Annotated in this window: 52 protein-coding genes and 1 riboswitch (2 of these 53 only partly in view); of the genes, 15 read left to right on the forward strand and 37 right to left on the reverse strand. The window is 67.8% G+C overall.

Going from position 1 to position 56614, the window contains the following annotated elements:
- Nucleotides 1–1194, reverse strand: partial view of a UDP-glucose dehydrogenase family protein gene (locus HWX08_RS07055; RefSeq protein WP_107314057.1) — the 5' portion only. Its footprint begins 219 nt before the window's first position; the window shows 1194 of its 1413 coding nt (coding positions 1–1194); its start codon is at nt 1192–1194; its stop codon lies beyond the left edge, outside the window.
- Between the two features lie 66 nt (nt 1195–1260).
- On the reverse strand, nt 1261–2634 hold the full coding sequence (locus tag HWX08_RS07060; RefSeq protein WP_069259424.1) for an undecaprenyl-phosphate glucose phosphotransferase: 1374 nt from the start codon (nt 2632–2634) through the stop codon (nt 1261–1263).
- Nucleotides 2635–3062: 428 nt separating this feature from the next.
- Here HWX08_RS07060 and HWX08_RS07065 point away from each other — a divergent pair, with 428 nt between their 5' ends.
- A complete protein-coding gene (locus HWX08_RS07065) occupies nt 3063–4589 on the forward strand; it encodes a mannose-1-phosphate guanylyltransferase/mannose-6-phosphate isomerase (RefSeq protein ID WP_174922314.1) in 1527 nt (508 codons plus the stop codon).
- 135 nt (nt 4590–4724) lie between these two features.
- Here the strand turns inward: HWX08_RS07065 and HWX08_RS07070 are convergent, their stop codons facing one another.
- From HWX08_RS07070 to HWX08_RS07105, 8 genes are all read right to left on the reverse strand, one after another.
- On the reverse strand, nt 4725–5666 hold the full coding sequence (locus HWX08_RS07070; protein WP_174922327.1) for a transposase: 942 nt from the start codon (nt 5664–5666) through the stop codon (nt 4725–4727).
- A 735-nt stretch (nt 5667–6401) separates the two neighbouring features.
- Complete coding sequence (locus HWX08_RS07075) at nt 6402–6983, reverse strand: DUF3501 family protein (protein ID WP_069259421.1); 582 nt, start codon at nt 6981–6983, stop codon at nt 6402–6404.
- Between the two features lie 31 nt (nt 6984–7014).
- On the reverse strand, nt 7015–8352 hold the full coding sequence (locus HWX08_RS07080) for a heterodisulfide reductase-related iron-sulfur binding cluster (protein WP_069259420.1): 1338 nt from the start codon (nt 8350–8352) through the stop codon (nt 7015–7017).
- Nucleotides 8353–8469: 117 nt separating this feature from the next.
- Nucleotides 8470–8892 (reverse strand): rubrerythrin family protein, encoded by a 423-nt coding sequence (locus HWX08_RS07085; RefSeq protein WP_069259419.1) that lies wholly within the window; start codon nt 8890–8892, stop codon nt 8470–8472.
- Between the two features lie 233 nt (nt 8893–9125).
- Nucleotides 9126–10391 carry an RNA polymerase sigma factor gene (locus tag HWX08_RS07090; protein WP_069259418.1) on the reverse strand — a complete coding sequence of 422 codons (1266 nt, stop codon included), beginning with the start codon at nt 10389–10391 and terminating at the stop codon, nt 9126–9128.
- The gene (locus HWX08_RS07095; RefSeq protein WP_174922313.1) at nt 10388–10804 is read right to left on the reverse strand and encodes a VOC family protein; all 417 of its coding nucleotides are present in this window, start codon (nt 10802–10804) and stop codon (nt 10388–10390) included. The genes HWX08_RS07090 and HWX08_RS07095 overlap by 4 nt, the downstream gene beginning before the upstream one ends.
- 38 nt (nt 10805–10842) lie before the next feature.
- Entirely contained in the window at nt 10843–11262 is a 420-nt protein-coding gene (locus HWX08_RS07100) for a YciI family protein (RefSeq protein WP_069259416.1), read from the reverse strand.
- A 125-nt stretch (nt 11263–11387) separates the two neighbouring features.
- On the reverse strand, nt 11388–11741 hold the full coding sequence (locus HWX08_RS07105) for a YciI family protein (RefSeq protein ID WP_069259415.1): 354 nt from the start codon (nt 11739–11741) through the stop codon (nt 11388–11390).
- A 203-nt stretch (nt 11742–11944) separates the two neighbouring features.
- On the opposite strand from HWX08_RS07105, the gene HWX08_RS07110 reads away from it, so the two are divergent.
- From HWX08_RS07110 to HWX08_RS07125, 4 genes are all read left to right on the forward strand, one after another.
- Nucleotides 11945–13807, forward strand: a complete 1863-nt coding sequence (locus tag HWX08_RS07110; protein ID WP_174922326.1) for an ExeM/NucH family extracellular endonuclease — start codon at nt 11945–11947, stop codon at nt 13805–13807.
- A gap of 284 nt (nt 13808–14091) precedes the next feature.
- The gene (locus HWX08_RS07115) at nt 14092–14478 is read left to right on the forward strand and encodes an ElaB/YgaM/YqjD family protein (protein WP_069259413.1); all 387 of its coding nucleotides are present in this window, start codon (nt 14092–14094) and stop codon (nt 14476–14478) included.
- A gap of 74 nt (nt 14479–14552) precedes the next feature.
- Nucleotides 14553–15137: a BPSL1445 family SYLF domain-containing lipoprotein gene (locus HWX08_RS07120; protein ID WP_069259412.1), complete on the forward strand. Its 585-nt coding sequence runs from the start codon at nt 14553–14555 to the stop codon at nt 15135–15137.
- Between the two features lie 236 nt (nt 15138–15373).
- Complete coding sequence (locus tag HWX08_RS07125; protein ID WP_069259411.1) at nt 15374–16426, forward strand: AI-2E family transporter; 1053 nt, start codon at nt 15374–15376, stop codon at nt 16424–16426.
- A gap of 41 nt (nt 16427–16467) precedes the next feature.
- Here the strand turns inward: HWX08_RS07125 and HWX08_RS07130 are convergent, their stop codons facing one another.
- The 6 genes from HWX08_RS07130 to HWX08_RS07155 form a co-directional block, all read right to left on the reverse strand.
- The gene (locus HWX08_RS07130; protein ID WP_069259410.1) at nt 16468–16986 is read right to left on the reverse strand and encodes a thioesterase; all 519 of its coding nucleotides are present in this window, start codon (nt 16984–16986) and stop codon (nt 16468–16470) included.
- A gap of 207 nt (nt 16987–17193) precedes the next feature.
- Entirely contained in the window at nt 17194–18210 is a 1017-nt protein-coding gene (locus HWX08_RS07135; protein ID WP_174922312.1) for an NADP-dependent oxidoreductase, read from the reverse strand.
- 37 nt (nt 18211–18247) lie between these two features.
- Complete coding sequence (locus HWX08_RS07140; protein WP_174922311.1) at nt 18248–19036, reverse strand: SDR family oxidoreductase; 789 nt, start codon at nt 19034–19036, stop codon at nt 18248–18250.
- Nucleotides 19037–19478: 442 nt separating this feature from the next.
- On the reverse strand, nt 19479–20069 hold the full coding sequence (locus tag HWX08_RS07145) for a phosphatase PAP2 family protein (RefSeq protein ID WP_069259407.1): 591 nt from the start codon (nt 20067–20069) through the stop codon (nt 19479–19481).
- A gap of 81 nt (nt 20070–20150) precedes the next feature.
- Nucleotides 20151–21467, reverse strand: a complete 1317-nt coding sequence (locus tag HWX08_RS07150) for an Nramp family divalent metal transporter (RefSeq protein ID WP_069259406.1) — start codon at nt 21465–21467, stop codon at nt 20151–20153.
- The gene (locus tag HWX08_RS07155; RefSeq protein ID WP_174922310.1) at nt 21416–22462 is read right to left on the reverse strand and encodes a helix-turn-helix domain-containing protein; all 1047 of its coding nucleotides are present in this window, start codon (nt 22460–22462) and stop codon (nt 21416–21418) included. Before HWX08_RS07155 ends, HWX08_RS07150 begins: the two co-directional genes overlap by 52 nt.
- Nucleotides 22463–22957: 495 nt before the next feature.
- Between HWX08_RS07155 and HWX08_RS07160 the strand changes: the two genes are divergently transcribed.
- Both HWX08_RS07160 and HWX08_RS07165 read left to right on the forward strand, forming a co-directional pair.
- Nucleotides 22958–23881, forward strand: coding sequence for a LysR family transcriptional regulator (locus HWX08_RS07160; RefSeq protein WP_174922309.1), 924 nt, complete (start codon nt 22958–22960; stop codon nt 23879–23881).
- 98 nt (nt 23882–23979) lie between these two features.
- The gene (locus HWX08_RS07165; RefSeq protein WP_069259403.1) at nt 23980–24381 is read left to right on the forward strand and encodes an OsmC family protein; all 402 of its coding nucleotides are present in this window, start codon (nt 23980–23982) and stop codon (nt 24379–24381) included.
- Nucleotides 24382–24481: 100 nt separating this feature from the next.
- On the opposite strand, the gene HWX08_RS07170 is transcribed toward HWX08_RS07165, so the two are convergent.
- On the reverse strand, nt 24482–25363 hold the full coding sequence (locus HWX08_RS07170) for a Dyp-type peroxidase (RefSeq protein ID WP_069259402.1): 882 nt from the start codon (nt 25361–25363) through the stop codon (nt 24482–24484).
- Between the two features lie 485 nt (nt 25364–25848).
- On the opposite strand from HWX08_RS07170, the gene HWX08_RS07175 reads away from it, so the two are divergent.
- Nucleotides 25849–27711 carry an ABC transporter ATP-binding protein gene (locus HWX08_RS07175; protein ID WP_174922308.1) on the forward strand — a complete coding sequence of 621 codons (1863 nt, stop codon included), beginning with the start codon at nt 25849–25851 and terminating at the stop codon, nt 27709–27711.
- A gap of 207 nt (nt 27712–27918) precedes the next feature.
- Nucleotides 27919–28632, forward strand: a complete 714-nt coding sequence (locus HWX08_RS07180) for a riboflavin synthase subunit alpha (protein ID WP_174922307.1) — start codon at nt 27919–27921, stop codon at nt 28630–28632.
- Nucleotides 28633–28649: 17 nt separating this feature from the next.
- Here the strand turns inward: HWX08_RS07180 and HWX08_RS07185 are convergent, their stop codons facing one another.
- The 12 genes from HWX08_RS07185 to HWX08_RS07240 all read right to left on the reverse strand — a co-directional run bounded on the left by HWX08_RS07185 (nt 28650) and on the right by HWX08_RS07240 (nt 45190).
- Nucleotides 28650–29237 (reverse strand): hypothetical protein, encoded by a 588-nt coding sequence (locus HWX08_RS07185; protein ID WP_174922306.1) that lies wholly within the window; start codon nt 29235–29237, stop codon nt 28650–28652.
- 104 nt (nt 29238–29341) lie between these two features.
- Nucleotides 29342–30583 (reverse strand): voltage-gated chloride channel family protein, encoded by a 1242-nt coding sequence (locus HWX08_RS07190; RefSeq protein WP_174922305.1) that lies wholly within the window; start codon nt 30581–30583, stop codon nt 29342–29344.
- 79 nt (nt 30584–30662) lie between these two features.
- Nucleotides 30663–30764, reverse strand: a riboswitch (Fluoride riboswitch).
- A gap of 72 nt (nt 30765–30836) precedes the next feature.
- Nucleotides 30837–31856: a chemotaxis response regulator protein-glutamate methylesterase gene (gene cheB / locus HWX08_RS07195; RefSeq protein WP_069259397.1), complete on the reverse strand. Its 1020-nt coding sequence runs from the start codon at nt 31854–31856 to the stop codon at nt 30837–30839.
- Nucleotides 31853–34165 (reverse strand): hybrid sensor histidine kinase/response regulator, encoded by a 2313-nt coding sequence (locus HWX08_RS07200; RefSeq protein ID WP_175806993.1) that lies wholly within the window; start codon nt 34163–34165, stop codon nt 31853–31855. Before HWX08_RS07200 ends, cheB begins: the two co-directional genes overlap by 4 nt.
- Nucleotides 34162–34869: a chemotaxis protein CheW gene (locus HWX08_RS07205; protein ID WP_174921215.1), complete on the reverse strand. Its 708-nt coding sequence runs from the start codon at nt 34867–34869 to the stop codon at nt 34162–34164. The genes HWX08_RS07200 and HWX08_RS07205 overlap by 4 nt, the downstream gene beginning before the upstream one ends.
- Nucleotides 34870–34914: 45 nt before the next feature.
- A complete protein-coding gene (locus HWX08_RS07210) occupies nt 34915–36330 on the reverse strand; it encodes a CheR family methyltransferase (protein WP_174921216.1) in 1416 nt (471 codons plus the stop codon).
- Nucleotides 36327–36839, reverse strand: a complete 513-nt coding sequence (locus HWX08_RS07215) for a chemotaxis protein CheW (RefSeq protein WP_069259393.1) — start codon at nt 36837–36839, stop codon at nt 36327–36329. The genes HWX08_RS07210 and HWX08_RS07215 overlap by 4 nt, the downstream gene beginning before the upstream one ends.
- On the reverse strand, nt 36836–38512 hold the full coding sequence (locus tag HWX08_RS07220) for a methyl-accepting chemotaxis protein (RefSeq protein ID WP_069259392.1): 1677 nt from the start codon (nt 38510–38512) through the stop codon (nt 36836–36838). Before HWX08_RS07220 ends, HWX08_RS07215 begins: the two co-directional genes overlap by 4 nt.
- Before the next feature lie 123 nt (nt 38513–38635).
- Nucleotides 38636–39769, reverse strand: a complete 1134-nt coding sequence (locus HWX08_RS07225; protein WP_069259391.1) for a hybrid sensor histidine kinase/response regulator — start codon at nt 39767–39769, stop codon at nt 38636–38638.
- A 491-nt stretch (nt 39770–40260) separates the two neighbouring features.
- Complete coding sequence (locus tag HWX08_RS07230) at nt 40261–41844, reverse strand: Na+/H+ antiporter (RefSeq protein WP_174921217.1); 1584 nt, start codon at nt 41842–41844, stop codon at nt 40261–40263.
- Between the two features lie 244 nt (nt 41845–42088).
- Nucleotides 42089–43522 carry an aldehyde dehydrogenase family protein gene (locus HWX08_RS07235; RefSeq protein ID WP_069259389.1) on the reverse strand — a complete coding sequence of 478 codons (1434 nt, stop codon included), beginning with the start codon at nt 43520–43522 and terminating at the stop codon, nt 42089–42091.
- Between the two features lie 27 nt (nt 43523–43549).
- The gene (locus HWX08_RS07240) at nt 43550–45190 is read right to left on the reverse strand and encodes an acetolactate synthase large subunit (RefSeq protein WP_069259388.1); all 1641 of its coding nucleotides are present in this window, start codon (nt 45188–45190) and stop codon (nt 43550–43552) included.
- Nucleotides 45191–45519: 329 nt separating this feature from the next.
- Between HWX08_RS07240 and HWX08_RS07245 the strand changes: the two genes are divergently transcribed.
- Together HWX08_RS07245 and HWX08_RS07250 are read left to right on the forward strand one after the other, a co-directional pair.
- On the forward strand, nt 45520–45858 hold the full coding sequence (locus tag HWX08_RS07245) for a type II toxin-antitoxin system RelE/ParE family toxin (protein WP_069259387.1): 339 nt from the start codon (nt 45520–45522) through the stop codon (nt 45856–45858).
- 3 nt (nt 45859–45861) lie between these two features.
- Nucleotides 45862–46161: an addiction module antidote protein gene (locus tag HWX08_RS07250; RefSeq protein WP_021157290.1), complete on the forward strand. Its 300-nt coding sequence runs from the start codon at nt 45862–45864 to the stop codon at nt 46159–46161.
- Between the two features lie 48 nt (nt 46162–46209).
- On the opposite strand, the gene HWX08_RS07255 is transcribed toward HWX08_RS07250, so the two are convergent.
- From HWX08_RS07255 to andAc, 5 genes are all read right to left on the reverse strand, one after another.
- Nucleotides 46210–47496, reverse strand: a complete 1287-nt coding sequence (locus HWX08_RS07255) for a DUF445 domain-containing protein (protein ID WP_174921218.1) — start codon at nt 47494–47496, stop codon at nt 46210–46212.
- A 140-nt stretch (nt 47497–47636) separates the two neighbouring features.
- Nucleotides 47637–48857: an anthranilate 1,2-dioxygenase system ferredoxin--NAD(+) reductase gene (gene andAa / locus HWX08_RS07260; protein ID WP_174921219.1), complete on the reverse strand. Its 1221-nt coding sequence runs from the start codon at nt 48855–48857 to the stop codon at nt 47637–47639.
- Entirely contained in the window at nt 48847–49173 is a 327-nt protein-coding gene (gene andAb / locus HWX08_RS07265) for an anthranilate 1,2-dioxygenase ferredoxin subunit AndAb (protein WP_006479527.1), read from the reverse strand. The genes andAa and andAb overlap by 11 nt, the downstream gene beginning before the upstream one ends.
- Before the next feature lie 21 nt (nt 49174–49194).
- A complete protein-coding gene (gene andAd, locus HWX08_RS07270; protein ID WP_006490977.1) occupies nt 49195–49671 on the reverse strand; it encodes an anthranilate 1,2-dioxygenase small subunit AndAd in 477 nt (158 codons plus the stop codon).
- 15 nt (nt 49672–49686) lie between these two features.
- Nucleotides 49687–50958, reverse strand: a complete 1272-nt coding sequence (gene andAc / locus HWX08_RS07275; RefSeq protein ID WP_174921220.1) for an anthranilate 1,2-dioxygenase large subunit AndAc — start codon at nt 50956–50958, stop codon at nt 49687–49689.
- Between the two features lie 212 nt (nt 50959–51170).
- Here andAc and andR point away from each other — a divergent pair, with 212 nt between their 5' ends.
- The gene (gene andR / locus HWX08_RS07280; protein WP_069259383.1) at nt 51171–52130 is read left to right on the forward strand and encodes an anthranilate 1,2-dioxygenase regulatory protein AndR; all 960 of its coding nucleotides are present in this window, start codon (nt 51171–51173) and stop codon (nt 52128–52130) included.
- A 150-nt stretch (nt 52131–52280) separates the two neighbouring features.
- Here the strand turns inward: andR and HWX08_RS07285 are convergent, their stop codons facing one another.
- Nucleotides 52281–53171: a LysR family transcriptional regulator gene (locus tag HWX08_RS07285; protein ID WP_174921221.1), complete on the reverse strand. Its 891-nt coding sequence runs from the start codon at nt 53169–53171 to the stop codon at nt 52281–52283.
- A gap of 91 nt (nt 53172–53262) precedes the next feature.
- Here HWX08_RS07285 and HWX08_RS07290 point away from each other — a divergent pair, with 91 nt between their 5' ends.
- Genes HWX08_RS07290 through catC form a run of 3 tightly spaced genes read left to right on the forward strand, consistent with a single transcriptional unit; the run spans nt 53263 to nt 55664 of the window.
- A complete protein-coding gene (locus HWX08_RS07290) occupies nt 53263–54396 on the forward strand; it encodes a muconate/chloromuconate family cycloisomerase (protein ID WP_107310225.1) in 1134 nt (377 codons plus the stop codon).
- Nucleotides 54397–54427: 31 nt separating this feature from the next.
- Nucleotides 54428–55330 (forward strand): catechol 1,2-dioxygenase, encoded by a 903-nt coding sequence (gene catA / locus HWX08_RS07295; protein WP_174921222.1) that lies wholly within the window; start codon nt 54428–54430, stop codon nt 55328–55330.
- Nucleotides 55331–55373: 43 nt separating this feature from the next.
- Nucleotides 55374–55664 (forward strand): muconolactone Delta-isomerase, encoded by a 291-nt coding sequence (gene catC / locus HWX08_RS07300; protein ID WP_174921223.1) that lies wholly within the window; start codon nt 55374–55376, stop codon nt 55662–55664.
- A gap of 90 nt (nt 55665–55754) precedes the next feature.
- Here catC and HWX08_RS07305 read toward each other — a convergent pair whose 3' ends face one another.
- Nucleotides 55755–56519, reverse strand: a complete 765-nt coding sequence (locus tag HWX08_RS07305; protein ID WP_174921224.1) for a hypothetical protein — start codon at nt 56517–56519, stop codon at nt 55755–55757.
- Nucleotides 56516–56614: the end of a type VI secretion system lipoprotein TssJ gene (gene tssJ, locus HWX08_RS07310; RefSeq protein WP_174921225.1), read on the reverse strand. 420 nt of this gene lie beyond the right edge of the window; 99 of the gene's 519 nt are visible here — the last part of the coding sequence; the start codon falls outside the window, past its right edge; it ends in the stop codon at nt 56516–56518. Before tssJ ends, HWX08_RS07305 begins: the two co-directional genes overlap by 4 nt.

The following is a 56614-nucleotide window of genomic DNA, read 5'->3' on the forward strand; positions in this document are numbered from 1 at the left end:
GGCATCGCGCGCGGCCTGCGCCTCGTCGTCGACGAAGCTCAGGCGCGCGAGCCAGTCCGGGTGATCGGCGAGATCGAGCGCGATCACGCGGCGCGCCTCCTTCTGCGCGACCGGGTCGTACGCGGCGATGCGCGCGCCGCGCGACAGCAGCTCGGCGATCAGCTCGCGGCTCGGCGCTTCGCGCATGTCGTCGGTGTTCGGCTTGAACGCGAGGCCCCAGATCGCGAACGTGCGGCCGGTCAGGTCCTCGCCGAAGCGCGCGACGATCTTCTCGGCGAGCACGCGCTTTTGCGTGGCGTTGACCGACGACACGGCCTTCAGGATCTGCAGCGCCTGCCCGTGCTCGTCGGCCGTGCGGATCAGCGCCTCGACGTCCTTCGGGAAGCACGAGCCGCCGTAGCCGCAACCGGCGTACAGGAAGTGATAGCCGATGCGCGGGTCGGAGCCGATCCCGCGGCGCACGGCCTCGATGTCCGCGCCGAAGCGGTCGGCGAGGTTCGCGAGTTCGTTCATGAACGAGATGCGGGTCGCGAGCATCGCGTTCGCCGCATACTTGGTGAACTCGGCCGAGCGCACGTCCATGTACAGCGTGCGTTCGTGGTTGCGGTTGAACGGCGCGTACAGCTTCTTCATCAGCTCGCGCGCGCGCTCGCCCGGCACGTCGTCGTCGCAGCCGATCACGATGCGGTCCGGCCGCGTGAAATCGTCGACCGCCGCGCCTTCCTTCAGGAATTCCGGATTCGACACGACCGAGAACATCTGGTCGCCGCCGCGCTTCGCGAGTTCCTCGGCCACCGCCGCGCGCACGCGCTCGGCCGTGCCGACCGGCACCGTCGACTTGTCGACGATCACCTTGAAGCCCGTCATGTAGCGGCCGATGTTGCGCGCCGCCGCGAGCACGTACTGCAGGTCGGCCGAGCCGTCCTCGTCGGGCGGCGTGCCGACCGCGATGAACTGCACGTCGCCGTGCGCCACTGCTGCTTCGATGTCGGTCGAAAAGCGCAGGCGGCCCGCGGAGCGGTTGCGCGCGATGACTTCCTTCAGGCCCGGCTCGTGGATCGGCACGCCGCCGTTGTTCAGGATGTCGATCTTTGCCTGGTCGACGTCGAGACAGAACACGTCGTGCCCGATGTCGGCCAGACACGCGCCGGTGACGAGTCCTACGTAGCCGCTGCCGATGATAGTCAGATTCATGATGTGTCGGACCTCTTGACCAATGATTCGAAATTCGTAAAACCGGAATGCCGGAGCGGCACTGCGTCAGTAAGCGTTGCTGCCGGTGAAGCCTTTCCAGAGCGTCAGCACGACGATCTTGATGTCGAGCCAGAACGACCAGTTCTGCATGTAGTACAGATCGAGCTTCACGCGTCCCATCATCTTCTCGATCTGGTCGGTCTCGCCGCGAAAGCCGTTGATCTGCGCCCACCCGGTGATGCCCGGCTTGATCCGGTAGCGGAACATGTAGCCCTTGACCAGATCCTTGTAGATGTCGTCGTGCGCGAGCGCATGCGGGCGCGGGCCGACCACCGACATCTCGCCCTTCAGCACGTTGATGAACTGCGGCAGCTCGTCGAGGCTCGTGCGGCGCAGGAACCGGCCGACCGGCGTCACGCGCGAGTCGTTCTTCGTGGCCTGCGTCACCTGCCCGGCCGCTTCCTCGTGCACCTTCATCGAGCGAAACTTGTAGATCTCGAACTCGTGCCCGTCGATTCCCTTGCGCTTCTGGCGGAAGAACACCGGCCCGCGCGAGGTCAGCTTGATCAGCCCGGCGATCAGCACCATCACCGGTGCGAGCGCGGTGAGCGCGGCCAGCGCGAACAGCCGGTCGAACACGAACTTCGGCAGGATCCGCACATCGGTGATCGGCGACGCCGCGAGGTTGATCGCCGGCACGCCGAGCACCTCGACCACTTCCTGGTTGAAGAACGACAGCGTGCGCACGTCCGGGATGAAGCGGATATTCACGAAGTCGTGGCGGAACACCGTGACAATCTGGTGAATCCGGCGCTCCTGCGTGATCGGCAGCGTGAGCCACAGCTCGCTGATCGCGCGGCTGCGCACCAGCCACACCAGCGATTCGAACTGCCGCTCGATGCGCACGTCGTCGAGCGCGACTTCGCCCGGCGCTTCGCTTTCGTCGTACACGCACACCGGATTGAAGCCGGCTTCCGGCCGTGCCCGCATCTGCGCGATCAGCCGCCGCGCCGCCGGCGTCCCGCCGACGATCGCGACCGCCTTCAGGTTGTAGCCGCCGCGGCGCAGCTGCCGCAGCACGACGTGCACGCACGCCTTCGAGCCGGCGAGCAGCCCCATCGTCGCGAGCGCCCAGTAACCGAGCCACAGCCGCGACAGGTCGCCCGACTGATGAAAGCTGAAGCTCAGCAGGATGCCCGCGAGCTCGACCACGAGCCACGCGAACGCGACCCGCCCCACCAGCCCGACGAGACGCTTGCCGCGCCACGACTGGTAAATGCCGAAGGCGGGAAAGCACACGACGACGAGCAGGCAATCGAACAGCATCATCGTGCGCTGCAGGTCGTTGAGCCAGATGCTGCCGCCGTGCAGCGCGGCGGCGATCAGCGCCCCCGTCACGACCATCGCGATATCGATGACTCTCGCCAGCACGCTCAACATGTCCGCTTCCTCTTTGAACAGGCGTTTGCCGAACAGCTCCTTGTGCGACCCGTGCCGCGCATTCGATTCAAACGTTGCATGACGCTATTGAAGCGACAAGAAAATTCCTCCTCAAGCGCACAAGTATTTCGAAAAATAATCGGAAATTCTTGCCGCGAAGTTTTTGAATTAAATCGGCAGGTTTTCCCGAAACGGGTTGAAACCGGCAATTTTTCGGCAGCTTTACGCTTTCCGTTCACCCTTTGCCGGCGGTCGAGACCAGCCGATTCACCGATTTATTTTTTATTTTTTTATTTGCATCGGATGACGACGCGGAAAATTCTTCCCGATGAATGCCCGGCGAATATTCGGCAATCGGCCCGGTTTTATTGTCGATTTACTTCATGCTACAAACACAGGCACCGACTTCAACCGTGGAGAGTGTCATCATGAATGCTCCGGCCGTGGCTGCCGAAACGCGCCATTCTTCTTCCGCCGCCCCCGTCGCCGGCACGCGCGTCGCCGTGCAACCGGTGATTCTTGCCGGCGGTTCCGGCACGCGCCTGTGGCCGATGTCGCGCGAACGCTTTCCGAAGCAACTGATCGGCCTGCTCGGCGACCATTCGTTGCTGCAGTCGACCGCGCTGCGCCTCGACGGCCTGACGGCCGACCATCCGCTGAACGACGACGTGCTGATCGTATGCGGCGAGGATCACCGCTTCACGACCGCCGAACAGCTGCGCCTCACCGGCAAGTCCGCCTCGATCATGCTCGAGCCGACCGGCCGCGACACCGCGCCCGCGCTGACGCTCGCCGCGCTGCGGCTCGTCGCCGACGGCAACGATGCGGTGATGACCGTGATGCCGGCCGACCACGCAGTCGCCGACCTGCCGCGCTTTCACGCAGCCGTCGCGGCCGGCGTGCACTGCGCGATGCAAGGCAAGATCGCGACGATGGGCATCGTGCCCACGCACGCGGAAACCGGCTACGGCTACATCCGCGTCGGCGCGCCGCTCGGCGACGCCGCGACCGGCAGCCTCGACGTGCGCCGCCTCGACCGTTTCGTCGAGAAGCCGCACCTCGAACTCGCCCGGCAGTACGTCGCATCGGGCGAATACTGGTGGAACAGCGGCATCTTCATCGTGCGCGCGTCGGTGTGGCTGAACGCGATCCGCCAGCTCGAACCCGCGATCCTCGCGGCCTGCGAACAGGCGGTCGCCCAGGGCAAGGCCGACGGCGATTTCTTCCGCGTCGATCGCGACGCCTTCGCCGCGTCGCCGTCGAACTCGATCGACTACGCGGTAATGGAGCCGCTCGCGAGCCAGCCGCAACTGTGCGAGAGCGTCGTCGTGCCGCTCGACGCGGGCTGGTCGGACGTCGGCTCGTGGGACGCGATCTGGCAGATCTCGCCGAAGGACGAAGCCGGGAACGTCGGCCGCGGCCACGTGCTGCTCGAAGGCGCGGAATCGACGTTCGCCCATTCGGAAAGCCGGCTCGTCGCGTGCGTCGGCACGCAGAACCTCGTCGTCGTCGAAACCCCGGACGCCGTGCTCGTCGCGGACAAGTCGCGCGTGCAGGACGTGAAGAAGATCGTCGGGCGCATCAAGGCGCAACGCGGCGCGGAAGCCGCCGATCACCGCAAGGTGCATCGCCCGTGGGGCCACTACGATTCGGTCGACATGGGCGAACGCTTCCAGGTGAAACGCATCGTCGTGAAACCGGGCGCGCGGCTGTCGCTGCAGATGCACCACCACCGCGCCGAACACTGGATCGTCGTGCGCGGCACCGCGCGCATCACACGCGGCGACGAAACGTTCCTGCTGTCCGAAAACGAATCGACGTACATCCCGCTCGGCGTGTCGCATCGGCTGGAGAACCCGGGCAAGATGCCGCTCGAACTGATCGAGGTGCAGTCGGGCGCGTATCTCGGCGAAGACGACATCGTCCGCTTCGACGATACCTACGGTCGCCAGTGACGACGCGTACGCCCGGGGCGCCGCTGCAATCTTGGCGCCCCGGGCGATGCGGGCATGGGGAGACGGAAGGGACGGCGGAGTTTCGGCGCGGGTGTCGTGGCACACGACGGCCCGCGCGGGCCGGCGGTACGACGATCAGCCCACGCGGTACGCGTATTCGCGCCGCTCCGGCTGCACCGGATCGTTGCGGCTTTCGGACAGCGTGCTCGCGTGATGTTCGGCGATGAAGCGCTTGATGTCCGACTCCGCACGCGCGAGCGCAGACAGGCCGGCCAGCGCCTCGCCTTGCGGCGCGCGCACCGGTTCGTCGCTCGCGCCATGGCGATCGATCCACTGGCGCGCCCAGTCGAGCGCGAACTGCTCGGCTTCCTCGGCATCGGTGAAACGCGGGCCGATGAGGCCCGAGCGCTCGACGCGCCGGTCGTCCTGCGAAATCTCGGCCCACGCGCGATACATCAGGTTCTGCACGGGCTGCGCGATCCCGCAGATCGTATAGCCGCGATACTCGTCGACCTGCGGCTCGGCCGCGGCGAAGCTCGCCGACGACCCATGCGCATGACGCAACCCCATCGAGCGCGCACCAGGCACGACGAACGACGCATCGGCGTCGCTCGCGCGCGCGTCGTCCGGCATGACCGTCTGCGATGCGCCCTCGCCACCCCAAACGTTTGCGTGCGCGACCGGCAATTGCCACGACTCGGGGTTCTGCCAGAACACGCCGCGCAGGCGGTCGTTGTCGGGCTCCGGCTCGGCGCGACGGGCGGGCACGGCCGGCACCGGCGGCGGCGGGATATACGCGAACGTGCGCCCGCTGAACTGGGTCAGCACGTCGATCATCTGAAGCAGCGTGCCGGACGCGAGCCACTCCTCGTAGCGGCGACGGCACGTCGGCCCGGACGGATAGCGCCCGGGCAGCTTCGACCAGGCTTCACCGGTCGTCAGGATCCAGAGCACCGCATTGGCGACGACGCGCGGTTCGGCTCGTGGCCGCCCGCGACGGTTCAGCCGGATGGGTTCATCGGCGATCAGCGGTGAAAGACGAAACCACTCTTCATCGTTAAGCTCATCGAAGAACATAGTAGATCTCTCCACGCAGCCAGGCCGGGGCTGCGATTGGCGGCGCCGTCGCGACGCTTCGCGTCGCCGGGCGGCCAGGTTGCACATTATGGTTATCCGGTGTTGTGCATGCCGGCGCGACACCGCACTTTCACGGTGCCGCCATTCCCGGCAATGGCGCACAAATCACGGTCTCACTCCAATGTGGGAATTTTTGTGCACGAAGCATACCATCCCTAGGGTTTATCTCAATATGACAATGACTTAATGTTACGCACTGAAACAACCTGCCATGGGCGGGTAATGTATTTACGCTTGAATTTTTTTGCGCGATCTTTATGCCCGCCGCTGCAAAGGCCCGTCCGGCGGGGCTTTGAGGCGGGTTCAGAAGACCCGCCCATGGGCATTTCCGGGCTGCTCCGACCCTCGTCGGCAACAATCCCGCGGATTGCTTCCCGACATCGGTAAATCAGGGAAAAAACGGTAACAAGATATTCACGAATCGGTAAATCATTCGAATCTCGCCGATTTTAATTATCTCCGTGCACAATCTTTTTATTGTTTCTCTGCGAGTGATGAAAGCTCGATGACGCCCGATGCACATTTGTCGTCACGCGCAAACTCGTGACGTCTGTTACATCTTCGCGGTCGGTGGGCGAGCGCCCGCGCCGCATCGCGGGGGCGATATCCCGTTTCCGGTCGGAACGAAAAAAATGGAGGACGGCGCGGCGGCGTGCGCGATGCGCGGCGGACGGGTCAGCGCAGATCGCCGGCCAGCGACGCGGTCACGTCCGCGTCCACGCGCTGCGCGGGCATCGTATACGCCGGGTGATCGCAGCCGATCGACAGCGCCGCCCCGCCCTTGAGCGCCGCGCGCATCGGCGCGGCGAGTTCGAAGCGCACGAAGTGCACGGCCGACGTCTTGTCGGCGTTGTCGCGTTCGAGATCCTCGTCGGCGATCGCATAGACGTTCGCGTGCCCGTCGACCTGCAGGTACACGCGATCCTCGATACCGATCAGCCGCGCGAGCGCCGCGCGCCGTTCGATCTCGTGCTCGTACTCGATCTGCATCGTCGCCTTCAGGTTCGTGCCGTCGGGCACGAGCGGCAGATACGCTTCCAGCTCCCCTTCGATGCCCGCCTCGTCGAAGATCTTCTCGATGTGCAGCATCTCCTGGATCTGATAGCGGATCGTCGTCTCGTCCTCGAACAGGAAGCGCAGGTGGTTGCCGAGCGCCACCGCGCGACGGCGCTTGTACGCGACGAGCCGCGCGTGTTCGGCCTTGCGGATCTTCGCGTACGCTTCGAGCGTCAGCAGGGAGTCGCGGGTCAGCGCCATGGGAGATCCTCGTGGGTCGGCCGGCGGCGGCTCAGATGCCGTACGCGCGACGCAGCAGCGTGAGCGGATGGGCGAGCGGCGCGGACGGCAGCCCGTTGTCGTCGATGCCCTGCACGATGTGATGGCCGGCCAGCGCGCAATCCGACGACACGAAATCCGGCTGCGGCTCGGCCATCGCCTTGAACACGGGCCCGCCGATCCGCATCGCGTCCGCATGAAATTCCTTCTTCACGCCGAACGTGCCCGCATGCCCCGAGCAGCGCTCGACGACGTTCACGCGCGTATCGGGCACGAGCGACAGCGCGTCGGCCGTCTTGCGGCCGATGTTCTGCACGCGCGCGTGGCACGGCACGTGATACGACACGGTGCCGAGGCCCGTCTTGAAATCGGTCTTCAGCAGTCCGTCGCGATGCCGCGCGATCACGTATTCGAACGGGTCCCAGAATGCGTCGGCCACCGCGCGCACCGCGTCGTCGCCGGGAAACATCAGCGGCAGCTCGCTCTTGTACATCAGCACGCAGCTCGGGATCGCGCCGATCAGCGCATAGCCTTCGCGCGCATAGCGTTCGAGCACCGGCAGGTTCACGTCCTTCTTCGCGGCCACGCCGGCGAGGTTGCCCTGTTCGAGCAGCGGCATCCCGCAGCACGCTTCGCGCGCGACGAGCTCGTACGGGATGTCGTTGTGCGCGAGGATCGCGAGCAGGTCGTGGCCGATACCCGGCTCGTTGAAATTCACGTAGCACGTCGCGTAGATCGCGACCTTGCCGGGCGTGCGTTCGCCGTCGCGCACGGGCGGGCCGTCCGAGGGCTTCGCCGCGCGGCGGAACTTGCGCGGCGCGAATTCCGGCAGCCACGCGTGGCGATCGACGCCGAGCGTCGCTTCGAGCGCATGTCGCGCGGGCGGCGTACGGTTCACCGCGTTCACCGCCTGCGTGACGACCGGGATGCCGGCGAAGTGGCCGAGCGCGTCGGTGTTCGACAGCACCTTGTCGCGCAGCGTCGCTTCGCCGCGCCGGTAGCGCGCGGCCTTGCCGCGCAGCATCAGGTGCGGGAAGTCGACGTTCCATGCGTGCGGCGGCACGTACGGGCATTTCGTCATGTAGCAGAGGTCGCACAGGTAGCACTGGTCGACGACCTTGCCGAACGCTGCCTTCGGTACTTCCTCGATATCGCCCATCGGCGTGTCGTCGACCAGATCGAACAGCGTCGGAAACGCGCCGCACAGCGACACGCAGCGCCGGCATCCGGCGCAGATGTCGAACACGCGCGTCATTTCCGCATCGATCGCGGCCTGGTCGTAGAACGCATCGGACTGCCAGTCGAGCGGATGCCGGGTCGGGGCTTCGAGACTGCCTTCCTTGTGGGGCATGGAGCGCTCCAGCGTGGCGCATGCGCGCCGGCGCCGCCCGCACGACGCGGGCAGCGATGAACGAACGGCCGGCCGCTTGCCGGTCGCACGGCCCGCCGTGCGGCCCGCTGCGGCCCGTCAGTCGACGAGACTGTCCAGCGCTTTCGTATAGCGGTTCGCGTGGCTGCGTTCGGCCTTCGCGAGCGTCTCGAACCAGTTCGCGATTTCGTCGAAACCCTCGTCGCGCGCCGTCTTCGCCATGCCCGGATACATGTCGGTGTATTCGTGCGTTTCGCCGGCGATCGCCGCTTCGAGATTCAGCCGCGACGAACCGAACGGCAAGCCCGTCGCCGGATCGCCGACGGTTTCCAGGTATTCGAGATGGCCGTGCGCATGGCCGGTTTCGCCTTCGGCGGTGGAGCGGAACAGCGCGGCGACGTCGTTCTGGCCTTCGACGTCGGCCTTCGAAGCGAAATACAGATAACGCCGGTTCGCCTGCGATTCGCCCGCGAATGCGGCCTTCAGGTTCTCTTCGGTTTTGCTGCCCTTGAGTTGAGCCATTTGCGCCTCCGTTCGAGTCGGCGCGGCCGCGTGCGAAGCCGGGGCCGATTCAGAGATGTGGGGAACGATGCGTGTGTCGGGGCGCGCGCATCGTGCTCTTCAATCTAGGCGCTGGCGTTCGCATCCCCCAATAGGCTTTTTCAATCCGGGCGATAGTGCGGGGGGCTTCGGCTGCTGGGTGCCGGTTGCGGCTGCCGACTGCCGCTACGGTTGCCCGCTACGCGCGGAACGCGTCACGCATCCGTCGCCCTCCTGAGCAACAGTTCGCGTTCGCGCTCGTTGCGCGTGAGCTCCGCCGCACGGCGGAATTCGGCCTTGGCCTCGTCGGCGCGGCCCAGCTTCGCCAGCAGGTCGCCGCGCACGCTCGGCAGCCAGTGATAGCGCGCCAGCGCGGGATCGTCGCGCAGCACGTCGACGAGTTCGAGCGCCGCGGCCGGCCCGAACGCCATTCCGACGGCCACCGCGCGATTCAGCTCGACGACGGGCGACGGCGCGACCTCGGCGAGCGCGTCATACAACGCGACGATCTGCGCCCAGTCGGTATCCGACGCACGCCGTGCCCGCGCGTGACAGGCAGCCAGCGCGGCCTGCAGCGCATACGGCCCGCGTACGCCGCCGAGCTTCGTCGCGCGTTCGAGCGCCGCGAGGCCGCGCCGGATCAGCAGCGGATCCCAGCGGCTGCGGTCCTGATCGAGCAGCAGCACGGGCCGGCCCTGCGCGTCGGTACGCGCATGCATGCGCGACGCCTGCAGTTCCATCAGCGCGACGAGCCCGAGCACCTCGCTCTCGTCCGGCGCGAGGCTGGCCAGCACACGGCCGAGCCGCAGCGCCTCGTCGCACAGCGCCGGGCGTGTCCAGTCGTCGCCGGAGGTCGCCGCATAGCCTTCGTTGAACACCAGATAGATCACTTCGAGCACCGACGCGAGCCGCGCGGGCCGCGCATCGGCAGCCGGCACCTCGAACGGCACGTGCGCCGCCGCGAGCGTGCGCTTGGCGCGCACGATCCGCTGCGCGATCGTCGGCTCGGGTGTCAGGAACGCGCGCGCGATCTCGCCCGTCGTCAGCCCGCCGAGCAGCCGCAGCGTCAGCGCGACGCGCGCATCGGTCGACAGCACCGGGTGGCACGACGTGAAGATCAGCCGCAGCAGATCGTCGCCGATGTCGTCGTTCGCATCGGCAATCGCGTCCGCGATGTCGGGGACGACATGCGCTTCGAGCGCGTCCATCTCGTGGCCGAGCTGGTCGCGCTTCGCTGCGTGAAGCGATTCCTGCCGGACCCGGTCGAGTGCGCGGCGCTTCACGGCCGTCATCAGCCACGCGGCCGGGTTGTCGGGCACGCCGTCGACCGGCCAATGCTCGAGCGCCGCGACGAGCGTGTCCTGCGCCAGTTCCTCGGCCACGCCGACGTCGCGCACCACGCGCGCGGCGCGCGCGATGATCTTGGGCGCCTCGATCCGCCAGACCGCTTCGATCGCACGGTGAGTGGCCTCACGCGTCACGGCGCGGGCCCCTCGGCGGCCGCATCCAGCGGCATGGCCATCAGCTCCCATGCATGGCCGTCCGGATCGTCGAACCCGTGGCCGTACATGTTCGGGTATTCGCGCGGCGGCTGCGGCGCCGACCCGCCGGCCGCCAGCGCCTTCGCGACGATCGCGTCGACCTCGGCGCGGCTTTCGCACGACAGGCACGACAGCGCCTGCACCTGCGTCGCCGGATCGACGATGGTCTTGCCGGTGAAGGTCTGGAAAAACGGCCGCACGAGCAACATCGCGAAAATCGTGTCGCCGATCTTGATGCAGGCGGCCTGGTCGTTGGTGTAGGCCGGCACGACTTCGAAGCCGAGCGCCTGGTAGAACGCCTTCGAGCGCGGCAGGTCGGCCACGGGCAGGTTGATGAAGACCATCTTGTGCATGACGGGTGCTCCCTGTGAAACCGGATTCGGGTGGGGATTCAGGCGCCGGTACGGCCGACGTGAAGCTCGCGGAACCGCTCGACTGCATCGCTCGGCGTGAGGTCGTCGAGCTCGAACAGCGGCCGCACCTCGATCTCGCAATCCATCTCGGCGCCGAACGGCGCGGGGAACCGGCGCGTCCATTCGAGCGCTTCGTCGCGCGAACGCACCTGGATCAGCGTATAGCCGGCGATCAGTTCCTTCGTTTCGGCGAACGGGCCGTCGATCACCGTGCCCTTGCCGCCCGTGTAACGCACGCGCCAGCCGCGCGCGCTCGGCCGCAGCCCGTTCGCGTCGAGCAGCACGCCGGCTTTGGCCAGTTCCTCGTGATAGACGGTCATGGCCTCGACCAGCCGGTTGTCCGGCAACGCGTCGGACTCGCTGACGGCGTTCGCCCGGATCATGATCATGAATCGCATCGTTTGCTCCTTGTCGTCGATGGAAGGCGGCGCCCGTTCATCGGCGCCCTATCCGGACGACGGCCGGAAGATGGCCCAATCGACACATTCAGCGACAAATCAGGGTAAATACCGAGTCGCGGCATTCACAGGAAGCACGGGCCGACCGCGCGGACCTCGACCGTGCACCACTGCGCGGCCGGGCACTGGCGCGCGATCTCGATCGCCTCCTCGCGCGTGTCGACGTCGACGAGAAAGAAACCGCCGACCATCTCCTTCGCTTCCGCGAACGGGCCGTCGAGCAGGCGCGTCTCGCCGTCGCGCACCTGCACGCGCGTGCCGCGCTCCGAGCGCTCCAGCGACTCGACGCCGCGCAGCACGCCGCGCGCCTTCAGCGACTCGGCGAAATCGACCATCCGCGCATACAGCGCCTGACCTTCGTCGAGCGTGCGCCCGGCGCGCTGGTCGGTCGGCTCGACAATCAACAGCATGTAAGACATGGAGTTCTCCTGTGGGATCGGGGCGCGGCAGTTCTCGCCGCGCGATCGGGATGCGTCGACCGATGCCGAAGCGTAGCAGCCGCCGCACGGCCTGCATCGTCGGCCGATCGGCACTGGCCGGATGGCCATTTCGGCCGCTTCCCGGCATTTTGCCGTCAAGATGCGCTCCCGAACCGTCGGATTGTCTTCCACTGGACCGCCCCATGTCACGCCTGCTTCTGCCGCTCGCCGCACCGTTCATTGCCCTCTCCGTCCTCGCCGCCCTCATCGCCCGGCCGGCCGCGGCCATGCCGCCGGTCAGCGCCGGCTGCGGCGGCGCAACCACGCCGATTGCCGACCTGCGCAGCGCCGCCGGCCCGTCGCCGCTGGCCGGGCAAACGACGTCGATCGAAGCGGTGGTCACCGCCGCGTTCGACGGCGCCGACGGCCTCGGCGGCTTCTTCGTCCAGCAGGCCGACGCGCAGCGACGGCATCGGCCGGGCGTTCCGGAAGGCGTGTTCGTGTACGCGCCGAACGCGCGCGCAAAGGCCGGCGATCTCGTGCATCTGACGGGCCGCGTCGACGAGCGATACGGCCGGACGCAATTCACGCTGTCGGGCGGTGTGACCGTCTGCGCACGCGGGCAGACGGTCACGCCGGCAACGCTCACGCTGCCGGTCGCCGCGCACGCCGTGCTGGCCGCCCACGAGGCGATGCGCGTGCGCCTGCCGCAAACGCTGACGGTCAGCGATACCCACGACCTCGGCCGCTACGGTAGCGTCGTCCTGAGCAACGGCCGGCTGCGCATCCCGACCCAGGTCGCAGCGCCGGCCGAGGCCGCCGCGCTCGCGGCAGCCAACGCACGCAACCGCATCGTGCTCGACGACGGCTCGAACCGCCGCGATCCCGCGACCGTGCGCTATCCGCCGCCCGCGCTGAGCGCCGCCAACACGCTGCGCGCGGGCTATACGGTGCGCGGCGTCGAAGGCGTGCTCGAACTGCGCTACGGCGCGTGGCGGCTGCAACCGGTTGCCGGCGCGGCGCCGGTGTTCGATGCCGCCGCGAACCCGCGTACCGGTGCGCCGGCCCGGCATCCCGACGCCGACCTCCGTGTCGCGTCGTTCAACGTATTCAACTATTTCAACGGCGACGGGCATGGCGGCGGATTCGACGCCCCGGCCAACCGCGGCGCGAAAACGCCCGCCGTGTTCGCCCGGCAGGAGGCGAAGATCGTCGCGGCGTTGCACGCGCTGCGTGCCGACGTGATCGGGCTGATGGAAATCGCGAACAACGGCCACGGCGAGACCAGCGCCGTGCGGCGTCTCGCCGCGCAGCTCGGCGACGGCTGGCGCGCGGTCGATCCCGGCACCGCGCGGCTCGGCCGCGATGCGATCGCGGTCGCGCTGCTTTACGACAGCCGCACGGTCGAGCCGGCCGGGCGCGCGGCGAGCCTCGCGCTCGGCGGCCGGCACCGCCCGCCGCTCGCGCAGACATTCCGGCGCATCGGCGGCACGCGCACCTTCACGGTCGCGGTCAATCACCTGAAATCGAAGAACTGCCCGAACGCGACCGGCGCCGATCGCGACCAGTCGGACGGCCAGGGTTGCTGGAACGCGGCGCGCACACGCGCCGCCACGCGGGTGGCCGACTGGCTCGCCACGTCGCCGACAGGCGTCGCCGCCGATGGCGTGCTGCTGATCGGCGACCTGAACAGCTACGCGAAGGAAGATCCGGTCCGCGCGCTCGAATCGCGCGGCTACACGAACCTGGTGCCCCGCTTCGTCGGCGATGCTGCGTACAGCTACGTATATCGCGGCGAAGCGGGCAGCCTCGACCACGCACTCGCCACGCCGTCGCTCGCCGCACGCGTGAAGGCCGCCCACGTCTGGCACATCAATGCCGACGAGCCGGTCGCGCTGCAACCGGTGCCCGATTACAAAACAGCCGCGCAACGGGCGTCTTATTACGCACCCGACCCGTACCGCTCGTCGGATCACGATCCCGTCGTGATCGACGTCGCGCTTGGCGATGCCGGCACGTTGGCCGTCCCGGGCACGAACCCTGCTCCTCGAACAGGGGTGGACTAGTGCAATTGCATCAGCACACGACCTGCAACGGCACTATTTACCTGGCGACCCCGGCGCCCCATATTTACCGTGCCTTCACCGCGTAGCACTGCCCGATACGCCGCTTCGCCGCGAATGCGAATTTTTTTCAACCGCCGCGCCGCCCCGTGTGGCGGGGCTTTGCGGCAATCCTGCCGACGAATTGAAAATTTGTCTCGAAACTCAATCGGGCCAAATGAATCACACTGGTTGCTGGGATTCGTCTTATCTTCAAATTAGCCTTGAATCGAAGGAGGATAAACACCATGGCGCTCACCGACTCGATCGAACACAAGCTGGACCGCGGCCTGTCCGACATTCGTCGCACGGGCCGGCGCGTGGGACGCACGACGCGCTCGGCGGCCCGCGACCTGCATGCGGACGTCAGCGACGATCTGCGCGGGCTGGTCGACGAACTCGAAGATCTTCTGAAAAACGACGGCGACGGCGATATTGCCGCGCTGCGCAAGCGCGTGCAGTCGAGGCTCGACGAAGCGCGCAGTGCGCTCGACCATGCATCGGGCAGCGCGGCCGCCCGGCTGCGCGAATCGGCCGAACGCGTGTCGCAGGTGGTGCAGGACAACCCGTGGCAAACCGCCGGCGTCGTGGCCGGCCTCGCGTTCGTTGCGGGCCTGCTCCTTGCCCGCCGTTGAACGGAGCCGGCTCCCCGCCGCCCGCCCCGTTCGTCTTCAGTCCGCCCTCAATCAGACAACGAAGGAGAAACGCCATGCAGAAGACCTTTGCCATGAAAGCCGCCGCCGCGGTCCTGCTCGGCAGCCTCGCGCTCGCAGGCTGCACGACCACGCCGGATAAACCGGACAACGCGGCAGCCAGCGCGTCGAAACGCGAATCGATCGACGCCAGCGTCAACGCGACGCTGTCGCGCCTCTATTCGACGGTGCCCGGTTCGCGTGAGCTCGTCGCGAAATCGCGCGGCGTGCTCGTGTTCCCGAACGTGCTGCAGGCCGGCTTCATCGTCGGCGGCCAGTCCGGCAACGGCGCGCTGCGCGTCGGCGGCAGCACGGTCGGCTACTACAACACGTCGTCGCTGTCGGTCGGCCTGCAGGCCGGCGCCCAGTCGAAGGCGATCGTGTTCCTGTTCATGACGCAGGATGCGCTCGACTCGTTCCGCAGGTCCGAAGGCTGGTCCGCGGGCGCCGACGCATCGGTCGCGGTCGTGAAGGTCGGCGCGAACGGCGCGGTCGATACGACCACGGCCACCGCACCGGTCGAGGTGCTGGTCCTGACCAACGCGGGCCTGATGGGCGACCTTTCGGTGAACGGCACCAAGGTCACGAAGCTCCATATCTGACGATGCGGCACGCGGCGTTGTGCCGCGTTTGCTTCCCGGCAGCGCCGCGGCCCCGGCCGCGGCGTTTTCGTATGCGCCGCGCGCCGCCGCTATGATGGCGGCGCCTTTGCGGGCATACTCCGGTTCGAGCCGCCCCGCGGCGCATTGCGCCGCGAACCCGTGACGATCGCAAACCAATCGCGCACGAGGCCACGAGATTCAATCAAACCACGCATCAATCTGCCCGAATGTCATCCATGGATAGCGGACACGACCACCAAAAATTCTTCTACTTCCTGCTGGCCGCGGTCACCGTCGGACTCTGCTGGATCCTCGCGCCGTTTTCCGGCGCCGTGTTCTGGGGGACCATTCTCGCGATCCTGTTCCAGCCGGTGCAGCGCTGGCTCGCCGCGCGCTTCGGCAAGCGGCGCAACCTGGCCGCGCTCGTGACGCTGTCGCTGATCGTGCTGATCGTGATCCTGCCGCTCGTGTTCGTCGCCGGGACGCTCGTCCAGGAAATCGCGTACGTGTACCAGGAAATCAAGACCGCGCAGCCGAACTATTCGCAGTACTTCCAGGACGTCATCCACGCGCTGCCGTCGTCGATCCAGCACCTGCTGCAGAAATACGGGCTGAGCAACCTCCCCGGCATCCAGAAGAAGCTGACCGACGGCGCCGCGCAGATCAGCCAGCTCGCGGCCACGCAGGCGCTCAGCATCGGCCAGAACACGTTCCAGTTCGTCGTGAGCTTCGGCGTGATGCTGTATCTGGTGTTCTTCCTGCTGCGCGACGGCGGCGAGATCGGCCGCCGCGTGCGTCGCGCGCTGCCGCTCGACGACGAGCACAAGCACCTGCTGCTCGCAAAGTTCACGACGGTCGTGCGCGCGACGGTGAAGGGCAACATCGCGGTCGCGCTCGTGCAGGGCGCGCTCGGCGGCCTGATCTTCTGGATCCTCGGCATCGAGGGCGTCGTGCTGTGGGGCGCGCTGATGGCGTTCCTGTCGCTGCTGCCCGCGATCGGCGCGAGCCTCGTGTGGGTGCCGGCCGCGCTCTACTTCCTGATGATCGGCGCGGTGTGGAAATGCGTGATCCTCGTCGCGTTCTGCGTCGGCGTGATCGGCCTCGTCGACAACCTGCTGCGCCCGATCCTCGTCGGCAAGGACACGAAGATGCCCGACTGGGTCGTGCTGATCTCGACGCTCGGCGGGATGGCGCTGTTCGGCATCACCGGCTTCGTGATCGGGCCGCTCGTCGCCGCGCTGTTCATGGCGAGCTGGGACATCTACGCACGCGCCGAACAGGGCGAATGACATGCCGCACGGCGCGTGCCGCGCACCGGCGGCACCCGCCGTCACGGATGACGAATGCGGATCAGCACGGGCGCCACGGCGCCCGTTTCTTCGTCCGCCGCCAGCGTCATCACGCCGCCGTACGGGCCCACGCGCCACGCGCGGCCCGATACCAGCGGCACGCCTCGATCGGCAAGTGCATCGCGCCACGTTGCGCGCATGCCCGATCCGGCATCGGCTGCGAACCGCGCACCGTCAGGCGTGACCAGCGTCACGTCGGCGCCCGGCAAGCGCCGGCCGTGCGCATCGAATCGCAGCGTTGCCACCGCGCCGGTGCCTGCCGCCGCGCCGTCTTCGACCACCCCACCCGGTCCCGCATCGAGCGTCACATCGTAGAGATCGACGAGCGCGCCGGTGAATCGCACGATCCCGCCCGGCGCCGCGTGCCCGGCCGCCGCCACCGCATGCGACATCGACAACGCCACGCCGAGCCCGATCGCCATCCTCCGCACGATACCGGCGCGCCGCACCGTTCGATTGCGCATCGCCACCGATGCCGCCCGCTTCACGCCGTTTCGCATGTTTCTTCTCCCTCGCCACATGACCAGAAAAAAAGCGGCGTGACGCATCGGTCACGCCGCCTGTCTGCTGGCCATCACTTTAGGGAGAGACGTCCGGACAATATATGGGACAAGTCCTAAACTAGCGGCCGATTGACCGAACGCAGCGCATTCGACACGCTCTCGCGGCAGCGCACGAACGGCATCGCACGCTGCGCCGCGAACCGGTCACGCGTCCGGATCGACGCGCAGCACGAGCTTGCCGCGATGGTCGCCGTCGAACAGGCGATTCAGCACGTCGGGCGCATTCTCGAGGCCGTCGGCCACCGTCTCCTCGGCCTTGAGCCGTCCGTCGCGCAGCCAGCCGGACAGCACCTGCACGGCTTCGCGGCTCTTGCGGTAATCGAGGATCAGGAAGCCGCGCATCGTCAGCCGCTTCGAGATCAGCACGCCGACGTCGTCCGCCGCGCGCCCGCTGTTGTAGTTCGAGATCACGCCGCACAGCGCGACACGCCCGCCGATCACCATCCGCGACAGCACCGCGCGCATCACTTCGCCGCCGACGTTCTCGAAGTTCACGTGCACGCCGTCCGGCGTCGCCGCCTTCAGTTGCTGACGGAAATCGTCCGCCTTGTAGTCGACGGCCGCGTCGAAGCCGAGCGTTTCGGTCAGGTAGCGGCACTTGTCCGCGCCGCCCGCGATGCCGACCACGCGCGCGCCGTGGATCTTGCCGATCTGTCCGGCGATCGAGCCGACCGAGCCGGCCGCCGCCGATACCACGAGCGTCTCGCCCGGCTGCACCGGCGCGATGTCGGTCAGCCCGTAGTACGCGGTCAGCCCGCTCATCCCGCACGCACCGAGCAGCGTCGGCAGCGGCAGGCCCGACTGCGCGGGCAGCTTCACGAGCTGCGCGGCCTGGTCGGCCGGCACGACCGCGTAATCCTGCCAGCCGACGAGCCCCTGCACGAGATCGCCGTCGGCGAAGCCCGCATGACGCGACGCCACCACGCGCCCGATGCCGAGCGCGCGCATCACCTCGCCGATCGCGACGGGCGGCAGGTACTGCGGCACGTCGCTCATCCACACGCGGTTGGTCGGGTCCATCGACAGATACAGCACGCGCACGAGCACCTCGCCGTCCGCGAGCGCCGGCACCGGCGTCTCGACGAGCGAAAAGTGTTCGCGGCCGACCCGCCCTTCCGGGCGCGTCTTCAGCAGCAGTTGGCGGTTCACGGGTGTGGACACGAGGGTCTCCTCCGGTCGTTGTGGTTCGGGATGCGCGTCAGACCGCGCACATGCCGCCGTCGATCACGAGTTCGGCGGCGGTCACGAAGCGGCTCTCGTCGGACGCGAGATACACCGCTGCATGCGCGACGTCGTCCGGCTCGCCGAGCCGGCGCAGCGGAATGCCGCGCGCGAGCTTGCGCGTCGCGTCGCGTTCGCCGAGCGACTGGAACAGCGGCTCGACGATCCCGGTGCGGATGAACGCCGGGTGAATCGAGTTGCAGCGCACGTCGATCTCGCGACGCGCGCAATCGATCGCGACCGACTTCGTCAGCGACGCGACCGCCGCCTTCGACGCGTTGTACGCGGTGAAATCCGGCTCGACCTTGAACGCGGCCACCGACGAGATGTTGATGATCGATGCGGGATGGCTTTCGGCCAGATACGACAGCGCATGCTTGCAGCCGAGCACGATGCTCTCGACGTTGATCGCCATCACGCGCCGCCATTCGTTCAGCTCGATCTGCGCGGGCGAGCCGATCGAGCCCACGCCCGCATTGTTGACGAGCACCGACAGCCCGCCCATCGCATCGACGGCCTGCGCGAGCAGCACCTGCCAGCGCGCCTCGTCGCGCACGTCCTGCGTCGCGGCGAACGCGACCGGCGTCGCGTGGTCCGCGTTGAGCTCCTGCGCGAACGCGTCGAGCACCGCCGCGTCGGCGATGTCGGTCACGAACACGCGTGCGCCCTGCTCGACCATCCGGCGCGCGATCGCGCGGCCGAGGCCGCCCGCGGCGCCCGTGATGTATGCGCACTTGCCGGCAAGGCGCGGAGAAACGACTGTCATGTGACCTGCTCCTGTCATGAATCGTCGTCGCGAAACGCTACCGCGACGGGTTTGCCGTGCCGGTTCCGGCCGACGCGGGCCGCTCGACTGCGCGTCGGCATCACGACGCGCCGCACGGTTTCCGCGAGTATATCGACCTGAACGCGACGCGCACCAGCCGGCGCCGGGCTGCCCGCGCCGGTTGAACGACAGCCAGCGTACGCGAATGCCGCCGATCGATGAAATGAATAATCGTTATGCCCGGTCATAGACAGGGATCATGACCTGCGCGCACCGGCACGCAGCCATGAACGGGGCCGTTCGTCGATGCGGCGAGGGCCGGTGGGCTGCGTTGCGCGCAGGCGGCAACGCGTTCATGAATCGGGAATCGGGGGGCTGAACGGCGGGGAATCGAGCCACCGCCGGACGAATGCCGGCGGCAGGAAAGCGGCGCCGGGGCGCGTCAGAACCCGGCGCCCGACGGCGCGCGCACGAACGCGCAGAGCTGAGGCGAATGGGTATCGATCATCTGCTGGAACGGTGCACGATGCCCGTACGCGATGCCCGACACGAGCAACAGGCAGACGGCCCCGACGCGCGGCGAGAATGCCCGCTGGCGCGTGCCGTCGTAGCCGCGCAGGAACAGCAGCGCGACGAGCGCGCCGAGCATCCAGCCGGCGATCACTTCCGGCACGCTGTGCGAATGGTCGAACACGCGCGCGACGGCCGTGACCGCGCCGACGGCCAGCCCGGCCGCGATGCCGGGCGCCTTGCCGGCCCGGAACGCCTGCCACAGCATCGACAGCGCGACGGTCCACACGGACGTCGACAGCATCGTATGGCCGCTGATCATGCGGAAATCGAATTGCGGCAACTCGATGCCGCAGCCGGCATAGAGGATCTTGGTGGCGCCGACGACGCCCATCCCCGCGGCGAGCAGCACGCCCCAGCGGACGGCCAGGCGCCAGTCGGTCAGCGCGAGCCATACCGCGCACGTCAGCGCGATCGGCAAGGTCAGCGCGGCATCGCCGATGTTGCTGATTTCACTCCACATAACGGACTTCGGACGACGATCGAAAGACCGCAGTTTACCGCATGCGCGCCGCCCGACTGTGTCAGCCTGTGACAGGCTGTATCAGCCCGCGACACCGGTAATCAGCAGCAGGTTCGTTCCGGTGATGACGGCGAACAGCGCCCAAGCGGCAACCTGCATCCCGCGCCCGATCGTGTGCTCGCCCATCGTGTTGCGATCGCTGACCGAACGGATCAGCGGCCACATCGCGAACGGCAGCTGCAGGCTCAGCAGCACCTGGCTCCACACGAGCAGTTGCCCGACCGAGCCGTCGCCGAGCCACAGCACGCCGATCAGTGCCGGCACGAGCGCGAGCCCGCGCGTGATCAGCCGGCGCTGGTAGCACGGGATCTTCGCATGCAGGAAGCCGTCCATGATCACCTGGCCGGCGATCGTGCCGGTGAGCGTCGAGCTCTGCCCCGACGCGAGCAGCGCGATGCCGAACAGCAGCGCGGCCGCGCCGCCCGCGATCGGCGTGATCAGCCGGTAGGCCTGCTCGATGTCGGTCACGTTGTGCTGACCGGTCGCATGGAACGCCGCCCCCGCGACGACCAGGATCGCCGCGTTGACGAGCATCGCGACGAACAGCGACACGCAGGTGTCGATGCGCACCAGCGCAAGCGTGTCGCGGATCATGCCGCGCGCACCGCCGACCACCCGCCGCGTCTGCACGACCGACGAATGCAGATACAGGTTGTGCGGCATGATCGTCGCGCCGACGATGCCGAGCGCGAGCACGATCGCGTCCTTGCGGTCGTGGCCCGGATCGCCGGGCACGAGCCCGCCGACCACCGCGTGCCAGTCGGGCGGCGTGATCGCCACCTGCGCGACGAAGCAGAATGCCATCGTCGCGATCAGCCCGAGCACGATCGCCTCGATCTGCCGGAACCCCTTGCCCTGCAGGCCGAGCACGATCACCGTGTCGAGCGCGGTGAGCACAACACCCCATGCGAGCGGCACGCCGAGCAGCAGCTTGAATGCGAGCGCGCAGCCGAGCACTTCCGCGATGTCGCACGCGACGATCGACACCTCGGCGGTCACCCACTGCACGATGCGGCCGAACCGGCCGTAGCGGTCGTAGCTGGCCTGCGCGAGATCCTTGCCCGCGACGAGCCCGAGCCGTGCCGCGAGCATCTGCAGGAAGATCGCCGCCAGGCTCGAGAATGCGACGACCCACAGCAGCGAATAACCGAACTGCGAGCCGGCCTGGATGTCGGTCGCCCAGTTGCCGGGGTCCATGTAGCCGATCGCGACCAGCAGGCCGGGGCCGAAGAAGCGCTTGAGCTTCTGCCAGCGCGGCGCGCCCGCATCGATCGTGATGCTGCCCTTTACTTCCGACGGGCAGAAAGGGGCGGTGGCGGTAGTGGGGAGGAAGGGCATGGAAACCGGGAATCGAAATCGCGACAGGTCGATTCTACGGGTATCCGTGCGGTTTGCTCCGGCGCGGCGGCGGCGAGCGCGGCGCGATGCGCGCCGGCATCGGCGCGAACGCCGCCGTTCGCATCGGGCGGCGTGGCGCCGTGAGCGAGGATCCGTTCGCGCTCGGTGACGCGAAATTCGGTCGGCGACATCAGCATGCGCTGGCGAAACAGCTTCGCGAGCCGCTCGCCGCTGCCGAACCCGGTGCGGCGCGCGACCTTGTCGGCCGGCAGCGTCGTGTGGACCAGCATGTGACAGGCGCGCTCGATCCGCACGTGCTGGACGAACTCGGTCGGCGTCACGCCGATCTCCTTCTTGAAGCGCCGCAGGAAATTGCGCTCGCTCATCGCGGCGGCCCGTGCGGCGCTCGCGATCGAGATGCGGTTCACGCTCTGCGCGCGCAGCCGCTGCGCCGACATCCGGATCGACGGGCTCGCGCTCAGCTCGCGAAAGGCCCACATCGACTGCGTATAGCGGTGCTCGACCGGCCGCATCATGTTGCTGGCGATCTCCTGCGCGGCGCTGTCGCCGAGATCGGCGCGGAACATGTCGAACACAGCGGCGAACACGTCGGTTTCACCGGCCTGCCGTTCGACCGTCGTGGCGGCCCGGCGGCCGGACCGCCCGTCGCTCGCCGCCGACGGACGCTGCATCGCGGCAAGCGCGGGCAGATCCATTCCGTCGACGATCCAGCGCGCATGACGACGAACGTCGATGAGACGCCGCCGCAATGCGTCATCCAAATTGACGGCCGCGCGATCGCCGTGAAGATGGAAGAACGCAAGCGCGCGGCGGCCGTGCTCGTCGCCGAGCGGATCGGCCGCGATGCTCACGCCGGACGACGACTGCACCAGTCCCCCGCTTTCGGAAACGTACTTCAGCTGATAATCCGCACCGTATGCGTGCAGGCGATTCGCCAGATTGAAAGCCTCGCCGAGACGCGCGGCCTGTGCCAACGAAAACCCCGTACTCAAATAGATGACGACCCACCTTTGATCTGCTGCATTCACTGGCCAAGCCCCCGACTTGTTCGACTTCTCTATTACCGTCGAACTGTCAGGCTTATATTTGGTTTGAATACGTGCGACAGGACGGCTATCCCGAAATATGAAGCGACGGCATCTTAGCCGAACGGGTCGCGCCTTTGGCGCGAAATGGCCGACGTGGACAGCATGATGGCGGATTACTACAGGCTGTTAACGGTTACCGGCGGATCTGTACGGAATCGTACAGACAGATATCGCCAATTATTACGATTTCCTGCACCGCAATCCGCGCAATTCATTACCGCATATCGCGTCGGATATTCGGATAATGCGTAACCGCATATCGGCGCAAACGATATTTGCGCCGATTCGATGCCGACGATCCACACGCACGAAAGCGCGCGCGGCCGTTGCCCGCGCATCCTTTAGAATCGGTCCACCGTTCACCACGCCGCTCCGCGCCCCGTGCCTGCCGATCACCGTCTCGACCTGAACCTGTTTCGCGTGCTCGACGCCGTCTACGTGCACGGCGGCATCGGCGCGGCCGCCCGCGCGCTGCATCTCACGCAGCCGGCCGTCACCCATGCGCTCAACCGGCTGCGCGCACACTTCGACGATCCGCTGTTCGTGCGCCAGGGCAACCGCGTCGTGGCGACCGAACGCACGCGTTCGATCATCGCGGACGTGCAGTTGCACCTGAAGGGCCTGCAAGGCACCGCGCGCGCACCATCCGCATTCGATCCCGCGACGCTCGACCTGAGCATCGCGGTCGGCATTCGCGACGTGCTCGAATCGATCGCGCTGCCGCGAATCGTCGCCGCGTTCGCCGACGAAGCGCCGGGCCTGCGGCTCGTGAGCCGCCGCATCGCGGTGGCCGACATCGAGCGCGAACTCGCATCGGGCAATCTCGATCTCGCCGTCGATCGCCGCGTGCCGACGGGCCCGCGCATCGCCACCGAGCACCTGCTCGACGATTCGCTCGTCGTCGCGCTGCGCGGCGATCATCCGCTCGCGCGCGAGCCGCTGCGGCGCGGCGACTATTTCGCGGCGCAGCACGTCACGGTGTCGTCGTTCGGCGAGCCGCAATCGCTCGACGTGCTGCTCGGCAACGACGGACGCCTCCGCGATATCCGGCTCACGTGCCAGCACTATTTCGCCGCGTGCCAGATCGCCGCGGCCGGCAACCTGCTGGTCACGCTGCCGCATACCTATGCGGTGCGGATGGCCGCGATGCTGCCGATCGTCGTGCGGCCGCTGCCGCTGCAACTCAAGCCGTTCCCGCTCCTCGCGTACTGGCACGAATCGCGCGACGCCGATCGCGCGCACCAGTGGGTGCGCGAGCGCATCGCCGCGCTCGTGCGCAGCAGCGCCGGCGTCGCTCACTCATAGCCGCCCGGCGCACGCGCTCGCGCCCGGGGCGATATGCTGACGGCTGCGCGCCGCCATCCGGCGCCCGCTTCCTTCTTCCTTCTTCCCGGAGACCAGCCATGCCGCTCATCCACGCCGCCGCCGTCCTCGACGCCGATGCGCCCGACTACGTCGTTCAGCTGCAGGCCGGCACGCATGCGCTGACCGGCGACGAAGCGCCGCGCGAAGGCGGCCAGGATCGCGGGCCCGCGCCGTACGCGTTCGTACTGGCCGGCCTCGCGCAATGCACGGCCGCGACGCTGCGCATGTACATGCAGCGCAAGGCGTGGCCCGCCGCGCGCATCGACGTGCGCACCGAGCTGCATGCCGATCGCGACGGCACGCAATACGTGCGCCGCGTCGTGACGCTCGACGGCCCGCTCGACGATGCGCAACGCCAGCGCCTCGCCGAGATCTGCGAGAAGACGCCGGTCACGCAGTTCATCAAGCGCGGCACGCGAATCGACACGACGTTGAGCTGATACGGCGCAATACGTAACGCGCACCGCACACGGTCGGCGCGCAAAAAAACGGGGGCCGCGCACGCTGCGCGGCCCCCGTTTCGTCGATCTCACCCGGCGCTTACAGGCCAAGCGCGGACAGGTCGAGCTTGCCGTCCTTCATCGGCGGACACCAGAAATACGCGCCGGTCAGCGGCCGCGTGAAGCGGAACAGCCCGTCGACGATGCCGTCTTCCACGCCGCTCATCCGGCGCATCTGCACGTCGAACGCGCGGAACGAGCAGCCGAACGCAACGAAGTAGAGGCCCGCGCGGCGCGCATCCGACCACGGCGACGAACGGCGCAGCATGAATGCCTCCGGCTCGAAGCTCTCCTGCGCGGTGCGCTTCACGTGCGCGAATTCGGGCGCGTCGTCGAGTTCTTCGTTGTCCGAGCGGCGGCGCCCGATGATGTCGTCCATGTCGCCCGACGGAATGCGCTCCATCTGGTCGAAGTCGTGCAGCCATTGCTGGACCGCGACGAAGCTCGCGCCGTCGAGCCCCACGCCCTGCCCCGTGACGATCGCCGCGGCCACCGCGTCGTCGCCTTCCGGGTTCTCGGTGCCGTCCTCGTAGCCTGACAGGTCGCGATCGTTCGAATAGCGGAAACCGTCGACCGCGTCCTGCAGCACGAATGCCGGCGCCAGCGCGCGTTCGATCGCCCGCGTGCGCAGCACGACCTCGCCGCGGTCGTCCGCGCGCAGCCAGACCCATACGTCGGCCGGCGTGACCGGCAGCGTGCGGTCGTTCACCGAGAACGTCGGGTATTCGGTCAGGCCCGGAACCGGATGCCCGAGATACGCGGCGAGCGCGTGCCCGAAACCGACGACCGTGTCGCGTCCGTCGACGATCTCGCGCAGCGCGGCCAGCGCCGCCGCGACGTTGCCGTCGTTCGAAATCGTGAAAGTGAGGTATCGGGCCACCGTATCGATCGGGGTCAGGATGCCTTGCTGAACGTCGCTCATCGTTTCCTCAGAATGTATCGTGGTGAATCCGCGGGGCCGTGAAGCCGCGCGCCGCGGACGCCGAAGTGTAATCGACGGGCGTGCCGGCCTTGCGCCGCCGCACCGCGAAAAGGCCGCAAAAGAAGGGCCGAAACCTCGAATACTAACCGTATCGACGCTGCAACGCCGCATTCGTCGGACATTGCGGCGCGCCCGGCAGTCCTGATAGAATCTTTTCACGTCTTTTCGGCGTCCTTTCAACCGTTCACTTCAGGGAGGTGCAGATGTTCCGAATGCCAGCCACCTTCCCGAACGTGGTCCCACGGCGTAGCTGATCCAGCCCGCCGTTCGCGCCGGCTCCCGAGTGTTCCGCTAACCCGTCAGCCGCGCCGTTTCCCGACAGCCCGTTTCGTTCCGCCGCCCGGTTTCCGCGCGGCCCGGCTGTTGCGTTTTCGATGTTCTCCGAACCGGAAAGTCCCGTCGCGCGATGCGCCGGGCAACGATCAATGACCAGAAAAACCACCCATCGTGGCGGCCAGGCGTTCCAGGCCGTCTTCGGCTTCACCTTCCGTTACTGGCGCAAGCAGCCGGCACGCGCCGCCACGGTCGCGGGCCTCGCACTGCTCGCCGCGCTCGCCGACGTGCTCACGCCGCTGTTCGCCGGCCGCCTCGTCGACGCGCTGTCGACCGGACTGACCGACCGCGCCGCCGCGTGGCATGCGGCCCTCGTCGCGTTCGGCACGCTCGCCGCGCTCGGGCTCGGCGCGACGCTGCTGCGCCAGGGCGTCTACCTGAACATCATCACGCTCACGCTGAAGATGATGAGCGAGATCGCGGCCGCGTCGTTTCATCGCGTGCAGCGCTTCTCGACCGACTGGCACGCGAACAGTTTCGCCGGCTCGACGGTGCGCAAGATCACGCGCGGGATCTGGGCGCTCGACCTGCTGAACGACACCGTGCTGATCGCGCTGCTGCCGTCGGTCATGATGCTCGTCGGCGCCACCGTGCTGCTCGGCACGCACTGGCCCGTGATGGGGCTCGTCGTCGGCGCCGGGTCGCTGCTGTACATCGCGGTGACGGTCGCGGTGTCGCTCGGCATCGTCGCGCCGGCCGCGCGGCTCGGCAACCTGTGGGATACGCGCATGGGCGGCGCGCTCGCCGACGCGGTGAGCTGCAACGCGGTCGTCAAGGCGTTCGGCGCGGAAACGCGCGAGGAGGCGCGGCTCGCGCGCGTGATCGGCAAGTGGCGGCAACGCACGCGCCGCACGTGGGTGCGCGGCACGCTCAACGGCGGGTTGCAGGGCGCGATGCTCGTCGCGATGCAGGCCGCGATGATCGGCGTCGCGCTGCGGCTGTGGATGAACGACGAGGCGAGCGTCGGCGACATCGCGTTCGCGCTGACGATGTTCTTCATGCTGCAAGGCTACCTGCGCGACGTCGGCATGCACATCCGCAACCTGCAGCGCTCGGTGAACGACATGGAAGAACTCGTCGCGCTCGAGCGCCAGCCGCTCGGCATCGACGATCGTCCCGGCGCGCCGGCGATCCGGATCGGGCAAGGCGAGATCCGCTTCGAGCACGTGACGTTCCGCTACGGCAACCATCCGGTGCCGCTGTACGACGATTTCTCGATGCGCATCGCGCCGGGCGAGCGCGTGGGCCTCGTCGGCCATTCCGGGTCGGGCAAGACGACGTTCATCAAGCTGATCCAGCGCCTGTACGACGTGTCGGGCGGTCGCATCACGATCGACGGCCAGGACATCGCGCAGGTGCGGCAGGATTCGCTGCGCAGCCAGATCGCGATCGTCCAGCAGGAACCGGTGCTGTTTCACCGCACGCTCGCGGAGAACATCGCGTATGCGCGCCCCGAAGCAAGTCGGGCCGACATCGAGCGCGCCGCGCGGCTCGCCAGCGCGCACGACTTCATCGCCGCGCTGCCGGACGGCTACGACACGCTCGTCGGCGAACGCGGAATCAAGCTGTCGGGCGGCGAACGCCAGCGGGTCGCGATCGCACGCGCATTCCTCGCGGATGCGCCGATCCTGATCCTCGACGAAGCCACGTCGAGCCTCGACAGCGAAAGCGAGCTGCTGATCCAGCAGGCGATGGAGCGGCTGATGGTCGGCCGCACGACGCTCGTGGTCGCGCACCGGCTGTCGACCGTGCGCGCGCTCGACCGGCTGCTGGTGCTCGATCGCGGCAAGGTGATCGAGGAAGGCAACCACGACGCGCTGATCCGGATCGACGGCGGCATCTATCGCCGGCTGTTCGAACGGCAGGCGCTGGAACTCGCGAAGGGGCTCGCCGATTCGCCGCGGCGCATCGCGGACGATGCCGCCGGGCCGCTCGGCGAGCCTGCCGCGGTGTGACGCGAGCGTGTCGCAACGTGCGCCGGCGGTGCGGTCATCACCGCCGGCGCGCGTCGATAAACGGATCCGGATCGAGGCCGTGCCACGTGCACGGCCTTTTTTTCGCCCGCGAACCCCGCCGGCCACCCCGACGCCACGCGGCGCCAGGCCGCCGCTTCCGGGATCACTTATCATGTCGACCAGGAAATTTGCGACTAGGGATCGACCATGTTTACAGGAATTGTCCAGGGCGTTGCCACCATCAAGGCCATCGCCGATCACGGGGAACTGAGAACCTTCAGCATCGAATTCCCGGAGCGGTTCACCGACGACATCGAGATCGGCGCCAGCGTGTCGGTCGACGGCGTCTGCCTGACGGTGACGACCATCCATTCGCCGGAACTGATCGACTTCGACGTGATGCTGCCGAGCCTGCGGATCACCACGCTGGCCGATCTCGCGACGGGCGGCCGCGTCAACGTGGAGCGGGCCGCGAAGGACGGCGCGGAGATCGGCGGGCATCCGCTGTCCGGCCACGTCGATTTCACCGGGACGATCCGGCACATCGCGGTGTCCGAACACAACCGGATGGTGCGCATCGGCGTGCCGGACGCGTTCAGGCGCTACGTGTTCGCGAAGGGCTATATCGCGATCAACGGCTGCAGCCTGACGGTGTCCGACGTCAATCGCGACGAAGGCTGGTTCGACGTCTGGCTGATTCCCGAAACGCGACGCGCGACGACTTTCGATGCGAAGGGCGTCAACGACACGGTCAACATCGAGATCGAGCGCAGCACGCAGGTGGTCGTCGACACGATCCGGGAATCGGTCAAGGAAACGCTCGGCGAACTGAACGGCGTCGTCACCGCATTGCTCGCGGAAAAAGGCATCGATATCGAGGAACTGCTGGCGCGCCACGTCGCCCGCCTGCCGAAGCAGTAACGGCTGCCGGCCACGCGCTAGGTGATCCGCTGGATCACCGCGTACCGGCTGCCGTCGAAAAACACCTCGACCCACGGCTCCGCTTCCTCGAACGTCCAGACAACGAGATCGAGGTCGAGGTCGAGCCATTCATCCCCGTCGTCGGGCCACCGCATGTTCCAGCCGCCCGCGACGGCGACCACCCCGCCCGTGTACAGCGGACATTGCGCCATCCACTCGCGCGCGTAGTCGTGCGCCGCGATGCCCTTGAAGTTGTCGTTGAATCCCCAGCCGCGTTGCCAGCCGTGCGCGTTCAGATACGTGTCGATCGCGGCGGAGCCGAAGCGGAACACCGCGTCGATCGGTGGCAGCGACGTTGCGTCGGAACGGTACAGCGGGCGTTCGGACCGGACCGGTTGCACGGTGGTTTCCACGCGGCCCGATGTGCCGTTCTCGTCGAGATACACGTTCAGCCAGGCGCCGTCGCGCTCGACGGAAACGCACAACGCGCCGGCTTCGACCCCATGCCAGTAGCCGGTGACGGGTTCGCCGTGTTCCGCGAAGCGGTATTGCCGGCATGGCCTGGCAAGGCGCCGCGCTTCGGTCAGAAAGTCTTCCAGTGTCATTGGATGTCGCGCGCTCCGTTTTCGTCACCTTGGGTACCGCATGGGTGCGTGGGGCAACCGCCCGCGCCAGGATACGGACTGCGTTTGCTCGAATCCGCCCCGCCTCATTCCGCCTCCGCCTGCGCGCCCTTCCCCACCGCCACGCGCTGCGCGCGATAAATCCCCGCGGGCCCGGAGAACAGATACGCGACGACACACGCGACGATCGCATACACGCCGATATCCGCGCCGAACAGTTCGATCGCCATGATCGTCGATGCGATCGGCGTATTGGCCGCGCCGGCGAACACCGCGACGAAGCCGAGCCCCGCGAGCACGGGCACCGGCAGCGCCAGCACCTGGCCGAGTGCGTTGCCGAGCGTCGCGCCGATGTAGAACAGCGGCGTCACCTCGCCGCCCTTGAACCCCGACGCGAGCGTGACGACGGTGAACGCGAACTTGCCCGCGAAATCGTAGAGCGGCAGCGGGCCGTGGAACGCGGCCTCGATCGTCGGAATCCCAAGGCCGAGATATTGCGGCACGTTCAGCGCGGTGGCGGCCGCGGCGACCAGCAGGCCGCCGAGCACCGGCTGCAGCGGCGCATAGCGGACGGCGCGCCGGAACCATGCGGTCAGCGCATGCGTCGCGAACGCGAACAGCCGCCCGACCACGCCGAACGCGATGCCCGCGACGACCGTCGCGGCCAGCCCCGTCGCCGACACGGTCGGCACGAACGGAATCGCATAGGCCGTGTGATGCACGCCCCACGCGCGGCATACGACGTCCGCGACGATTGCGCAGGCCACGCAGGTCAGCAGCGCGTCGTACCGCACGCGCCCGATCGCGAGCACTTCGAGCCCGAACACGGCGCCCGCGAGCGGCGTGCCGAACACCGACGCGAACCCGGCCGCGATGCCGCCCATCAGCAGCACGCGGCGATGTTCGCGATCGAGTCGGCACACGTGCGTGATGCGATCGGCGAGCGCGCCGCCCATCTGCACGGCCGTGCCCTCGCGGCCGGCCGAGCCGCCGAACAGGTGCGTGACGACGGTCGCGACGAGCACGAGCGGCGCCATCCGCTTCGGCACGAGCGCCTTCGGGTCGTGAATCTCGTCGATCAGCAGGTTGTTGCCGCGCGCGACCGACTGGCCGAAGCGATGATAGATCCAGCCGGTCGCGAAACCGGCGGCCGGCAGCCCCCATAGCAGCCACGGGTGTGCCACGCGCGTGCCGGTCGCCCAGTCGAGCGCGATCAGGAACCACGCGGAAGCCGTGCCGGCCAGCGTGCCGAGCAGGGCCGAGAGCGCGAGCCAGCGGCACACGTAGCGCACGGTCGCGAGAAGATCGGCAGAAGTCGTGAAAAACATGATTTCCAGATTCGACGGAACATCAAAACCTGGGCGGCAGAATACCGCTTGGACGGCCTGCGACCTCCTGACGACCCAGGAACACGCAGGCATCATCAGCCGGGCTGACCGGCGGTTGAGGGCCGCACCGTGCAACGCGCCGGATACGACCGCAGGGAGGCATGCCATCTCCGCTGGCCGCCATTATACGCGACGCCCGACGACGCCCGCAACGCGGTCGCACGGGACGGCGTCGCGCGGCGCCTGAATGCCGTCAGCCGCGCAGCGGCCGCGCGATGCGCGAGATCAGCTGCGGCGCGATCTGTTCGAGCGGCAGGATCGCCGACGCCGCGCCGATCGCCGCGGCCGCTTTCGGCATCCCGTAGACGGCGCTGGTCGCCTCGTCCTGCGCGATCGTGTAGCAGCCCTTCGCGCGCATCGCCTGCAGGCCGAGCGCGCCGTCGCGCCCCATGCCGGTCAGCAGCACGCCGAACGCTTCGCCCTGCCAGCCGTCGGCGATGCTGTTGAAGAACACGTCGACCGACGGCCGGTACGGCGTCTCGACCGGATGCCGCGTGTAGCCGAGCACGCCGCGCGGCGCCAGGTACAGGTGATCGTTGGTCGCCGCGAGCAGCACCTCGCCGGCCTGCGGCACGCTGCCCTGCCGCGCGACGCGCACCGGCAGCCGCGTATAGCCGTCGAGCCACTCGGCCATCCCGAGCGCGAACGCCTGGTCGACATGCTGGACGATCACGATCGCCGCCGGAAAATCGGCCGGCAGCGCCCGCAGTAGCGCGGTCAGCGCGGTCGGGCCGCCCGCCGACGCGCCGATCGCGACGAGCGTCGGCTGGCCGCGCACGGGCGCCGGCCCGGGAGGCACGAGCGTCGCGGTGCGGCTTTCGAGCAGCCGGCCGATCTGGTCGATCTTCGCGAGCAGCGCCTGCGGCGACGCGTCGGTCGACAGCCCGAGCGCGAGCGTCGGCGTGTCGACCGCATCGAGCGCGCCGGCGCCCATCGCTTCGTAGACCGACGACGTGTTCGCGCTGACGCTCGCCGTCACGATCAGGATCGCGCACGGCGCGCGCGCCATGATCCGGCGCGTCGCGGCGACGCCGTCGACCTTCGGCATCACGAGATCCATCAGCACGAGATCGGGCGGATGCGCGACGCAGAAATCCACCGCCTCGTCGCCGTCGGTCGCGACCCACAGCACGCGGTGATCCGTGCGCAGCGCGAGCACGCGGCGCAGCGCCTCCACGGCGAGCGGCAGGTCGTTGACGATGCCGATGTTCATCCTCGCGCATCTCCGATCAGGTCGTGCACCGCGTCGAGCAGCGCCTCGTCGTGGAAGCTGCTCTTCGCGAGGTAGTAGTCGGCGCCCGCATCGAGCCCGCGGCGGCGATCCTCGTCGCGATCCTTGTACGACACGATCATCACCGGTACGCGCTTGAGCATCGGGTCGTTCTTGATCAGCGTGACGAGCTCGATGCCGTCCATGCGCGGCATGTCGACGTCGGTGACGACGAGATCGAACGCATCGCTGCGCACCGCGTTCCAACCTTCCATCCCGTCGACCGCGACCGTCACGTCGTAGCCGCGCTTTTCCAGCAGCTTGCGTTCGAGCTCGCGCACCGTCAGCGAATCGTCGACGACGAGCACGCGACGGCGGCGGTCGGCCAGCGCGAGCTGCGGGTCACGCGTGAGCCGCGCGAGCTGCCCGCCGCGCACGAGCTTGTCGACCGAGCGGATCAGGTCCTCGACATCGACGATCAGCACCGGATCGCCGTTCTCGAGCAGCGCGCCGGCCGCGATGTTCTGGATCTTCTGCAGGCGGCTGTCGAGCGGCTGCACGACGAGCATCCGCTCGCCGAGGAAACGGTCCACCGCGACGCCGTACAGCTCGGGTTCGCCGCCGACGACCACGACCGCCGTGCTCGCGCGTGCGACGTCGGGCTCACCCGCGTCGAGCAGCTGGTGCGCGGCGACGAGGCCCGCGCGCCGGCCGTCGAACGGGAAATGCGGCTGCCCTTCGAGCACGTCGATGTCGTCGTGCGCGAGTTCGAGCGTGCGGCGCACGTGTGCGAGCGGGAACGCATACGGTTCGCCGCCGACCTCGACCAGCAGGCTGCGGATCACCGACAGCGTGAGCGGCAGTTGCAGCACGAAGCGCATGCCCGCGCCCGGCTCGTTGAAGATCCGCACCGCGCCGCGCACGCCGCGCACCATCTCCTGCACCGCGTCGAGGCCGACGCCGCGGCCCGACACGTCGGTGACCGCATCGCGCATCGAGAAGCCCGGCAGCAGCAGGAATTCGAGCAGCTCGGGGTCGGACAGCCGCGCGGCCGTCTCGTCGTCGGTCAGGCGCTGGCGCACGACGGCCGCGCGCAGCGCGTCCATGTCGACGCCGGGCCCGTCGTCGATCACGCTGACCAGCAGCGAGCCGGCGCTGTGGCGCGCCTCCAGCGTCACGCTCGCCTCGGCTGGCTTGCCGCGCGCACGCCGTGCGTCCGGCGAATCGACGCCGTGGTCGATCGCGTTGCGTAACAGGTGGCCGAGCGGCGCGTCGAGCAGGTCGAGGATGTCGCGGTCGACCTGCGTGCCCTCGCCGACGATCGAGAAACGCACCTGCTTGCCGAGCGAGCGTGCGAGATCGCGGACGATGCGCGGATACGCGCGCGTCGCGTCGCCGAACGGCCGCATCCGGCACTGCAGCGCCTCGTCGTAAAGCTGTTCGGCGATATGCGTACTGCGCCGCTCGAAGCGGTCGAACTCGTCCATGCGCTCGGCGAGCGAACGCTGCAGGTCGTTGAGCATGTGCCGCACTTCGTTCATCGACGCGAGCATGCCCGCGTCGAGATCGTCGGCGAATTGTTCGTACATCAGATCGAGCGAGCGGGCCGCGTCGCGCTGCGCGCGCTTCACGCGCAGCATCGATTCGGCGAACGGCTTGAGCCAGCGCGATTCGACCAGCGACTCGCCGGACAGGCTCAGCAGCCGGTTCAGCGTTTCCGCGCGCACGCGGCGCATCGCGCCGGCGCCGGCCACGCGGCCGGCCTGGGCCGGATCGGGCACCGTGCCCGACACGGCGTGCGGCGGCACCGCGGCGCTGGCCCGGACGGGCTCGTTCGCGGCGCCGTCGTGCTCGCGATACGGCACGACCGACGGCGGCGCCGGCGGCGGCGGCGCGGCGGGCGGCGCCTGCATCGTCTGCGCGCCGTCGGCGCCCGTCAGCGCCGCCGCGAACACGTCGATCTCCGTCTGCGTCACGGGTTGCCCCTGCGGATCGCCGACGCGCACCAGCAAATCGACGCCCGCCAGCAGCACGTCGACGTGCGTGGCCGTCAACGCGATCGTGCCGGCCTGCGCGGCGACGAAGCACTCTTCCATCCGCCCCGCGATGTCGACGCCGAGCGGCACGCCGACGATGCGCGCGGCGCCCTTCAGCGAATGCGCGGCGCGCATGCACGCCTCGAGCGCGACGGAATCGGGCTCGCCCGATTCGAGCGCGAGCAGCCGCTCGGACAGCGCCTGCGTCTGCGTGCGCGTTTCCTCTCGATACAGCTCGAGCAGCGACAGGTGGCTCAGGTCGTCATCGCCGCTCATCGCATGCTCCGTGTGACTGCGTCGAACAGGCGGTCGTCGTCGAGCAGGCCCACCGACTTGCCGCGCCACGACAGCACGCCGCGCGACAGGCCGGCGCTCGCGCGCCCGACCGTCGCCGGCACGGGCACCCAGTCGGAGGCGCCGAAGCGCAGCACGCCCTCGACTTCGTCGACCGGAAACACGACCGGCTCGCCCTGGTGCGCGGCCACCAGGAGCCGCGTGAAGCGGCCGTCGTCGGCGCCGCCGGCGCCCTTGCCGGCATCGAGGCCGAGCAGCGCGCCGATCGAGATCGCGATGCGCAGCGTGCCGCGAATGTTGACCACGCCGCGCACGGCCGAATGGCGGCGATGCGGCAGCGAATGGATCGGGCGCGTGCCGGCGATCTCGCGCAGCACGCCGATCGGCAGCGCGAGCCATTCGTCGGCCACCCGGAAGGCCAGCGCCGCGTGGCGCGTATCGGCATCGGCGTCGTGCACGTGCGGCGCGCCGGGCGCGCTCATCCGGCGCGTGGCGTCGACCATCTCGGCCCCGTCGAGCGGGCGCTCGAGCAGCTTCGCCGCGTGACGGGCGTACACCGGACAGTTCAGGCAGCGCAGGCAGTCGTTCAGCCGCTCGCACGTGCGGTCGCCGCGCGTGCCGATCCGGTTCCAGCAATCGTCGACGTCGATCGTCGTCTCGTCAATGGCAGCGGCGGCGCGGTTCATGAGTTCCTCTGGTCATCGCGGTGTCGTCCCCAACCCGTAGTCTCGTCAGCCGGCCGAGCGCCGTGCGCGCTCGAGCAGCCATTGCGCGCCCGCGCGATCGCCGCCGACGTCGAGCAGCGTCGCAAGATGGGTCAGCGCTTCGTGGTGCGTGGGGCGCAGGTACAGCGCCTTCCGGTAGAAGTCGCCCGCTTCCGCCGCGCGGCCGCGCGCATCCGCGATCAGCCCGTTCAGGTAGAACGCATCGGCATGCGGCCCGACACGCGCCGAAAACTGTGCGAGCACGCGCTCGGCCTCGTCGAACGCGCCGGCATTCGCGAGCGCCTGCGCCTCTTCCAGCGTCGGCGGAGCGCTTTCGGCAACCGGCGCGGCCGGCGCGGCCGATGCGGACGCACCGGTCGCCATCGGCAGGTCGGCCCCTGTGTCGAATGCGGCCGCGCGCATCACGGGCGGCGGCACCGCGAGCGGCTGCCGCGCGTCGACGCGCCAGCCCGGCGGCGTGACCGCCAGCACCGAACGCGACGCCGCGAGCGGCGCGACCGTGAAGCGCTCCGCGCGCCGGTACGGCGCCGCCGCCGACAGCGGTGCCGCCGGCCGGGCCGCGTAGGCGTCCAGCGCCGCGCCGGCCGGCTCGCGGTGAAACGCGAACGCGAGCGGCACACGCGCCGAGCGCATCCCGTGCCGCATCGCGACGCCCGTTTCGGCCGGCCCGACGAACAGCATGCCGTCGTCGGCGAGACGCGCGTCGAGCGAGCGGATCACGCGATCCTGCGCGTCCCGGTCGAAGTAGATCAGCACGTTGCGGCAGAACACGAAATCGTAGCGAATGCCCGTATCCGCGGCCGGCTCGACGAGGTTTTCCTGGCTGAACTGCACGCACGCGCGCACGCGCTCGTCGAGCAGCCAACCGTCGCGGGTCGGCGTGAAATACCGCGCGCGAAACTCCGTCGCGGTGCCGCGAAATGCGTTGCGCCCGTAGCAGCCGAGCCGCGCCTGCTCGATCGCGCGCGCGCTGAGGTCGATCGCATCGATCGTGAAGCTGGCCGGATCGAACCCGGCGTCGAGCAGCGCCATCGCCGCCGAATACGGCTCCTCGCCCGTCGAGCACGGCGCGCTCAGTACGCGGATCACGCGGCCGGGCAGCGCGGCGAGCCGTTCGGCCGCGAGCCGCGCGAGCGTCGCGAACGCCTCGCGGTCGCGGAAGAACCAGGTCTCGGGCACGACGAACAGCTCGATCAGCGCGCGCCGCTCGTCGGCCGACGCGTTGAGCTGCTGCCAGTATGCGTCCAGCGCGTCCTGCGTCGGAGGCAGCCGCGTCGCGGACGGCAGGCGCTCGCCGTCCGCCTGCAGCGCATGCACGCGCTCCGTCAGCGCGCGGGTCAGGAAATCGTTGCCGAGCGAATCGGGGTCGATGCCGGTTTCGCGCAGCAGCCAGCCGCGAAATCGCGATTCGGACTCTTTCATGCGGACTCTCCCCCGTGGCCCGGCAGGCCGTCGAACAGATACAGACGCGCCACGTCGTCGACCAGGTCGGATACCGACACCTGCTGCACGACGCCTTCGGGCGTGTTGGCGACGAGGCCGAGCCAGCGCGTGCGCGCGGTCGAGATGCCGCTCGAGCGGAACGCCGCGCGATCGATCCGCATCGTCTGCGTCGCGCGCTCGACGATCAGCCCGAGCGTGCGCTCGGCGCCGGCTTCGTCCACGCGGTAGCGGACCATCACGAGCCGCGTCGAGCGCAGCGCATGCGCGCGGCGCCCGAGCGCCAGCATCGGCACGTCGAGCACCGGCACCGGCTGGCCGCCGCGCATCAGCAGCCCGGCGATCCAGTCGGGTGCGCCGGGCACGGCCTTCGTGACCGCGAGCGGCAGCACCTCGTCGATGTTGGCCGCGTCGAGCGCGTAGCGCTCGCCGTCGAGCTCGAACATCAGGAACAGCGCGTGCGCGCCGTTCTGCGTGTCGGCGCGCGTCACGCGTCGACCTTGAAGCGCGACACGCTGGTGCGCAACTGGTTCGCGACGAGCGTCAGGTCGTCGATCGCCTGCGACGACTGGCGCAGCGATTCGGCCGTCTGCTGCGCGGCCTCCGACAGCTGCGACAGCGCCTGCGTGATCTGCTCGGCGCCGTTCGCCTGCGTCTGCATCCCTTCGTTGACCATCTGGAAGCGCGGCGCGAGCGTCTGCACCTCGGCGATGATCTGCGACAGCTGCCCGCCGACCTGCTGCACGTCGAGCATCCCGCGGCGCACTTCCTCGGAGAACTTGTCCATCCCCATCACGCCCGCCGACACGGCCGACTGGATTTCCTTCACCGTCTGCTCGATGTCGTAGGTCGCCACCGCCGTCTGGTCGGCCAGGCGGCGGATCTCGGTCGCGACGACCGCGAAGCCGCGGCCGTATTCGCCGGCCTTCTCGGCCTCGATCGCCGCGTTCAGCGACAGCAGGTTGGTCTGGTCGGCCACCTTGGTGATCGTCGCGACCACCTGGTTGATGTTCAGCGCCTTCTCGTTGAGGATCGCGAGCTTCGCGTTCACCGAACCGGCCGCGTCCATCACGCTGCGCATCGTCTCGCCCATCCGCGTGAGCCCGCTCTGGCTCACGCCCGCGAGCGTCGCCGACTGATCGGCCACGCCGGCCACTTCGTTCATCGTGCGCAGCAGGTCGCGCGACGTCGCGAAGATCTCGCGCGAGGTCGCGCCGATCTCGGTCGTCGTCGCCGCGGTTTCGTTCGCGGTCGCCTGCTGCTCGCGCGACGTCGCCGCAATCTCGGCCACCGACGTCGTCACCTGCAGCGACGACTGCTGCGCGCGCGCGACGAGCTCGGTCAGCTCGTCGGCCATCCGGTTGAAGCCCGTCTCGAGCGTGCCGAATTCGTCGCGGCGGCGCAGGTCGAGGCGCCGCGTCAGGTTGCCGGTGCGCATGACGTCGTGCACCTCGATGAGCCGCGCCATCGGCACCATCACCGAACGGTACAGCACGTAGCCGAGCCCGAGCGCGGACAGCAGCACGAACGCCACCGCGACCGCGAGCACGACTTCGGTGTCCTGCACGGATTCGCGGATCAGCTTCGCGGATTGCTCGGCGAACTTGCGGTTTTCCTGCACGAGCACGTTTGCGTTGCGCACGACCTCGGTCCATGCGGGCAGCGTTTTCGCGTACGCGGCGACGGCCTCCTCGTGCGACACGCGGCTCTTCTGCACGGCTTCGTTCAGCAGCGGCGCGTAGCGGTCGTACGCGCCGCGGAACGTCGCGAAGCGCTGCCGGTCGTCGTCGCGGAACGTCGTGGCCTGATAGTCGGTCGACAGCGATTCGACGTCCTTCAGCGCATCGGAGATCTTCGCGAGATCGCGCTGCACGATTTCGGGGTCGGTGTCGACGAAGGTCGCTTGCTGCAGCAGCGTGAACGATTCGTTGACCGCACCGCGCAGCGACGACGCGAGGTAGACGCCGGGCAGCGAGTCGCGCTCGATGCTGACGGCTTCGCTGTTGATCGCGCGCAGTCGCTCGTAAGACACGCCGGCTGTCACCAGCATCAGCACGAACAGCACGCCGAAACTGAGCAGGATGCGATTGCCGAGCGTCAGCCGGGCAGCGCCGATCGTCGGATGCAGGCTTTCATTGGTCGCGCGGGGCGTCACGGTGGCCATGTTCGTTATGGGCTTTCTAAAATCAGCGTTGAAAAAATCCGCACCCGCCTGCGCGCCGGACGGCGCGCCACGGGCGCATCGGGGTCTGCGGGCAGCGCGGCGCCGGCAGGCCGCGCCGCAAAATCACCGCTCCGCCTGCGCCGGCAGCCGAAGCGCGACCATGAAGCCGCGCGCCGTATTGCGCATCAGGATCTGGCCGCGATGCCGCGCCGCCGTCGCCCGGACGAACGCGAGCCCGAGGCCGAAGCCGCTGCGCGCCGCGCCATGCGCGGATTCGAGCTGCACGAACGACTCGGTCGCGGCCGTGCGCTGCTCCGGCGCGATTCCGGCGCCGGTATCCTCGACGCCGATCAGCCACGCGCCGTCGTCGCCGCTCAGCGTGCAATGCACGTCCGTGCCGGCCGGGCCGTACTTCAGCCCGTTGTCGATCAGGTTCGCGACCGCGCGCGTCAGCATCATGCGGTCGCCCATCGTCACGCATTCGGTGTCGGGCACGTTCGCCGCGACCCGGCTGCCGAGCCCGGCCGCCTTCTCCCACAGCTGGTCGGCGGCGTCGAGCACGATCTCGTTGAGACTCACGACCTCGTGCGCGCGCCGCTCGGACTGCGCGCGGGTCAGGTGGATGAAGCCGTCGGCCAGCGCGAGCGCGCGCCGCGCATGGCCGGCGATGCGCTCCATGATCGCCGGCATCTCGCCGTGCTCGGCCCGGTACACGTCGAGCAGCGCGAGGATCGAGGTCTGCGGCGAACGCATGTCGTGCGACAGGAAATCGAGCGCTTCGTCGCGCTGCCGCGACATCAGGTACGAATTCGAGTGATAGCGGATACGGGCGGCCAGCTCCATCGCGTCGGGCAGCTTCACCAGATAGTCGTTCGCGCCGGCGATGAACGCCTCGCGCTTGACGATCGGCTCCTCCTTCGCGGACAGCACGATGATCGGCACGCGCGCGGTGCCGGCGTCCGCGCGCCACGCACGGACGAGATCGAGGCCGTCGATCTCCGGCATCACGAGATCCTGCAGGATGACGGTCGGCTTCACGTCGCGCGCGACCGCCATCGCCCGGTGCGCATCGGTGCACACGTGCAGGTCGATGTCGTGTTCGCTGCGCAGCGCGCGACGGATCACCTCGCCGACGAACGGTTGATCGTCGACGAGAAGGACCGACAACCCCGATTCAAGACAATCCGAGGCATTATCACCGCTCGATTCGTTCATAAATACAGTTTCAAACGCCGATTCTCCAGTCGATTCTTTCATGGGAGTTGTTTATCCGGCTTAGACACTATCTTATTTTGACGGTCGAAAACCCCGTCCGATTCCGCCAATCTGGCCTGTCACCACGGCCCTGCGGAGCTTCGACCGCCGATTTTCCCCGTAGACGGTCGCATTACCTCCGCATCCTTTCTCTCAATAAAAATAACCGGCTGATTCTAAATGAAATTAGAACACAGCATGTATCTCCTTCCGGTTTAGTTTTGCCAAATATGTAGAAACAGACGGAAACAGTTAAATCAGATCATTTCCGGATTCGAACGACGGTAACGTTTGCGAGAGCGGCGCCATAAGGTTTGCATGCGCTGCAAGGCTCGTTGCCCGCCGAATTGAGGGATGGATGGCGATGCGCCGAATCGGCTGGCGGAGGACGAAAAAAAAGCGCCCGGGGCGACGATCGCCCCGCGCGCTTCGGGGCCGGCCGAAGCCGGCCGCCCGATGGCGGTATGACGGCGGTGTGACCGCTGGGTGCGGCCTTACCCGCGCGCGTGCTGCGCGGACACTTCCTGCAGGTCGAGGTCGCGTTCGAGCGCGTGCAGCATCTCGTCGTGGATGCGGCCCGAACGATGCAGCCGCAGCAGTTCCGTGCGCCCGGCCTTGATCGCGGCCAGCACGACGTCGTAGTGCGCGGCACGCACTTCCGCCGGATACGCGACCTCGTTCTTGTTTCGCTCGGTCAGCTCCGCGCGATACGTGTACTGCTCGAGCAGGCGCGGGTGGATCACGACCCCGTTCTCGTCGCGCACGAGTGGCTGGATCGCCGCGAGCTGCGCGGCCTCGATGTAGGCCCACGTCTGCGGCTCGGTCAGGTGATGCGCCGCGCGCTCGTCGCGCTGCGGCAGGCGCAGCAGCCGGATCAGCGGCCCGATCGTGGTGCCCTGCAGCAGCACGGTGACGAGGATCACCGCGAACGACGCGACCAGGATCACGTCGCGACCGGGCATCGCCTCCGGCAGCGACAACGCGATCGCCAGCGTGACGACGCCGCGCATCCCGGCCCAGCTCATGATCGTCGCGGCCTTCCAGTCCGGCGCTTCGCCGCGCCGCGCGATCCCGCGCACCGGCCACTTCAGCGCCTCGACCGCATAGATCCACACGAAGCGCGACGCGATCACCGCCGCCAGCACCGCGACCGTGGGCGGCACCATCGTCGCGAGCACCTGCTCGAAGCCGCCGAGCCGGTGAATCGCGCCGCGCAGCGACAGCCCGATCAGCACGAACACCATCGCTTCGAGCAGGAACACGATCACCTGCCAGAACGCGGTGCCCCGCGTGCGCACGGCCGCAGAGAACACCTCGTGCTGATGCCAGCCGACGATCATGCCGGCCGTGACGGTGGCGATCACGCCGGACACCTCGACCATTTCGCCGGCGATATAGGCGATCCAGCCGGCGATCACCGCGACGGTGATCACGAGATAGTCGTCGTCGAGTTGCTTCAGGAACCACACGACGAGCTTGCCGACCACGAAGCCGATCACCACGCCGCCGAGCCCGAGCTCCGCGAAGCGCACCACCGCGTGTTCGAGGCTGAACGCACCGGTAAGCGCGGCCGCGACCGCGAAGCGGAACAGCACGAGGCCCGCCGCATCGTTCAGCAGGCTCTCGCCTTCGAGCAACACCATCAGCCGGCGCGGCAGCGCGACGCGTTCGAGCACCGCCTTCGCCGCGACGGCGTCGGGCGGCGACACGATCGCGCCGAGCGCGAAGCAGGCGGCCCACGGCAGCGACGGCGCCACCCAATGCACGGCGAAGCCGACCGCGAACGTCGTGAACACGACCGCGCCGATCGCGAGCAGCAGGATGCCGCCGACGTTGCGCTTGAACTCCTCCCACACCGAGAAATACGCGCCGTCCATCAGCAGCGGCGGCAGGAACACCAGCAGCACCAGTTCGGGATCGAGATTGATCGGCGGCAGGCCGGGAATGAACGCGATGCCGATGCCGCCGATCAGCAGCGCGGCCGCGGGCGGCAGCCGCAGCCGCTTGGCGATGCATTCGAGCGCGACGATCGCAAGGAATGACAGCAAAACCAGCTTGAATGCCGAGACGGGAGACATGAATCGACCTCGTGAAGAATGAATTCGCGCGTTCCGGTGTCGTACCCCGGTCGGCAGTTTCGCGCGATTACATCACGAGGCGAGGCCCGCAGTCGAGCGCGATCGGGCAACCCGCCGTGCGCGGCGCGCCGCGATGCCACGGCGGCGCCGGCCCGTTGCACGCGCCGCCATGAAAAACGGCACGCGGGCCGGCCCGATCGCCCGCCCGCGTGCCGCGTCGGCGCCGCGCTGCCCGGCTTGCGCGTTACCGGCGCCGCACGACCATCAGCCGCGGCTCGGTCATGTCCTCGATCGCGTAGCGGATGCCTTCGCGGCCGAGGCCCGAATCCTTCACGCCGCCGTACGGCATGTTGTCGACGCGAAACGACGGTACGTCGTTGATCACGACGCCGCCGACTTCCAGTTCGTCCCATGCACGCTGCGCATGCGTGAGCGAATCGGTGAACACGCCGGCCTGCAGCCCGAAGTCGCTGTCGTTCACGCGCGCGAGCGCATCGTCGAAGCGGTCGAACTTCTCGAGGATCGCGACCGGGCCGAACGCCTCCTTCCGGTACAGGTCCTGCTCGCGGCCGACGTTTTCCAGCAGCGTCGCCTCGAACATCGCACCGTCGACCTTGCCGCCCGCGACGATCTTCGCGCCCGCCGCGACGGCCGCGTCCATCCAGCCCGACAGCCGGCGCGATTCGGATTCGGAGATCATCGGGCCGACGAACGTCGACGGGTCCTTCGGATCGCCCATCTTCAGGGAACGCGTCTTCGCGATCAGCTTCTCGCGCAGCGCGTCGTACAGATCGGCATGCACGAGAATCCGCTGCACGCCGATGCAGCTCTGGCCCGACTGGTAGTACGCGCCGAACGCGAGACGCTCGACCACGTAATCGAGCTGCGCGCGCTGGTCGGCGTCGACGATCGCCGCCGCGTTGCCGCCGAGCTCCAGCACGACTTTCTTCTTGCCGGCCTTCTCCTTCAACGCCCAGCCGACGGCCGGCGAGCCCGTGAACGACAGCAGCTTGAAACGCTCGTCGGTCGTGAACAGGTCCGCGCCGTCGCGATGCGCGGGCAGCACCGAGAACGCGCCCTTCGGCAGGTCGGTTTCCGCGAGCACCTCGCCGATGATCAGCGCGCCGATCGGCGTGCGGCTCGCGGGTTTCAGCACGAACGGACAGCCGGCGGCCAGCGCGGGCGCGACCTTGTGCGCGGCGAGATTCAGCGGGAAGTTGAACGGCGAAATGAACGAGCACGGGCCGATCGGCACGCGCTTCGTGTAGCCCGAATAGCCCTGCGCCCGCGCGGAGATCTCGAGGTTGACGATCTCGCCGTCGATGCGCACCGATTCCTCGGCCGCCACGCGGAACGTGTCGATCAGCCGCGTGACTTCGCCCTTCGAATCGTTGATCGGCTTGCCGGCCTCGATGCACAGCGCCTCGGCCAGCTCGTCGAAGCGCTCGCGAAAGCGCGCGACGCAATGATCGAGCACGGCCTGCCGCTTGTAGGCCGGCAGCTCGCGCATCGGCTTCGCGGCGTCGACCGCCGCGCCGATCGCTGCGTCGATCGCCTTCGCGTCGGCCAGCGCGACGCGGGTGGCGACCTTGCCGCTGAACTTGTCCGTCACTTCCAGATCGGTGTTCGCGTAGACGGCTTCGTTGGCGAGGTAGTACGGATAGCTTTCCTTCAACATGGAACGGCTCCTTCCTGTGAACGGGATTCAGAGTTGCGCCGACAGGCGCTTGATCTCGCGGTTCAGCACACGCTCGTTGTCCGAGTAGTCGATCGGCACGTCGATCACGTGCACGCCCGGCGTCGTGAAGCACTCGCGCAGCAGCGGTTCGAGATCGTCCGCCGATTCGACCCGATGCCCGTGCGCGCCGTAGCTTTGCGCGTACGACACGAAATCGGGGTTCTGCAGCGTCATCGCGTAATCGGGGAAGTTCATGTTCTCCTGCTTCCAGCGGATCATCCCGAACGCGTCGTCGCGCAGGATCATCACGACGAGGTCGAGCTTCAGCCGCACGGCCGTTTCGAGCTCCTGCGAATTCATCATGAAACCGCCGTCGCCGCACACGGCGATCACCTTGCGCTGCGGATGCACGATCTTCGTCGCGATCGCCGACGGCAGGCCCGCGCCCATCGACGCGAGCGCGTTGTCGAGCAGCAGCGAATTCGGCTCGTGCGCGCGCCAGTAGCGCGCGAACCAGATCTTGTACATCCCGTTGTCGAGGCAGACGATGCCGTCGACCGGCAGTGCGTTGTACAGATCGTTGACGATCCGCACCGGGTACATCGGGAAGCGCGGATCGTGCTGGCCCTTCTCCAGATGGGCGTCGAAATGCTCCTTGATCATCGTGAAGCGCGCGAAATCCCAGTGCGGCTGCGGCGCGAGCGCCTCCTTCATCTGCCACACCGCGTTCGCGATGTCGCCGACCACCTCGATCTGCGGGAAGTAGACGGGGTCGACCTGCGCGCCGAGGAAGTTCACGTGGATCACCGTCTTGTCGTCGGTGCGCATGAAGAACGGCGGCTTCTCGATCACGTCGTGGCCGACGTTGATGATGCAGTCCGCATGCTCGATCGCGCGGTGCACGAAATCGCCGTCGGACAGCGTCGCGTTGCCGAGCCACAGCGGGTGCGTCTCGTCGATCACGCCCTTGCCCATCTGCGTCGTGAAGAACGGGATGCCGGTTTTGTCGACGAATTCGAGCAGCATCTTGCAGGTGGTCTTGCGGTTGCCGCCCGCGCCGATCATCAGCAGCGGATGGCGCGCGGCCTGGATCGCGGCGACCGCGTGCGCGACCGCCTTTTCCTCGGCCACCGGCCGCCGGCTGTAGCTGCGCGGGATCGGCTTGCCGTCGCCCTCCTCGTGCGCGATGTCTTCCGGCAGTTCGAGGTGCGCGGCGCCCGGGCGCTCTTCCTCCGCGCGACGGAACGCCTCGCGCACGGCCGACGGGATGTTGCCGATCGACACGATCTGCCGCGTAAACTTCGTGAGCGGCTGCATCATGTCGACCACGTCGACGATCTGGAAGTGGCCCTGCTTGCTGGACTTGATCGGCTTCTGCCCGGTGATCATCAGCATCGGCATCCCGCCGAGCTGCGCATACGCGGCGGCCGTGACGAAGTTCGTCGCGCCGGGCCCGAGCGTGGACAGGCACACGCCGGTGCGGCCCGTCAGGCGGCCGTAGGTGGCGGCCATGAACCCGGCCGCCTGCTCGTGCCGGGTCAGCACGAGCTTGATCTTCGATCGCCGCAGCGATTCGAGCAGATCGAGGTTTTCTTCGCCGGGAATGCCGAACACGTACTCGACGCCTTCGGCTTCCAGCGCCTTCACGAACAGATCCGATGCTTTCATGGGGACTCTCGGTTGATGCCGCCTGCCCGGCCTACGGACACGCGGCGTTCAGAACGCGCGCCGGCCTACGGCACGCGGACGCTTTACCTACTGGACACTGACCACGGCACTGCCCGCCGGGCGACATGCGACGCGCGGCGGCGCCCCCGGATACGGAGGACAAACGGACCCGCCCGCGCGCGGCAGGCGCGCACGGGCGGCAAAGACATTTTTGATTGTAGACGGATTACGAAGATCCCGACTTCGGCCGAACGGCCATTCGGCACGCACGCGAAGCGCGCGGCCCTACTGTGGAGGCAACGGAATTCAACTCACCGAACATGTGAACCATGGTTGACACATTGCCATCCTTGCCCTACAGTGCCCCTACGTTCAGCGTCCGGACCACCGACGTCTTCGACACCTGGTTTGCCGGCCTGCCGGATCGCGTCGCGAAGCGCCGCATCCAGGCACGCATCGACCGCCTGTCGATGGGCAATCCGGGCGACTGGAAGTCCGCCGGGTCGCCGGTCGTCGAGATGCGGATCGACCACGGCCCCGGCTATCGCGTCTACTACGTCCGGCGCGCAACGATCTGGGTCATCCTGCTCTGCGGCGGCGATAAATCGACGCAACAGGCCGACATCCGCGCCGCGCACGCAATGCTCGCGCATCTCGACATGGAGTAACCGATGGACAAGATCAGCACCCGGCCGTGGGATTCGGCCGACCATCTGAAAACCGAAGACGACATGGCCGACTACTTCGAAGCGTGCCTGCAGGAAGCCGGCGACGATCCAGCCTTCATCGCGCACGCGCTCGGCGTGATCGCGCGCGCACGCGGCATGTCGCAGGTCGCGCGCGATGCGGGCCTGTCGCGCGAAGGGCTGTACAAGGCGCTGTCGCACGACGGCAACCCGAGCTTCGGCACGATCCTGAAGGTCATCAAGGCGCTCGGCCTGCAACTGCACGGCGCGAAAGCGCACGCATGATCCGCGGGCGCGGCCCGTCGCACCCGCGGTGCGATGCCCGTGGCCGCGTCAGTGCAGCCAGCCGGCCGCCCAGCGCGGCACGAGCGACACGAGGTACAGCCCGAGCCCGATCAGCCCGCCCACCAGCGTGCCGTTGATGCGGATGTATTGCAGATCCTTGCCGATGTTCAGCTCGATCTGCCGCGACATCTCGCGCGCATCCCAGTTGCGCACCGTGTCGCGGATGTGGCGCATCAGAAAATCCGCGAAATCCGGCGCCATCTCGTGCACGGCCTTCTCGACGTGCTCGTTCAGCGACGCACGCAATGCCGGACTCTCCGCCAGCCGCGCGCCGAGCCAGCCGCCGAGCGTCGCGGCCTGCCGGTGCAGCGCCGAATCGGGGCGCGCGAGATCGGCCTTCAGCCACGCGCGCAACTGGTCCCACAAGTCGCGCGCATACTCGTTGAACGCGGCGCCGTCGCGGATATAGCGCTTGATCTCTTCGCCCTTCTCGATGAACACGGGATCGTGCTTCAGCCGCTCGGTCAAACGCACGACCGTCCGGTCGAAGCGCTGCCGCAGCTCGTGCCCGGGGTCGGCGGCCACGCCTTCGAGCACGCGGCTCACCGCGCTCGCGAGCATCCGCGCGCCGTTCTCGCCGAACCACTGCGTCGGCATGATCTTCTCGACCTTCGGGTACTGCGTCTTCAGCCATTCGACGATGAAGCCCGCGATCACCTCGCGGTTCTCCTCCTTGTCGAGCACGTCGACCACCTGTTCGATCGCGTCGTCGAGCAGCGCCTGGTGGCGGCCGTCCTTCGTCAGCGTGTCGAGGATCGCGCCGGCCGACTGCGACAGGTCGACCCGGCCGATCACCGCGCGAAACGCGTCGTGGACGAACGACTGGATCCGCGCGTCATCGGTCATGTCGAGCGCGAAGCTCATCAGCTTCGTCACGTAGCCGCCGAGCGCGTCGGTGTTCGCCGGCTCGCCGAGCCATGCGCCGAGCTTCCGCGCGGGATCGTGCTGGCGGATCTGCGCGGCGAGCGCGTCGGGGCCGAGGAACTTCTCGCGCACGAACACCGCGAGGTTGTCGGCGATCTTGTCCTTGTTCTTCGGGATGATTTCGGTATGGCGCGACACGAACGGGATCGGCACGCGGCGAAACAGCGCGACGACCGCGAACCAGTCGGCGAGCGCGCCGACCATCGCGGCTTCGGCCACGGCCTTGAAGCCGTCGACCCACGGGCCGCGCGGCAGCAGGATCGTCGTGACGAACAGCGCGACGGCGGCCAGCAGCAGCCACAGCGCGCGGCGCTTGCTGCGTTTCAGTTCGAGGGATTTGTCTGGCGTCATGGGCAACCGGTCGGGCGAACGATGCCGCTAATATGCACCGGTTGCGGTGCTGCCGACAAACATTGCCACACCCGTCGTGCGGGCGGCACGGCGCCGGTCGGCATCGCTGGCGCATGCCGGGCCGGACGACCGCGCGCCTGCTACATGAACGTCTTCAGGTTCACCCCCGGATCCGCAAGCTTCACCGGGTCCGGCACTGCCCCCGCCGCGATCAGCCGGCGCGACGCGCCGATGTCGCGCCCGAGGTTCACCGCGGCCACCGCGACGATCCTGCCGTCGTCGCCCAGCCCGAACACCGTGAACGGCCCGCTCGCCGGATCGCCACGCACGACGATCGTGCGCTCGCTGCCGAACAGCCCGAGCATCTGCAGGTTGCAGTCGTATTGATCGGACCACAGCCACGGCAGCTCGCCATACGTTTCATTGCCGCCGAGCAGGTTCGCGGCCGCGACGGCCGGCTGGTTTTCGGCCACCTGCCACGACTCGATCCGCACGTGACGCCCGAGCAGCGGATTGAAGTGCATCGTCACCTCGCCCGCCGCGAAAATTGCCGGATCGACCGTGCGGCAGCCCGCATCGACACGTATCCCGTTGTCGACATCGAGTCCGGCCGCCTGCGCAAGCTCGACATTCGGCACCACGCCGATGCCGACCACGACGAGGTCGGCCGGCACGTCGCCGCGATCGGTCTCGACGACCGCGCCGCCGTCCGGAGCGCGACGGATCGCGCGCGGCAAAGTCGCCGTGTGGAAACGCACACCGCGTGCATCGTGCAGTTGCCGCGCATACGTGCCGACGACTTCCGGCAGCGCACGCTGCAGCAAACGCGCGGCCGGGTCGATCACCGTCACGTCGCAGCCGAGCTGCCGCGCCGCGGCCGCCACTTCGAGTCCGATGAAACCGGCGCCGAGCACCGCCACGCGACGGCCCGCAGCAAGTTGCGCACGCAACGCACGCGCATCGTCGACGGTGCGGACGTAGTGCGGCGTGACGCCCGCGTCGATCTCGCCGCCGAACGTGCGTACGCGCGACCCCGTCGCGAGCACGAGCCGCGCATAGGGCAATGTCGTGCCGTCGTCGAGCCGCACGCGCTGCGCATCGCGCTCGATCGCATCGACACGCGTGCCGAGCCGCAGCTCGACGCGCTGCGCGTCGTACCACGCCGCGTCGCGCACGAACGCACGCTGCTCGCCGCCGTCCGTCAGCAGCGCATCCTTCGACAGCGCGGGCCGATCGTACGGCAGCTCGCGCTCCGCGCCGATCATCACGATGCGCGCATCGGCGCGGCGCTCGCGCAGCGCTTCGGCCGTACGCCGCGCCGCATGGCCGGCGCCGACGATCACGAACGGGTCAGCCGACATTGACTTCCACCTGCCCGTCGACGATGCGGATCGGATAGGTCCGCACCGGCTCCGTGATCGGCGCGCATTTCGGCGCGCCGGTGCGAATGTCGATCAGCCCCTGGTGCAGCGGGCATTCGACGCAGCCGTCCTCCACGTAGCCTTCGGACAGCCGCGCATGGCCGTGCGTGCAGAGGTCATGCATCGCGAACAGTTCGTCGCCGATCCGGAACACGGCGATCGGCTTCTGGCCGGCGACGCGCGCCGCCGGTTCGTCTTCGGAGAATTCGTCGAAAGCGCCGAGCGGATGCCATTCGGCAAGCGTTGCTTCAGTCATGTCGTTTCCTTGCTTTTTGCATCAGATCGGGGTGGCAAGCAGCGTCTGCACGCGCGACGTGTCGTAGATCACGCGCTTGGTCTTGTAACGCAACCCGTCCGGCGTGCGCACGACCGTGTCGTAATACTTGCCGGCCTGGTACACGTTCGACTCGCCGTTGCTGCGCGTCTGCACGACCACGTAGTTGCTTTCGGTGTCGATCTCGCCGTCGCGCTCCGCGACGATCGTCAGCCCCGACGTCATGTGCCGGTACGTATGCTCTTCGTAGATGTTCGCGTGCCGCAGCGACACCACGCGGTCGCGCAGCATCCGCTGGTTCGTGCAGTGGACGATCCCGACCGGCAGCCCGAGATCGGCGTTCTCCTTCGGCACGATTTCATACGTGCAGTCCTCGGTGAACATTTCCGGCCAGTGTTCGAGCCGGTCGTTGTCGAGGTGGCCGATATAGCGGTTCTGGAGCATGTAAATCTCGAACCACGTCTTCATGTCTTCCGTCATTTTTTCGCTCCCGCCTCAATAGCCCATCAGCTTCTGGTAGCCGACCCAGAACTTGCGGATCAGGCTTTCGGTGATCACCGTGTCCTGCTGGTCCGGATTGCCACGCGACATCTCGATCACCGACGTCGCATCGGCATCGCGCACCGTGCCGCGCTGGACGAGCTCGGTCGCTTCCGTGTCTTCCATCGAGATGTAGCCGGCCGGCCCGACGAGGTTCGCCTGCTTGATGCGCAGCGCGCGCAGTTCGGGCGTGTCGTCCGCGTAGCCGAAGAAGTGGAAGATCAGTTCGAAGTTGTCGGGGCCTTTCGGCAGGATCTGGCGTGCGACCAGCGTGTTGTGGATCTGCTGGATCACGAGCTGCGGGAAGATCGGCTGGATATGGTTCGTGCAGTCCTCGTCGTATTCGGAAACGAGATCGAGGATCGATTCGTCTTCCAGATGGAAGCCCTCGTCGAACGAACGGATGTTCTGCTGCTTGTACGCGGCCGACGTGTCGTCGCCCGTCTTCGTCACCGTGATGATGCTGTGCAGCCCGTGGTTCGCATCGGGAATCGAGCGCGCCTTCATCCCGACGCGGAAGATGTTGAAGGTCGTATGGAACAGGTGCAGCATGCTCGCGTGATACGGGTCCTTCACGTTCTCCATGTACAGCTTCCAGTTCGACTTCGAATACTGGCGCGTGCAGCCGAGATACTCGATCGGCTTGTGGAAGATCCGGTCGATCCACGGGCGCATCTGATCGCCGAGATACTCGGGCAGCGGCGCGACCTCGTCGCTGAACGTCGCGAACACGAGCCCGCGATAGCTGTCGACGCGCAGCTTGCGCAGCCCGTGCTGCTTCGGGTCGAAGTCGGCCGGCATCCCGGTCATCCCCTTCTGGCCGCGCCGGAACGGCACGCCGAGCAGGTTGCCCGCGTTGTCGAAGCTCCACTGGTGATACACGCACGTATGCGAGCTCGCGTTGCCGCGCGACTTGCGGCACACCTGCGCGCCGCGGTGTGCGCAGCGGTTCACCCATGCGGAAAGCGTGCCGTCCTCGGTGCGCGTGACGACCACCGGCGTGTCGCCGACGAACGTGCTCTTGAAGTCGCCGGCGTTCGGGATTTCCGCTTCGAGCGCGACGAAGTTCCACGTCGGCCCGCGGAAGATGCGCTCCTGCTCGCGATCGTAGACCGCACGCGAGCTGAACACCTGGTACGGCACGCGCGAGCCGTCGTCGTGCGGAAAGCTCACGTCGGATGCGTCGCCGCGCTCGGCGAAAACGACGGGCGATTCAGTCTGCTCCATGTCGGACTCCTTGTGGTTCCGTTTCGTTGATTGCATGGAGCCGATTTTTGAAAAGCTAATATTCGCCGTCTATCCGGAAAGTGCGATTGCGGCGGCGCAATATCCACTTTCGGCGGATTTCTGCGCTAGCATGACGGCACACGCGACCGGCGCACGATCGAGACCCATTGATCGGATCGAAGCGCGCGCCGTCTACTCCAAGGCCGATGCCCATGTCCCCAACGTCGTTCGAGCCGCTCGCGCTGCGCGCGCACCGGCTGTTCGAGTCCCGCGATCTCGACGAGACGCGCGAGCGGATCTCGCGCGTGATGCAGCCGCATGCGCTGCTGCCGGGCGGCCGCGGCCGGGGCGCATCGCACATGGATTTCGTCCGGCTCGGCGGGCTCGGAATGGGCACGATCGCGTTCGGCGACGCGATGCGCGTACAGGTCGACGCGGTCGACGGCTATTACCTGCTGATGTTCTGCCTGTCCGGCCAGGCCGAGGTGCGCGCGATGGGGCGGCAGCTCGGCGTGGACGGCCAGACCGGCGTGCTGTGCGCACCCGGCGAGCGCTTCGACGCGGTGCTGTCGGCCGATTGCGAGCAGTTCGTGCTGCGCATCGACGCGGCGACCGTCGGTTCGCTGACCGGCGACCCGCGTGCGACGCTCGACCCCGTGCTGCACGTCAGCGACGCCGCACTCGCCGCGTGGCGCCAGCAGTTGATGCTGGTCGCACGCTCGCCTGAACTGCTCGAACGCGCGAATGCGAACCCGCGTGTGGCGTCGCAGCTCGAGCACTTGCTGATCGACCTGCTGATCGAGGGCCATCCGCCGTCCGTGCTGCGGGCGTCGCACCGCGACCCGGCGCCGGGCTTCGTGCGCCGCGCGCAGGAGTTCGTGAACGCGCACTACGCGCAGTCGCTGCAGCTCGCCGATATCGTTCAGGCCGCCAACGTGCCGGAACGCACGCTGCGCGACGCGTTCCTGCAGTTCCGCGGGATGAGCCCGATGCAATACCTGCGTGCGACACGGCTCGACCATGCGCGCGAGTTGCTGCGCGGCGCGGCGTCCGGCCGGCGGATCGCCGATGTCGCGCTCGATTGCGGGTTTACGCACCTTGGACGGTTCGCGATCGCGTATCGGGAGAAGTTCGGCGAATCGCCGTCGGAGACGCTCGACGGGCAGCGGTAATCGTTGTCAAGGCGGCGGGCCGGACGCTTCCACGCGACGACTTGCCGGTCGTGTGGCAAGCGCCGGCACGGCATCGCGCCGCCCTTTTCCACATTCGGCAGCGGATGCCGAAAATGACAGTTAGTTGCGATTTATGGAATCAACGCCGAGTCACCCCGCCGCGGCGATCATCTCTCGCGCAATCGCGCAAAACGCGGCCGTCGCCGCGCTTTCGCCGTGCAGCCGGCGGCTCATGATGATCGGCGACGTCGCGGCCGGCTCCGGCAACCGTCGATAGACAACCCCCTTCACGCGCACGCCTTCCACGCTCTCCGGCACCAGCGACACGCCGACCTGCGCGGCCACGAGCCCGAGCGCCGTCTGCAGCTCGCGCACTTCGTGAACGGCCGCCGGCACCAGCGCGCCGTCGCGCAGCGCGGACAGCTGCTGATCGGCGAAGCTCGGCCGCGGCGTGCTCGGATAGACGATCAATGTCTCGTTCGCGATATCCGCGAGCGTCAGCGGCCGGCCCGGATCGGCGAGCGGATGCCCGACCGGCAGCGCCGCAATCAGCTTCTCCTCGATCAGCGCCTCGCGCACCAGCTGGTCGTCGTCGAAGCGCAGCCGGCCGAACCCCACGTCGATCCGCCCGCCCTTCAGCGCGCCGAGCTGTTCGAGCGTGAACATTTCGATCAGCGACAGCTCGACGTCCGGCTGCGCCTCGCGAAACGCGCGGATCACGTCCGGCAGCGCGCCGTACAACGTCGACGGCACGAAACCGATCACGATCCGCTCCGACAGCTGCGCGAGCCGCCGCGTGAGCGGGCCGAGTTCGTCGGCCTGGTCGGCCAGACGCTTCGCCTGCGCATAGAACACGCGCCCCGCATCGGTCAGCTTCAGCGGCCGCGCCCCGCGCTCGAACAGCGGCAACCCGATCTCGTCCTCGATCGCCTGGAGCTGGCGGCTCAGCGGCGGCTGCGTCATGTGCAACCGCTCGGCCGCCCGCGTGATGTTCATTTCCTCGGCGACGGCGATGAAGTAGCGGAGCTGACGCAATTCCATTTCATGCCTCAAAGGTATGGAAGTAGTCGGAAAGAGTGTTGGACGACGCGGGGCGGGAATTCCTACCATGTGCACCAACAGGAGGAATCGCATGATAGCAACTGCCGCCACCATCGAACGCATCGACACGCTGCTCGTCGACGTGCCGACGATCAGGCCCCACAAATTGTCGGTCGCCACGATGAACTGCCAGACCCTCGTGCTGGTCCGCGTTCGATGCACGGACGGTATCGAAGGCGTCGGCGAAGCGACGACCATCGGCGGCCTCGCGTACGGCGAGGAGAGCCCGGAAAGCATCAAGGTCAACATCGACACCTACTTCGCGCCGCTGCTGCAGGGCATGGACGCGACGCGCCCGGGTGCCGCGCTCGCGCGTGCCCGCAAGCTGTTCCAGGGCAACCGTTTCGCGAAGTGCGCGATCGAGACCGCGCTGTTCGATGCGCAGGCGCGCCGCCTCGGCGTGCCGCTGTCGGAACTGTTCGGCGGCCGCCGGACCGACGCGGTCGATGTCGCATGGACGCTCGCGAGCGGCGACACGCAACGCGACATCGCGGAAGCCGAGGCGATGCTCGATGCGCGCCGCCATCGCGCATTCAAGTTGAAGATCGGTTCGAACGCGGTCGCCGACGACGTCGCTCACGTGATTGCGATCAAGCGTGCGCTCGGCGATCGCGGCGACGTGCGCGTCGACGTAAACCAGGCATGGAGCGAGACCGACGCGATCTGGGCCGGTGCGCGCCTGGCGGAAGCCGGCGTGAGCCTCGTCGAGCAACCGATCGCCGCGACCAATCGCGCGGGGCTGAAGCGCCTCACGCAGCTCGCGCACGTGCCGATCATGGCCGACGAGGCGCTGCACGGCCCCGTCGATGCGTTCGCGCTCGCGCAGGATCGCGCGGCCGACGTGTTCGCGGTGAAGATCGCGCAGTCGGGCGGCCTGCAGGGCGCGGCGAGCGTGGCATCGATCGCGGCGGCGGCCGGCATCGAACTGTACGGCGGCACGATGCTCGAGGGTGCGGCCGGCACGATGGCGTCCGCGCAACTGTTCAGCACGTTCGACTCGCTGAAATGGGGCACCGAGCTGTTCGGCCCGTTGCTGCTCACCGAGGAAATCCTCGTCGAGCCGCTGCGCTACGCGGATTTCAAGCTGCACCTGCCGGCGACGCCCGGCCTCGGCATCACCTTCGACTGGGCCCGCATCGAACGGATGCGACGCGACGCCCGCTGACCCCACAGGACAACCGAAAACGGAGACACACATGGACAAGCAAGCCATCGATGCACTGCTGAAGACCTTCGACGACGCCGCCGAAAAGCCGGGCAACCCGCGCGTGCGCGCGATCGTCAACCGGATCGTGAAGGACATCTGCTACACGATCGAGGACTTCGACGTGCAGCCGAGCGAATTCTGGACGGCCCTGAACTTCCTGAACGAAGCCGGCCGCGAATTCGGGCTGATCGCCGCGGGCCTTGGCCTCGAGCGCTTCCTCGACGTGCGCATGGACGAAGCCGAGGAAAAGGCCGGCATCCAGGGCGGCACGCCGCGCACGATCGAAGGGCCGCTGTATGTCGCCGGCGCGCCGGAGTCGGTCGGCCATGCGCGCCTCGACGACGGCACCGATCCGGGCCAGACGCTGATCATGCGCGGCCAGGTGCTCGGCCAGGACGGCGTGCCGCTCGCGAACGCACTGGTCGAGGTGTGGCACGCGAACCATCTCGGCAACTACTCGTATTTCGATCAATCGCAGCCCGCGTTCAACCTGCGCCGCTCGATCCGCACCGATGCCGACGGCCGCTACAGCTTCCGCAGCGTGCTGCCGGTCGGCTACAGCGTGCCGCCGGGCAGCAAGACCGAGCAACTGCTCGACCAGCTCGGCCGCCACGGGCATCGTCCGGCGCACATTCACTTCTTCGTTTCGGCGGACGGTTATCGTAAGCTGACGACGCAGATCAACATCGACGGCGATCCGCATCTGTGGGACGACTTCGCGTTCGCGACGCGCGACGGGCTGATCCCGCCGGTGAAGCAGGCCGAAGGCGCGGAAGGCAAACCGTATGGCGTCGACGGGCAGTTCGCGCTGATCGACTTCGATTTCTCGCTGCTCAAGGAAAAGCAGGACGTGCCGGCGAGCGAAGTCGAGCGTGCCCGCGCGCAGGCTTGAGCGGCCTTTCCGTTCGACGAATCGACAACGCAAGGAGTACAGGATGCTGTTTCATGTGGAAATGACCGTCCGTCTGCCGACGGACATGGACCCGGTCAAGGCGGCCACGCTGAAGGCCGAGGAAAAGGCGATGTGCCAAAGGCTGATGAACGAAGGCACCTGGCGGCATCTGTGGCGGATCGCCGGGCAGTATGCGAACGTCAGCATCTTCGATGTGCAAAGCGTGCAGCAGCTGCATGACCTGCTCAGCCAGTTGCCGCTGTTTCCGTATATGGAGATGGAAGTGCGGGCGCTGTGCCGGCATCCTTCTTCCATTCGGGACGACGATCGGTGAATCCGGCAGCGGCTCATGCTGCCGGGTATCCGGCGGCATGAGCCGCGAGACATGGTGTCGCGGTGGCGCTACGCAAACCTGCATGAACGACTATTCGACTGTCGGCAACGACTGGGCGAATTCGAACCCATCGCCGACTTGGTCGAGCGTCCAGCGACGCGGCGCGTGCAGCTTTACCCATCGAGTGCGTTCGCGGTCGTCGGATACACGCCCGATCGACATTTTGGCCTTGCCCGTCGAGTAGTTCACACTGAGCGTACGCACGGCGCCCGTATTACGCATCACGGAGAAGTTGTCATAGCCGATCAGCATGAAATTCCGATCCTGCCACCGAAACGTATAGGTGGTCGATCCCATTTCCCAACTCCCAGCGCTGGCAAAGCGACCCAGCCTGACCTGCAACGTACCCCGGTCGATGCTCACGTTCCCCTCTTCCAAGGCATCCGCCAGACACGGTGATTCCCGGGTCGGTATCAGCGTTTCGTTTCGCAGCGCGAGAGCGTACTGCCCATCTGGCTGTGCAAAGGCGACGACAAGGATGCGCGGATTCGCGTCGAACGGACTCTCGCACATGCCGTCATCAGATATCACGTTCGCGGGATCATTGTCACGCAGAACCAGCGCAAGGTCGTCGCGGCCATCGCCGTTCAGATCGCCCTTCGTCTGAAATTCGAGCTTCCAGCCCTTTGGAACAAAGTCTTCGGGCTTTCCAGCGAGCGGCACGATGAGTGGGGACGGTACATCTTGAGCCGCCACGCGAACGGACACGATGGCGCCAAGCCAAATTGCCAGTCCTAGCTGTTTAGAGAACCCGAAGGGCTTGCTCCCACTCAGAATAGATTGCGCGACTTTCACTTAGGCATGTCCTCCATCATCTGTAATCTGCTCGACGTCAGGTCGAGGCGTAAAGGCTTATCCGGATCAAGCTTCTTTTTCTCGATAACTCGTCT

The sequence above is a fragment of the Burkholderia metallica genome, from assembly GCF_902832845.1.
Classification (GTDB): Bacteria; Pseudomonadota; Gammaproteobacteria; order Burkholderiales; family Burkholderiaceae; genus Burkholderia; species Burkholderia metallica.

What these genes read in the sequence shown, in the direction of transcription:
- HWX08_RS07060 (WP_069259424.1), bottom strand. Translation starts at nt 2,634, where the DNA reads ATGTTGAGCGTGCTGGCGAGAGTCATCGATATCGCGATGGTCGTGACG.
- HWX08_RS07065 (WP_174922314.1), top strand. Translation starts at nt 3,063, where the DNA reads ATGAATGCTCCGGCCGTGGCTGCCGAAACGCGCCATTCTTCTTCCGCC.
- HWX08_RS07070 (WP_174922327.1), bottom strand. Translation starts at nt 5,666, where the DNA reads ATGTTCTTCGATGAGCTTAACGATGAAGAGTGGTTTCGTCTTTCACCG.
- HWX08_RS07075 (WP_069259421.1), bottom strand. Translation starts at nt 6,983, where the DNA reads ATGGCGCTGACCCGCGACTCCCTGCTGACGCTCGAAGCGTACGCGAAG.
- HWX08_RS07080 (WP_069259420.1), bottom strand. Translation starts at nt 8,352, where the DNA reads ATGCCCCACAAGGAAGGCAGTCTCGAAGCCCCGACCCGGCATCCGCTC.
- HWX08_RS07085 (WP_069259419.1), bottom strand. Translation starts at nt 8,892, where the DNA reads ATGGCTCAACTCAAGGGCAGCAAAACCGAAGAGAACCTGAAGGCCGCA.
- HWX08_RS07095 (WP_174922313.1), bottom strand. Translation starts at nt 10,804, where the DNA reads ATGCACAAGATGGTCTTCATCAACCTGCCCGTGGCCGACCTGCCGCGC.
- HWX08_RS07100 (WP_069259416.1), bottom strand. Translation starts at nt 11,262, where the DNA reads ATGCGATTCATGATCATGATCCGGGCGAACGCCGTCAGCGAGTCCGAC.
- HWX08_RS07105 (WP_069259415.1), bottom strand. Translation starts at nt 11,741, where the DNA reads ATGTCTTACATGCTGTTGATTGTCGAGCCGACCGACCAGCGCGCCGGG.
- HWX08_RS07110 (WP_174922326.1), top strand. Translation starts at nt 11,945, where the DNA reads ATGTCACGCCTGCTTCTGCCGCTCGCCGCACCGTTCATTGCCCTCTCC.
- HWX08_RS07115 (WP_069259413.1), top strand. Translation starts at nt 14,092, where the DNA reads ATGGCGCTCACCGACTCGATCGAACACAAGCTGGACCGCGGCCTGTCC.
- HWX08_RS07120 (WP_069259412.1), top strand. Translation starts at nt 14,553, where the DNA reads ATGCAGAAGACCTTTGCCATGAAAGCCGCCGCCGCGGTCCTGCTCGGC.
- HWX08_RS07125 (WP_069259411.1), top strand. Translation starts at nt 15,374, where the DNA reads ATGGATAGCGGACACGACCACCAAAAATTCTTCTACTTCCTGCTGGCC.
- HWX08_RS07130 (WP_069259410.1), bottom strand. Translation starts at nt 16,986, where the DNA reads ATGCGAAACGGCGTGAAGCGGGCGGCATCGGTGGCGATGCGCAATCGA.
- HWX08_RS07140 (WP_174922311.1), bottom strand. Translation starts at nt 19,036, where the DNA reads ATGACAGTCGTTTCTCCGCGCCTTGCCGGCAAGTGCGCATACATCACG.
- HWX08_RS07145 (WP_069259407.1), bottom strand. Translation starts at nt 20,069, where the DNA reads ATGTGGAGTGAAATCAGCAACATCGGCGATGCCGCGCTGACCTTGCCG.
- HWX08_RS07150 (WP_069259406.1), bottom strand. Translation starts at nt 21,467, where the DNA reads ATGCCCTTCCTCCCCACTACCGCCACCGCCCCTTTCTGCCCGTCGGAA.
- HWX08_RS07165 (WP_069259403.1), top strand. Translation starts at nt 23,980, where the DNA reads ATGCCGCTCATCCACGCCGCCGCCGTCCTCGACGCCGATGCGCCCGAC.
- HWX08_RS07170 (WP_069259402.1), bottom strand. Translation starts at nt 25,363, where the DNA reads ATGAGCGACGTTCAGCAAGGCATCCTGACCCCGATCGATACGGTGGCC.
- HWX08_RS07175 (WP_174922308.1), top strand. Translation starts at nt 25,849, where the DNA reads ATGACCAGAAAAACCACCCATCGTGGCGGCCAGGCGTTCCAGGCCGTC.
- HWX08_RS07180 (WP_174922307.1), top strand. Translation starts at nt 27,919, where the DNA reads ATGTTTACAGGAATTGTCCAGGGCGTTGCCACCATCAAGGCCATCGCC.
- HWX08_RS07185 (WP_174922306.1), bottom strand. Translation starts at nt 29,237, where the DNA reads ATGACACTGGAAGACTTTCTGACCGAAGCGCGGCGCCTTGCCAGGCCA.
- HWX08_RS07190 (WP_174922305.1), bottom strand. Translation starts at nt 30,583, where the DNA reads ATGTTTTTCACGACTTCTGCCGATCTTCTCGCGACCGTGCGCTACGTG.
- cheB (WP_069259397.1), bottom strand. Translation starts at nt 31,856, where the DNA reads ATGAACATCGGCATCGTCAACGACCTGCCGCTCGCCGTGGAGGCGCTG.
- HWX08_RS07200 (WP_175806993.1), bottom strand. Translation starts at nt 34,165, where the DNA reads ATGAGCGGCGATGACGACCTGAGCCACCTGTCGCTGCTCGAGCTGTAT.
- HWX08_RS07205 (WP_174921215.1), bottom strand. Translation starts at nt 34,869, where the DNA reads ATGAACCGCGCCGCCGCTGCCATTGACGAGACGACGATCGACGTCGAC.
- HWX08_RS07210 (WP_174921216.1), bottom strand. Translation starts at nt 36,330, where the DNA reads ATGAAAGAGTCCGAATCGCGATTTCGCGGCTGGCTGCTGCGCGAAACC.
- HWX08_RS07220 (WP_069259392.1), bottom strand. Translation starts at nt 38,512, where the DNA reads ATGGCCACCGTGACGCCCCGCGCGACCAATGAAAGCCTGCATCCGACG.
- HWX08_RS07225 (WP_069259391.1), bottom strand. Translation starts at nt 39,769, where the DNA reads ATGAAAGAATCGACTGGAGAATCGGCGTTTGAAACTGTATTTATGAAC.
- HWX08_RS07230 (WP_174921217.1), bottom strand. Translation starts at nt 41,844, where the DNA reads ATGTCTCCCGTCTCGGCATTCAAGCTGGTTTTGCTGTCATTCCTTGCG.
- HWX08_RS07235 (WP_069259389.1), bottom strand. Translation starts at nt 43,522, where the DNA reads ATGTTGAAGGAAAGCTATCCGTACTACCTCGCCAACGAAGCCGTCTAC.
- HWX08_RS07240 (WP_069259388.1), bottom strand. Translation starts at nt 45,190, where the DNA reads ATGAAAGCATCGGATCTGTTCGTGAAGGCGCTGGAAGCCGAAGGCGTC.
- HWX08_RS07245 (WP_069259387.1), top strand. Translation starts at nt 45,520, where the DNA reads ATGGTTGACACATTGCCATCCTTGCCCTACAGTGCCCCTACGTTCAGC.
- HWX08_RS07250 (WP_021157290.1), top strand. Translation starts at nt 45,862, where the DNA reads ATGGACAAGATCAGCACCCGGCCGTGGGATTCGGCCGACCATCTGAAA.
- HWX08_RS07255 (WP_174921218.1), bottom strand. Translation starts at nt 47,496, where the DNA reads ATGACGCCAGACAAATCCCTCGAACTGAAACGCAGCAAGCGCCGCGCG.
- andAa (WP_174921219.1), bottom strand. Translation starts at nt 48,857, where the DNA reads ATGTCGGCTGACCCGTTCGTGATCGTCGGCGCCGGCCATGCGGCGCGG.
- andAb (WP_006479527.1), bottom strand. Translation starts at nt 49,173, where the DNA reads ATGACTGAAGCAACGCTTGCCGAATGGCATCCGCTCGGCGCTTTCGAC.
- andAd (WP_006490977.1), bottom strand. Translation starts at nt 49,671, where the DNA reads ATGACGGAAGACATGAAGACGTGGTTCGAGATTTACATGCTCCAGAAC.
- andAc (WP_174921220.1), bottom strand. Translation starts at nt 50,958, where the DNA reads ATGGAGCAGACTGAATCGCCCGTCGTTTTCGCCGAGCGCGGCGACGCA.
- andR (WP_069259383.1), top strand. Translation starts at nt 51,171, where the DNA reads ATGTCCCCAACGTCGTTCGAGCCGCTCGCGCTGCGCGCGCACCGGCTG.
- HWX08_RS07285 (WP_174921221.1), bottom strand. Translation starts at nt 53,171, where the DNA reads ATGGAATTGCGTCAGCTCCGCTACTTCATCGCCGTCGCCGAGGAAATG.
- HWX08_RS07290 (WP_107310225.1), top strand. Translation starts at nt 53,263, where the DNA reads ATGATAGCAACTGCCGCCACCATCGAACGCATCGACACGCTGCTCGTC.
- catA (WP_174921222.1), top strand. Translation starts at nt 54,428, where the DNA reads ATGGACAAGCAAGCCATCGATGCACTGCTGAAGACCTTCGACGACGCC.
- catC (WP_174921223.1), top strand. Translation starts at nt 55,374, where the DNA reads ATGCTGTTTCATGTGGAAATGACCGTCCGTCTGCCGACGGACATGGAC.